Origin of the sequence: Palleronia sp. THAF1 (genome assembly GCF_009363795.1) — a bacterium.
Lineage (GTDB): Bacteria > Pseudomonadota > Alphaproteobacteria > Rhodobacterales > Rhodobacteraceae > Palleronia.
On sequence record NZ_CP045420.1, the window covers coordinates 1448258 to 1505049 of the forward strand.

The 56792-nt window shown below is 62.7% G+C and carries 54 protein-coding genes and 2 tRNA genes (1 of these 56 cut by a window edge); 19 read left to right on the plus strand and 37 right to left on the minus strand.

From position 1 onward, the window contains the following. The 3 genes from FIU81_RS07275 to FIU81_RS07285 form a co-directional block, all read left to right on the plus strand. A tRNA-Ser gene (locus FIU81_RS07275) sits at nt 1-18 on the plus strand; it begins 72 nt to the left of the window's first position. Nucleotides 19-181: 163 nt separating this feature from the next. Next, a complete protein-coding gene (locus FIU81_RS07280) occupies nt 182-451 on the plus strand; it encodes a DUF6538 domain-containing protein (RefSeq protein WP_124112897.1) in 270 nt (89 codons plus the stop codon). A gap of 27 nt (nt 452-478) precedes the next feature. Further along, nucleotides 479-961 (plus strand): hypothetical protein, encoded by a 483-nt coding sequence (locus tag FIU81_RS07285; RefSeq protein WP_124112898.1) that lies wholly within the window; start codon nt 479-481, stop codon nt 959-961. On the opposite strand, the gene FIU81_RS07290 is transcribed toward FIU81_RS07285, so the two are convergent. After that, the gene (locus FIU81_RS07290; RefSeq protein WP_124109951.1) at nt 942-1874 is read right to left on the minus strand and encodes an IS5 family transposase; all 933 of its coding nucleotides are present in this window, start codon (nt 1872-1874) and stop codon (nt 942-944) included. The genes FIU81_RS07285 and FIU81_RS07290 overlap by 20 nt on opposite strands. A 1278-nt stretch (nt 1875-3152) precedes the next feature. Then, nucleotides 3153-3910, minus strand: a protein-coding gene (locus FIU81_RS07295) for an IS5 family transposase (protein WP_152460898.1) whose coding sequence is annotated in 2 segments (ribosomal slippage) — nt 3153-3586 and nt 3586-3910 — 759 coding nt in all. Because the reading frame shifts where the segments join, the coding sequence is not laid out codon by codon here. 485 nt (nt 3911-4395) lie between these two features. Between FIU81_RS07295 and FIU81_RS07300 the strand changes: the two genes are divergently transcribed. After that, on the plus strand, nt 4396-5772 hold the full coding sequence (locus tag FIU81_RS07300; RefSeq protein WP_124112540.1) for an NAD(P)-dependent oxidoreductase: 1377 nt from the start codon (nt 4396-4398) through the stop codon (nt 5770-5772). 11 nt (nt 5773-5783) lie between these two features. Next, nucleotides 5784-7088 (plus strand): NAD-dependent dihydropyrimidine dehydrogenase subunit PreA, encoded by a 1305-nt coding sequence (preA, locus tag FIU81_RS07305; RefSeq protein ID WP_124112541.1) that lies wholly within the window; start codon nt 5784-5786, stop codon nt 7086-7088. Here the strand turns inward: preA and FIU81_RS07310 are convergent, their stop codons facing one another. Next, the gene (locus FIU81_RS07310; RefSeq protein ID WP_124112542.1) at nt 7089-7505 is read right to left on the minus strand and encodes a PaaI family thioesterase; all 417 of its coding nucleotides are present in this window, start codon (nt 7503-7505) and stop codon (nt 7089-7091) included. It abuts the gene before it with no gap. A 50-nt stretch (nt 7506-7555) separates the two neighbouring features. Here FIU81_RS07310 and FIU81_RS07315 point away from each other — a divergent pair, with 50 nt between their 5' ends. Beyond that, a complete protein-coding gene (locus tag FIU81_RS07315; RefSeq protein ID WP_254696023.1) occupies nt 7556-8338 on the plus strand; it encodes an enoyl-CoA hydratase in 783 nt (260 codons plus the stop codon). Here FIU81_RS07315 and FIU81_RS07320 read toward each other — a convergent pair. The 17 genes from FIU81_RS07320 to FIU81_RS07400 all read right to left on the minus strand — a co-directional run bounded on the left by FIU81_RS07320 (nt 8335) and on the right by FIU81_RS07400 (nt 27916). Continuing rightward, the gene (locus FIU81_RS07320) at nt 8335-8982 is read right to left on the minus strand and encodes an HAD-IA family hydrolase (protein WP_124112544.1); all 648 of its coding nucleotides are present in this window, start codon (nt 8980-8982) and stop codon (nt 8335-8337) included. The genes FIU81_RS07315 and FIU81_RS07320 overlap by 4 nt on opposite strands. Nucleotides 8983-9032: 50 nt before the next feature. Further along, entirely contained in the window at nt 9033-10019 is a 987-nt protein-coding gene (dusA, locus tag FIU81_RS07325) for a tRNA dihydrouridine(20/20a) synthase DusA (protein ID WP_124112545.1), read from the minus strand. Nucleotides 10020-10060: 41 nt separating this feature from the next. Then, nucleotides 10061-10408: a cytochrome o ubiquinol oxidase subunit IV gene (cyoD, locus tag FIU81_RS07330; RefSeq protein WP_124112546.1), complete on the minus strand. Its 348-nt coding sequence runs from the start codon at nt 10406-10408 to the stop codon at nt 10061-10063. Further along, nucleotides 10405-11025, minus strand: a complete 621-nt coding sequence (locus tag FIU81_RS07335; protein WP_124112547.1) for a cytochrome c oxidase subunit 3 — start codon at nt 11023-11025, stop codon at nt 10405-10407. The genes cyoD and FIU81_RS07335 overlap by 4 nt, the downstream gene beginning before the upstream one ends. Beyond that, nucleotides 11022-13100 carry a cbb3-type cytochrome c oxidase subunit I gene (locus FIU81_RS07340; RefSeq protein ID WP_124112548.1) on the minus strand — a complete coding sequence of 693 codons (2079 nt, stop codon included), beginning with the start codon at nt 13098-13100 and terminating at the stop codon, nt 11022-11024. The genes FIU81_RS07335 and FIU81_RS07340 overlap by 4 nt, the downstream gene beginning before the upstream one ends. Then, nucleotides 13097-14089, minus strand: coding sequence for a cytochrome ubiquinol oxidase subunit II (locus tag FIU81_RS07345; RefSeq protein WP_216644284.1), 993 nt, complete (start codon nt 14087-14089; stop codon nt 13097-13099). The genes FIU81_RS07340 and FIU81_RS07345 overlap by 4 nt, the downstream gene beginning before the upstream one ends. 211 nt (nt 14090-14300) lie before the next feature. Continuing rightward, on the minus strand, nt 14301-16565 hold the full coding sequence (locus FIU81_RS07350) for a xanthine dehydrogenase family protein molybdopterin-binding subunit (RefSeq protein WP_172971423.1): 2265 nt from the start codon (nt 16563-16565) through the stop codon (nt 14301-14303). Then, nucleotides 16565-17563, minus strand: coding sequence for an FAD binding domain-containing protein (locus tag FIU81_RS07355; RefSeq protein ID WP_124112550.1), 999 nt, complete (start codon nt 17561-17563; stop codon nt 16565-16567). Before FIU81_RS07355 ends, FIU81_RS07350 begins: the two co-directional genes overlap by 1 nt. A 5-nt stretch (nt 17564-17568) precedes the next feature. Continuing rightward, nucleotides 17569-18177, minus strand: a complete 609-nt coding sequence (locus FIU81_RS07360; protein WP_124112551.1) for a (2Fe-2S)-binding protein — start codon at nt 18175-18177, stop codon at nt 17569-17571. A 311-nt stretch (nt 18178-18488) separates the two neighbouring features. Beyond that, complete coding sequence (locus FIU81_RS07365) at nt 18489-20393, minus strand: beta-galactosidase (protein ID WP_124112552.1); 1905 nt, start codon at nt 20391-20393, stop codon at nt 18489-18491. Further along, entirely contained in the window at nt 20390-21007 is a 618-nt protein-coding gene (locus FIU81_RS07370; RefSeq protein ID WP_152460906.1) for a 2-dehydro-3-deoxy-6-phosphogalactonate aldolase, read from the minus strand. The genes FIU81_RS07365 and FIU81_RS07370 overlap by 4 nt, the downstream gene beginning before the upstream one ends. Beyond that, nucleotides 21004-21912 carry a 2-dehydro-3-deoxygalactonokinase gene (locus tag FIU81_RS07375; protein WP_152460907.1) on the minus strand — a complete coding sequence of 303 codons (909 nt, stop codon included), beginning with the start codon at nt 21910-21912 and terminating at the stop codon, nt 21004-21006. Before FIU81_RS07375 ends, FIU81_RS07370 begins: the two co-directional genes overlap by 4 nt. Before the next feature lie 4 nt (nt 21913-21916). After that, complete coding sequence (locus FIU81_RS07380) at nt 21917-22684, minus strand: SDR family NAD(P)-dependent oxidoreductase (protein ID WP_124112928.1); 768 nt, start codon at nt 22682-22684, stop codon at nt 21917-21919. Nucleotides 22685-22716: 32 nt separating this feature from the next. After that, entirely contained in the window at nt 22717-24795 is a 2079-nt protein-coding gene (locus tag FIU81_RS07385) for an alpha-galactosidase (RefSeq protein ID WP_172971424.1), read from the minus strand. Further along, nucleotides 24795-25643 carry a carbohydrate ABC transporter permease gene (locus tag FIU81_RS07390; protein ID WP_124112930.1) on the minus strand — a complete coding sequence of 283 codons (849 nt, stop codon included), beginning with the start codon at nt 25641-25643 and terminating at the stop codon, nt 24795-24797. Before FIU81_RS07390 ends, FIU81_RS07385 begins: the two co-directional genes overlap by 1 nt. A 13-nt stretch (nt 25644-25656) precedes the next feature. Then, nucleotides 25657-26601, minus strand: coding sequence for a carbohydrate ABC transporter permease (locus tag FIU81_RS07395; protein ID WP_124112931.1), 945 nt, complete (start codon nt 26599-26601; stop codon nt 25657-25659). Between the two features lie 55 nt (nt 26602-26656). Beyond that, nucleotides 26657-27916 (minus strand): ABC transporter substrate-binding protein, encoded by a 1260-nt coding sequence (locus tag FIU81_RS07400; RefSeq protein ID WP_254696024.1) that lies wholly within the window; start codon nt 27914-27916, stop codon nt 26657-26659. Nucleotides 27917-28056: 140 nt separating this feature from the next. Here FIU81_RS07400 and FIU81_RS07405 point away from each other — a divergent pair, with 140 nt between their 5' ends. Then, nucleotides 28057-28836, plus strand: coding sequence for an IclR family transcriptional regulator (locus tag FIU81_RS07405; protein WP_254696025.1), 780 nt, complete (start codon nt 28057-28059; stop codon nt 28834-28836). Nucleotides 28837-28850: 14 nt separating this feature from the next. Beyond that, nucleotides 28851-29912: an ABC transporter ATP-binding protein gene (locus FIU81_RS07410; RefSeq protein WP_124112932.1), complete on the plus strand. Its 1062-nt coding sequence runs from the start codon at nt 28851-28853 to the stop codon at nt 29910-29912. Nucleotides 29913-30656: 744 nt separating this feature from the next. Here the strand turns inward: FIU81_RS07410 and FIU81_RS07415 are convergent. After that, nucleotides 30657-30733, minus strand: a tRNA-Arg gene (locus FIU81_RS07415). 73 nt (nt 30734-30806) lie between these two features. Between FIU81_RS07415 and FIU81_RS07420 the strand changes: the two genes are divergently transcribed. Next, a complete protein-coding gene (locus FIU81_RS07420; protein ID WP_124112933.1) occupies nt 30807-31688 on the plus strand; it encodes a polysaccharide deacetylase family protein in 882 nt (293 codons plus the stop codon). A 3-nt stretch (nt 31689-31691) separates the two neighbouring features. Here FIU81_RS07420 and FIU81_RS07425 read toward each other — a convergent pair whose 3' ends face one another. From FIU81_RS07425 to FIU81_RS07475, 11 genes are read right to left on the minus strand one after another with little or no spacing between them, the layout of a single operon-like run. After that, on the minus strand, nt 31692-32912 hold the full coding sequence (locus FIU81_RS07425; protein WP_124112934.1) for a cysteine desulfurase: 1221 nt from the start codon (nt 32910-32912) through the stop codon (nt 31692-31694). A 9-nt stretch (nt 32913-32921) separates the two neighbouring features. Further along, a complete protein-coding gene (locus FIU81_RS07430; RefSeq protein ID WP_124112935.1) occupies nt 32922-33512 on the minus strand; it encodes a YIP1 family protein in 591 nt (196 codons plus the stop codon). Next, the gene (locus FIU81_RS07435; RefSeq protein WP_124112936.1) at nt 33512-33994 is read right to left on the minus strand and encodes a YIP1 family protein; all 483 of its coding nucleotides are present in this window, start codon (nt 33992-33994) and stop codon (nt 33512-33514) included. The genes FIU81_RS07430 and FIU81_RS07435 overlap by 1 nt, the downstream gene beginning before the upstream one ends. Then, nucleotides 33994-35289 (minus strand): SufB/SufD family protein, encoded by a 1296-nt coding sequence (locus FIU81_RS07440; RefSeq protein WP_124112937.1) that lies wholly within the window; start codon nt 35287-35289, stop codon nt 33994-33996. The genes FIU81_RS07435 and FIU81_RS07440 overlap by 1 nt, the downstream gene beginning before the upstream one ends. After that, entirely contained in the window at nt 35289-36044 is a 756-nt protein-coding gene (gene sufC, locus FIU81_RS07445; RefSeq protein WP_124112938.1) for a Fe-S cluster assembly ATPase SufC, read from the minus strand. Before sufC ends, FIU81_RS07440 begins: the two co-directional genes overlap by 1 nt. A gap of 12 nt (nt 36045-36056) precedes the next feature. Then, entirely contained in the window at nt 36057-36377 is a 321-nt protein-coding gene (locus tag FIU81_RS07450; protein ID WP_124113129.1) for a heavy metal-binding domain-containing protein, read from the minus strand. A 20-nt stretch (nt 36378-36397) separates the two neighbouring features. Next, nucleotides 36398-36601, minus strand: a complete 204-nt coding sequence (locus FIU81_RS07455) for a hypothetical protein (protein ID WP_124112939.1) — start codon at nt 36599-36601, stop codon at nt 36398-36400. Next, nucleotides 36594-36878: a hypothetical protein gene (locus FIU81_RS07460; protein ID WP_124112940.1), complete on the minus strand. Its 285-nt coding sequence runs from the start codon at nt 36876-36878 to the stop codon at nt 36594-36596. Before FIU81_RS07460 ends, FIU81_RS07455 begins: the two co-directional genes overlap by 8 nt. Beyond that, nucleotides 36878-38419, minus strand: a complete 1542-nt coding sequence (sufB, locus tag FIU81_RS07465) for a Fe-S cluster assembly protein SufB (protein WP_172971425.1) — start codon at nt 38417-38419, stop codon at nt 36878-36880. The genes FIU81_RS07460 and sufB overlap by 1 nt, the downstream gene beginning before the upstream one ends. A 13-nt stretch (nt 38420-38432) precedes the next feature. Then, nucleotides 38433-39482 (minus strand): cysteine desulfurase family protein, encoded by a 1050-nt coding sequence (locus FIU81_RS07470; RefSeq protein WP_124112942.1) that lies wholly within the window; start codon nt 39480-39482, stop codon nt 38433-38435. Between the two features lie 14 nt (nt 39483-39496). Next, entirely contained in the window at nt 39497-39973 is a 477-nt protein-coding gene (locus tag FIU81_RS07475) for an Rrf2 family transcriptional regulator (RefSeq protein WP_124112943.1), read from the minus strand. Nucleotides 39974-40140: 167 nt separating this feature from the next. Here FIU81_RS07475 and FIU81_RS07480 point away from each other — a divergent pair, with 167 nt between their 5' ends. Beyond that, complete coding sequence (locus tag FIU81_RS07480) at nt 40141-40794, plus strand: alpha/beta hydrolase (protein ID WP_124112944.1); 654 nt, start codon at nt 40141-40143, stop codon at nt 40792-40794. Nucleotides 40795-40883: 89 nt separating this feature from the next. On the opposite strand, the gene FIU81_RS07485 is transcribed toward FIU81_RS07480, so the two are convergent. Both FIU81_RS07485 and FIU81_RS07490 read right to left on the minus strand, forming a co-directional pair. Next, a complete protein-coding gene (locus FIU81_RS07485; protein ID WP_124112945.1) occupies nt 40884-41477 on the minus strand; it encodes an NAD(P)H-dependent oxidoreductase in 594 nt (197 codons plus the stop codon). A gap of 102 nt (nt 41478-41579) precedes the next feature. Next, nucleotides 41580-41738 (minus strand): YqaE/Pmp3 family membrane protein, encoded by a 159-nt coding sequence (locus FIU81_RS07490; protein ID WP_124112946.1) that lies wholly within the window; start codon nt 41736-41738, stop codon nt 41580-41582. 160 nt (nt 41739-41898) lie between these two features. Here FIU81_RS07490 and FIU81_RS07495 point away from each other — a divergent pair, with 160 nt between their 5' ends. Together FIU81_RS07495 and FIU81_RS07500 are read left to right on the plus strand one after the other, a co-directional pair. Beyond that, the gene (locus FIU81_RS07495) at nt 41899-44103 is read left to right on the plus strand and encodes an NADP-dependent isocitrate dehydrogenase (RefSeq protein WP_124112947.1); all 2205 of its coding nucleotides are present in this window, start codon (nt 41899-41901) and stop codon (nt 44101-44103) included. Nucleotides 44104-44163: 60 nt separating this feature from the next. Further along, nucleotides 44164-45375 (plus strand): NADP-dependent isocitrate dehydrogenase, encoded by a 1212-nt coding sequence (locus FIU81_RS07500; RefSeq protein WP_124112948.1) that lies wholly within the window; start codon nt 44164-44166, stop codon nt 45373-45375. Between the two features lie 3 nt (nt 45376-45378). Here the strand turns inward: FIU81_RS07500 and FIU81_RS07505 are convergent, their stop codons facing one another. Then, nucleotides 45379-45972 (minus strand): pentapeptide repeat-containing protein, encoded by a 594-nt coding sequence (locus FIU81_RS07505; protein ID WP_172971426.1) that lies wholly within the window; start codon nt 45970-45972, stop codon nt 45379-45381. Nucleotides 45973-46100: 128 nt separating this feature from the next. Between FIU81_RS07505 and FIU81_RS07510 the strand changes: the two genes are divergently transcribed. The 5 genes from FIU81_RS07510 (at nt 46101) to typA (ending at nt 50370) form a co-directional block, all read left to right on the plus strand. After that, a complete protein-coding gene (locus FIU81_RS07510) occupies nt 46101-46559 on the plus strand; it encodes a hypothetical protein (RefSeq protein WP_124112952.1) in 459 nt (152 codons plus the stop codon). A 37-nt stretch (nt 46560-46596) separates the two neighbouring features. Then, nucleotides 46597-47199, plus strand: coding sequence for a YitT family protein (locus tag FIU81_RS07515; RefSeq protein WP_124112954.1), 603 nt, complete (start codon nt 46597-46599; stop codon nt 47197-47199). A gap of 9 nt (nt 47200-47208) precedes the next feature. Then, complete coding sequence (locus tag FIU81_RS07520; RefSeq protein WP_124112956.1) at nt 47209-47538, plus strand: DMT family transporter; 330 nt, start codon at nt 47209-47211, stop codon at nt 47536-47538. A gap of 77 nt (nt 47539-47615) precedes the next feature. Further along, entirely contained in the window at nt 47616-48485 is an 870-nt protein-coding gene (locus FIU81_RS07525) for a mechanosensitive ion channel family protein (protein ID WP_124113131.1), read from the plus strand. Nucleotides 48486-48552: 67 nt separating this feature from the next. Further along, nucleotides 48553-50370 (plus strand): translational GTPase TypA, encoded by a 1818-nt coding sequence (gene typA / locus FIU81_RS07530; protein ID WP_124112958.1) that lies wholly within the window; start codon nt 48553-48555, stop codon nt 50368-50370. A gap of 93 nt (nt 50371-50463) precedes the next feature. Here the strand turns inward: typA and FIU81_RS07535 are convergent, their stop codons facing one another. Further along, nucleotides 50464-51336, minus strand: coding sequence for an NAD(P)-dependent oxidoreductase (locus FIU81_RS07535; protein WP_124112961.1), 873 nt, complete (start codon nt 51334-51336; stop codon nt 50464-50466). Between the two features lie 73 nt (nt 51337-51409). Between FIU81_RS07535 and FIU81_RS07540 the strand changes: the two genes are divergently transcribed. Next, complete coding sequence (locus FIU81_RS07540) at nt 51410-53881, plus strand: penicillin acylase family protein (protein WP_124112963.1); 2472 nt, start codon at nt 51410-51412, stop codon at nt 53879-53881. Between the two features lie 90 nt (nt 53882-53971). Here FIU81_RS07540 and FIU81_RS07545 read toward each other — a convergent pair whose 3' ends face one another. Further along, nucleotides 53972-55522, minus strand: coding sequence for a helicase HerA-like domain-containing protein (locus FIU81_RS07545; RefSeq protein ID WP_124112965.1), 1551 nt, complete (start codon nt 55520-55522; stop codon nt 53972-53974). Nucleotides 55523-55941: 419 nt separating this feature from the next. Between FIU81_RS07545 and FIU81_RS07550 the strand changes: the two genes are divergently transcribed. Continuing rightward, nucleotides 55942-56601: an invasion associated locus B family protein gene (locus tag FIU81_RS07550; RefSeq protein WP_124112967.1), complete on the plus strand. Its 660-nt coding sequence runs from the start codon at nt 55942-55944 to the stop codon at nt 56599-56601. Nucleotides 56602-56792: the final 191 nt, after the last annotated feature.

Sequence of the window (56792 nt, forward strand, 5' to 3'; positions counted from 1 at the left end):
ATCCCTGTCTCTCCGCCATTATCTAGATTTTCGGGCTACTCAACCCACTGAAAAGTCACGTTAACTGCCACTTTCCGGATCGGCCTGCGGTAGCGCGTATACTTTCTGGGTTACATTCCGGGTTACAAATTGGGATACTTGATCCGCCGGGAACGCTCGGCGCGTTTGGAGCTATCCCGCCATGTCCATCATCAAGCGCGGTAAGCGCCTGTCCCTCTACCGACGCGTGCCGTCGCAGTATGCTGCCGTGGACAAACGCACATTCGTGAAAATGAGCCTGGGGACTGACAGCTACGAGCTTGCGGAAGCCAAGGCTCCGGCGATCTGGCAACAGCTTGTTGAGGGATGGGAAGCCAAGCTGGCCGGTGAGGACGCTGATGCGGAGCGGGCTTTTGAGGCCGCACAGAAGCTGGCGGTAGCGCGTGGCTTTCGATACCTGCATCGTGCCTAGGTCGCCGACCTACCGATCGAAGATCTGATGGCCCGTGTGGAAGCGGTGACCACCAACCGGCCCCGTGGTGGCCCTGTTGACCGCCTTGAGACGGCAGCGGTGCTGGGAGGCGTAGACGCGCCCAAGATCAGCCTGACTAAAGCGCTGGATGCCTATTGGACGCTAACCAAGGACAAGACACTGGGCAAGAGCGAAGACCAGCTTCGACGGTGGCGCAATCCTCGGGTGAAGGCGGTAAAAAATTTGGTGGGCGTCATCGGTGATAAATCGCTTGAAGAAGTGACTGGCGACGACATGCTAGAGTTTCGCGACTGGTGGATGGAGCGGATTGAGCGCGAGGGTCTGACGCCGAACTCGGGCAACAAATATCTGATCCACATTGGCGACGTAATGAAAACAGTGAATCGGATGAAGCGGCTCGGTCTGGTCCTGCCTCGGCTTTGTTGCGCAAAGGAGGTGAGGGGCGCACTTCCCCTTTCCCCAGACGCACTTATCCCACGGGCTCGGTGACAGGTATGCCGAGCGCGGTGTAGCCGTTCAGGACGGCAGCGCGGATCTGGAGCTCGGCGACTTGGCGATCGAAGTCGCGTGCCATGAGGCTCTGCCCCAGCAGCTTCACGCAATGCATCTTCGTCTCGGCGCGGCTTCGGCGGTGATAGCCGGTCCATTTTCGCCAGATGGCGCGGCCGAGGTATCTCGAGGCGCGCAGAGCCTCGTTCCGGGCGATGGCCCCCGCGGTCGACGGCTTCCACGGCTTGGCGTTCTTGCGTGGCGGTATGACAGCATCGGCGCCGCGGTCGGCGACGGCGTCGTGGCACCTGCGCGTGTCATAGGCTCCGTCTGCCGTGACTGAGCCGATCTCCACATCAGCGGGGATCTGGTCAAGAAGCTCAGGCAGCATGGGCGCGTCCCCGATGTGGCTACCGGTGATCTCGATGGCACGGATCTCCAGCGTCTGTTCATCGACACCGATGTGGATCTTGCGCCACAGACGGCGTTTCGCGCCGCCATGCTTGCGCGCATGCCACTCGCCTTCGCCCTCGGCCTTGATGCCGGTGCTGTCGATCAACAGGTTCAGCGGTCCCTGCGAGCCGCGGTAGGGGATGGTCACGGCCAAGGTCTTCTGGCGTCGGCTCAGCGTGCTGAAATCCGGCACCGTCCAGTCGAGGCCGAGCAAGCGGAGCAGGCTCTCAACGAACCCGGTCGTCTGCCGGAGGGCCATGCCGAAGAGCACCTTCATCGTCAGGCACGTCTGGATCGCGGCATCGCTATACTGCGGCTGCCTGCCTCGCTTTCCGGTTGGCGGTGGCACCCAGACCATGCCCGGGTCGAACCAGATCGTCAGGGAGCCGCGCTGCTTCAGCGCTTCGTTGTAGGCCGGCCAGTTCTTGGTCTTGTAGGTCGGCGGGATAGGTCTGCTCATCCAGGCCAGCTACCACACTGGATTCACGAGATGAATCCCTCGCTCGACCTTTGCGCAACAAAGCCGCATTAGCCTACAAAGTGTTCATTGAACTGCCTTGCCATCCTCGCCATCACCGGCGCCTCATCGTAGACGGTGACACCGTGCGCCTTGACGGGCCTAACGTACTTCTGACGCGTAAGGGAGACGCGCCATTCGACGCTTCAGAAACACGGCGACCGCAGTGCCGGTCCGAGGCCGAGCTTGGCGCTAAGGCCATTGCCACCGCAAGGGCCATGATGCCCGGTCAACTCTGTATTATCGGGGGGCTACGGGCGAATATTGGGCGTGCTCCATGGGAACGATGGTCGCGAGGTAGGACAAGGCCTCATGGACCGTGGAATGGCCGTCGCGAGCATGAACGCCGACTGGTGCCGGTGAAAGAGCGCCGATGCCCATAGCGCGATCAGCTGGTCGAAGTGATCTGGCTCTTCGGGCCGGATCGAGACATTCGCGGGATCCACGAGCGGAAACCACTCGGACAGATAGCGGTATAGCCGCACTACCGCCTGATGGGTAGCCATGTCGGTGGGCATTGCGCACAGTAGCAGCTTCTTGACCTAGCGTAGCGAACGCTAAGCGCGTTCGCTAACCACTCGCAGTTCGTCAGCGAATACGTTCATGTAAACCGCACGCTCTGAATCTAGCGCGCGGAGCCGACCCTGACGAGCTCGCTGTATCAGCTCTGAGCTACCACAATATGAGCTGAGGGCTCCCTCGCATTGCACCCCGCCGTCCGTGTCGGAGCGGGAAAAGAACTGAACAACGTTCATAAGATCGCTCCCAACCCGAAAAAGCCTGCGCAGCCGACAACGGGGAGCCACAGTACAAGTTCAATTGTCGTTTGGCCCCATTCTGACTTCAAGAAACAACGCACACCCAAGGGTAGATCATCCATCAAATTTTTCATTTTTGCTCTCTCCTTATGCGGTATCTACCCTGACCTTTGGTACAGGCCGGGATGTTACTGTGGCGGAGCCGAGGTAAGAGTGTGTCGAACCGAGGCCATTAAGTGGCAAGTAAATGAAGTTTACGAAACAATAAGATTTGAACCAGCATTCCTGACGGCTCCGTGAGCTGCTGCCGGTTTCATGGACACGGAAATAAGATCGTGACCATGTAACTGGAGATTGGATATGACGAGACGGAAGTTCAGCCGCGAGTTCAAGATCGAGGCGATGCCGATGGTGACTGACCTCCTCCCCTGAAAAGCCCGCGATTTGGGGTTAGGCTCTGGACTCATAGCCAAAAGATGACGGCAGCGGCGAGGGCGATGGCTGAGAGGAAGACCGTGGGGCTTCTGTCGTAACGCGTGGCCACGCGTCTCCAGTCTTTCAGGCGACCGAACATGATCTCAATCCGGTTGCGCTTTCGGTAGCGGCGTTTGTCGTATTTGACCGGGGTGTCGCGTGACTTCCGGCCAGGGATGCAGGGCTTTATCTTCTTGTTGATAAGGTCTTCGCGGAACCAGTCCGCGTCGTATCCTCGGTCCCCCAAGAGCCAGTCGGCGTCCGGAAGACTGCTCAATAGAGCTCTGGCTCCAGTGTAATCGCTGGCCTGTCCCGCCGTCATGAAGAACCGGATAGGCCGCCCACACGCGTCCGTCACGGCGTGCAGCTTGGTGTTCATGCCGCCCTTCGTGCGTCCGATCAGGCGTCCACGCCCCCCTTTTTCGACCATAGACTCGAGGCCGTGCGATGCGCTTTCAGATACGTGGCGTCGATGGAGATCGTCTTGTTGTCGGGCGCCTCCGCCGCCAAGCCAGCCATGATCCGCGCGAACACGCCCATATCGCTCCACCGCTTCCAGCGGTTGTAGAGCGTCTTGTGGGGGCCATATTCACGCGGCGCATCTCGCCATCGCAAGCCATTGCGATTGATGAAGATAATGCCGCTCAGGACCCGTCGATCATCGACGCGGGGCACGCCATGGCTCTTGGGAAAGTAAGGCCGCAGCCGCTCCATCTGAGCCTCGCTCAGCCAGTATAGATCACTCATCACGCCCCCTTTGGTTCAGAGGCGATGAATCACGCGGGCCGCAGAGCCTCAAGCAGATCAATGGGTCCTGACCCTAACCTCAGCTTCGTCCGCCGAGAAGACGTTGCTCAGCCTAACGATAGAGGTCCGCTTCAAACATGGCGGTGCTCAGTTCCCTGCACGCTAGTTTTCTAAGATCTTCAGCAGGGATTTGGTGCGGTTCTCACAGAGCATCACCGAGGCATCCTAAACAACCGTTTCCGCGGATTACGCGCTCAACAGGCAACCCTCTTGCTGCTTCGATTTGGGTTACATTCTGGGTTACAATTTGGGATACGCAGAAAATTAAATTGCATATAAAACAGATACTTGAGAAGATTATTAAGGCGCTTTGTCGGACTGTCTCTCCGCCATTATTACCAATGCAGTTTTTACAGCGCTGATTATTTGGCGTTTACAAACGCGGCCCGCGTGGCAGTCTGATCCGGACCCTTGGGAACCCGATCATGGCTGACATCTACACACCCGGCATCGCAGCGCATCGCCTAAGCGCAGATCAGATCGCAGAGAACTTCTCGGACCTGCATAAGCCGCTCGACCGGCACGAGGCTGCCGTTGCCGCGGACCGCTGTTACTTCTGCTACGATGCGCCTTGCGTGACCGCTTGCCCCACTGGCATCGACATTCCGCTGTTCATCCGCCAGATCGCCGCCGATCAGCCAGAGTCTGCGGGGCGCACGATCCTTGACCAGAATATCCTGGGCGGGATGTGCGCACGCGTCTGCCCGACCGAGGATCTGTGCGAAGGTGCCTGTGTGCGTGAGTTGGCGGAGGGCGAGCCGGTACAGATCGGACGCCTGCAACGCCACGCAACGGATGCCGTCATGGCGCGCCAATCGCATCCCTACGCGCGGGCCGCGTCCACCGGGAAGCGGATTGCTGTCGTTGGTGCCGGTCCGGCGGGTCTATCCTGTGCGCACCGGCTGGCGATGCGCGGGCATGATGTTGTGCTCTACGATGCCAAGGAGAAGCCCGGCGGGCTGAACGAATTCGGGATCGCGGCGTACAAGTCCGAAGGCGACTTTGCGCAGTCCGAGGTGGCGTGGCTGATGCAGATCGGCGGGATCGACTTGCAGGGTGGCAAGGCGCTTGGGGTCGATCTATCGCTGGAGGCTCTGACATCCGAGTTCGACGCCGTGTTCCTGGGCGTCGGCCTTGCTGGCGTGAACGCGTTGCGGGCCGAGGGCGAGACGCGCGACGGCGTGCAGGACGCGGTGGGCTTCATCGCGGCGCTGCGTCAGGCCGAGGATAAGCGCACCCTGCCTGTTGGCCGCAATGTCGTGGTCATCGGTGGCGGTATGACGGCGATCGACGCTGCCGTGCAGTCCAAGCTGCTGGGGGCGGAAACCGTGACGCTTGCCTATCGCCGTGGGCAGGACCGCATGGGGGCTTCCCGCTACGAGCAGGATCTGGCGACCTCGAAAGGTGTGCGGATTATCTGCAACGCAATGCCGTTGGCCGTGCATGGCAACGGCGCCGCGCAAGAGGTCGAGCTGGAGTACACGGCAGATGACGGCACGGGGCTGAAAGGCACCGGCGAGCGCATGCGCCTGCCCGCCGATCAGGTTCTCAAGGCCATCGGGCAGACCTTCACACTGGATGCCGGACTGGCGCTGGAGAACGGCAAGATCGCGGTGAACGCCAATGGCCGCACCTCTGTCGATGGCGTTTGGGCGGGTGGCGACTGCGTTGCCACGGGCGACGACCTGACCGTCTGGGGCGTCGCGCAGGGCCGCGACGCTGCCGAAGACATCCACGCACAACTCATGGGCCAGATCCCCGCCGACACCGGCGCTGTGATCGGCGAAGCAGCCAGAGGCTGAGGAGACCACCAATGGCCGATCTGACCACCGACTTTTGCGGCATCATCAGTCCCAACCCGTTCTGGTTGGCCTCTGCCCCGCCAACCGACAAGGAATACAACGTTCGCCGCGCGTTCGAGGCCGGCTGGGGCGGCGCGGTCTGGAAGACGCTCGCGTCAGAGGGTGAAGAGGTCGTGAACGTCAACGGACCGCGATACGGGGCCGTTTACGGCGCGGACCGGAGGTTGCTGGGGCTAAATAATATCGAGTTGATCACGGACCGGCCCCTTTCCACGAATCTTGAGGAAATGGCCCGCGTCAAAGCCGACTACCCGGACCGCGCATTGATTGCGTCGATCATGGTTCCGTGCGAGGAAGCGGCGTGGAAGGCGATCCTGCCGCGCGTGGCCGAAACGGGTTGCGACGGGATCGAGCTGAACTTCGGCTGCCCGCACGGCATGTCCGAACGCGGCATGGGAAGCGCGGTCGGTCAGGTGCCCGAATACATCGAAATGGTCACCCGCTGGTGCAAGCAATACTATGACCGCCCCGTCATCGTGAAGCTGACGCCCAACATCACCGACATCCGCAAGCCTGCCTTGGCCGCGAAGAACGGTGGCGCGGATGCCGTGTCGCTGATCAACACGATCAACTCGATCACCTCGGTCGATCTGGACAACATGGCGCCCGAACCGACCATCGATGGCAAGGGCAGCCACGGTGGCTATTGCGGCCCGGCAGTGAAGCCTATCGCGCTGTCCATGGTGTCAGAGATTGCCCGCCACGAAGAGACGCGCGACCTGCCCATCAGCGGCATCGGCGGCATCACCACCTGGCGTGACGCGGCGGAGTTTTTGGCGCTTGGCGCAGGCAATGTGCAGGTCTGCACGGCGGCGATGACCTATGGCTTCCGCGTGGTTCAGGAAATGACGGCGGGGCTGTCGGCGTGGATGGATGAAAAGGGGTATATCTCCGTCGCCGAAGTGTCGGGCCGCGCGGTACCGAACGTGACGGACTGGCAATACCTGAACCTGAACTACGTGACCAAGGCGCGCATCAATCAGGACGCCTGCATCAAGTGCGGGCGCTGCTATGCGGCCTGCGAAGATACCTCTCATCAGGCGATCTCCATGTCCGCCGATCGCACGTTCGAAGTGATCGACGCCGAATGCGTGGCCTGCAACCTGTGCGTTGACGTGTGCCCCGTTCAGGACTGCATCACGATGGAGCGCCTGTCGGAAGGCACCGTCGATCCGCGCACCGGCAAGACGGTCAGCGATGACTATGCGAACTGGACGACGCACCCTCAAAATCCGGGTGCCGTCGCGGCGGAGTAGTCAGCCGTTCGGCGGGATCGAGTAGGTCAGCGACGCGCGGGCGACGGGCTTCTCGTCGCCCTCTGACCGGATCAGCACATCGCCCACCGCCAGCACGCGGCCCAGCTTCAGCAGGCGCGTGTCGGCAATCAGATCGGTCGCCGCCTTGGGCTTGCGCATGAAATCGACCGAGCAATTCGTCGTCACCGCCAGCGCCACGGGGCCAAGGCGCGACAGAATCATCAGGTAAAGCCCCACATCCGCCAGCGCGAAGATCGACGGTCCCGATACGGTGCCGCCCGGTCGCAGATGCTTGTCGGTCACCCGAAGGCGCACCCGCATGGTGTCTTGGGTCATGTCCTCTATCGCGAAATCGTCTGCCACTTGGGGAAACGCGTCCTTGAGGAAGGCGTGCAGGTCGGAGATTGTCATGCTCATACGGGATTTATGGCGGGCCGGTCCGGCCCCGTCCAGTGCAGGAGAGAATGATGCTGAAACGCGAGCGACACGGGGCGATCCTGCGGCTGGTGATGGACGCGCCAGAACGGCTGAACGCGCTGTCTGATGCCATGCTGGCAGAGCTAAGCGCAGCTTTCGCCGATCTGGAAACGGACCAAGAGACTCGCGTAGTGATCCTCTCGGGCGCTGGCCGGGCATTTTGCGCGGGGCACGACCTGAAAGAAATGCAGGCCCACCGTGCGGATGACGATGGCGGGGCCGCCGCGTGGCACGACCTGTTCACCCGCTGCGGCGCGGTCATGCAGGCGATCCCCCGCCTGCCACAGCCCGTCATCGCCGAGGTCCAAGGCGTCGCCGCGGCGGCGGGCTGCCAGCTGGTCGCGTCTTGCGACATGGCCGTCGCAGCCGAGGGCACGAAGTTCGGCGTGAACGGCGTGAACATCGGCCTGTTCTGCTCGACCCCCATGGTCGCCCTGTCCCGCGTCATGCCCCGCAAGGCAGTGTTCGAAATGCTGACCACCGGACGCCTGATAGAGGCGGAAGAAGCACAAGCCCTAGGCCTCATCAATCGGATCGCCCCTGCCGAGTCGTTGGCCAACGAGACGATGGCCCTGGCGGAAACCATCGCCAGCAAGCTGGGCAGCGCGGTGCGCGTGGGTAAGCGCGCGTTCTACGAGCAGGCCGAAATGGGGCTGGCCGACGCCTATGATCACACGGGCCGAGTCATGGTGCAGAACATGCTGGACGCCGATACGGGTGAAGGCATCGACGCCTTTCTGGGCAAGCGCGCGCCGGAGTGGTCGCAGGACTAGTCCAGCAACGCCTCGACCACCTTCACCAGATCGTCGGACTGCACCTCGACTGGCTGCATCGCGCTGCCGTAGGGCTTGCCGCGATCGACGTAGGCGGCACGGCACCCTGCGGATAGCGCGCCCTGACAGTCCCACGCGTGGCAGGCGATCAGGGCCATATCGCCAGGTGCGACCCCAGCGGTTTCGGCAGCGTAGTGGTAAACCTTCGCCTGAGGTTTCCAGACCTTCACCGCGTCGATGCTGATCGTGTGCGCCACCAGGTCGGTCAGGTCATTGCGCTGCAGCAGCGTGTCGGTGACATCGGGGTTGCCATTGGTCAGGCAGATCACGGGAATGCCCGCGTCGTTCATACGCTCAAATGCGGGGCGCACGTCGGGCAACGCATCGAGCTGCGAAAAGCCTTCGAACAGATGCGCCTGCCCGTCTTCGTCCACGCCCATCTGGCCCAGAACCGATGATGCGACCTGTTTGAACGGCGCGTAGATCCCGCAAGTGTCGAGCGCGAAAGCGTCGCGCAGAAGCGCGGCGAAGAAGGCGTCCAGATCGCCTTCCTCCAACCCAACTTGCGCCAAGCGGGTGCGCAATGGGTCCAGCGGAAACAGGGTTTCGATCACGTCGAAAGCGATGGCTTTGGGGGCGGACATGGGCGGTCTCCTTTTGTGGGTGACCTAGCCGGGCCGCGCAGTGTCTCCAGTCAGGCGGCGCGGTCGGAAACGGCGCCGAGTGCCGCGTGGATCAGCTCGGCCCCTGCCCCCGGCTTGTTCGCACCTTCGGACAGCAACCGCCGCCACTCGCGCGCGCCGGGCTGGCCGTGGAACAGGCCCAGCATGTGCCGCGTGATTTGATGCAAGCGGCCCCCGGCAGCAATGTGGGCTTCCATGTAAGGCAACATCTCCAGTACGATATCCGCGCGGCTCCGATCCGTTGGCGCATCACCGAACAGCTGCGCATCGGCGTCCATCAGGATATCGGCGGGCCGGTGATAGGCTGCGCGGCCCACCATCACGCCATCCATGACACGCAAGTGATCCGCCGCCTGATCCAGCGTCTCGACCCCGCCGTTGATCGACAGATGCAACTTTGGGAATGCGGCCTTCATGCGGTGCACCAGGTCGTAGTCTAAAGGCGGCACGTCACGGTTTTCCTTGGGCGATAAGCCCTGCAACCACGCCTTGCGCGCGTGGATCTGAACGCGGCGCACACCGGCGGCGGCGATCTTCGACAGGAAGTCGGGCAGCACGGCCTCGGGCTCTTGCTCATCCACACCGATGCGGCACTTGACCGTCACCTCGCGCGGCTGCGCGTCGATCATCGCGACGCAACACTCGGCTACCAGATCAGGGGCGCGCATCAGAACCGCGCCGAACGTGCCAGACTGCACCCGGTCAGAGGGGCAACCACAGTTCAGGTTGATCTCTGCATAACCCGCATCCGCCCCCATTCGCGCGGCCTGCGCCAGCTCCGTTGGGTCCGAGCCACCCAATTGCAAGGCAACGGGATGCTCCATGTCAGAGTGCGCCAGAAGATGCGTGGCCCCACCCCGTACAAGCGCCGGCGCGGTGACCATTTCCGTATAAAGCAACGCGCGCTGCGACAGCATCCGGTGAAACACACGGCAGTGCCGGTCGGTCCAGTCCATCATGGGTGCAACGGACAGGCGGGAGTTTGGGGTCGGGTCCATGGCGCGCCCAATAGCGTATCGGATCGCGCGCGCCAACGGGGCTACATCATTCGGTCCATCAAATCGGCGAGCACCCAAAGCGTTCCGAAACCCATGATCGACAGCAGCAGGATGGTGAACAGCAGGACTTGCAGGTCCTCTCTTTTCTGGTGGCTGAGGTCGATGTGCAGAAAGATGCGCAGGTGAACGACGATTTGCGCCAGAGCCAGCGCGACCAGCAGCCAGATCGTCGTGCCGCGCGGGAAGAGATCGGACATGACCGATCCGAACGACAGAACTGTCAGCACGACAGACAGCACCAGACCAAGGGTATAGAACCGCCGCTCTGACCGCTCTTCAGCATTCTTGGAATCGAGCAGCAGTCGCTCTTTGATGTCGCTGAACTTCATGCCACCCCCGCCAGAAAGACCATCGAGAAGATGCCGACCCACACGACATCGAGGAAATGCCAGTAAAGGCCCATCCGCGTGACCCGGCTTTTGACTTTATCGGTCAGGCCGAACCGCAGGATCTGCGCCGTGATCGTACCCATCCACAGCAAACCGGCAGTGACGTGCAACCCGTGCAGCCCCACCAACGCCCATAAAGCGCTGAGATAGCCGGACCGTTGCGGCACGGCACCGATCTCGATCCAGTGCAGGAAGTCGATGAATTCGATGACCAGGAACCCCAGCGCTGAAGTCGCCGCAATGGCCAGCCATCCCAACGTGCGCCAGCGTTCGTCGTGATACTTCATCGACAGGCTGGCCCAGCTGAACCCGAAGGACGAGCCCAGCAAAAGCGCCGTTTGCAACGCGATGCTGTGAAGGTTCGTCACCTCCTCTGGGCCCGGCCCGCCTGCGGTGGCGCCGGTCATCGTGCCGAAGACGGCGAAGACGATGCCGAATGTGACAAGGTCGCTCATCAAGAACAGCCAGAAGCCGAAGACATTCACTTCGGCGTGCTTGGTGTCCCCGGAATAGCCAAGGTTCATGCCCGGATGGACGTTCTGTTCCACTTGGCTCATGCCCCTTCCTTCAGATAGTCGGACGCGGCATAGCCACGGTTGGCGGAACTGGTTTCGTGATCGCGGTTCACGCCCTTGCCCAATTGGATCGCCTCGATCCATGCGTTGTTGACGCGCCGTACCTCGACCGCTGGGATCACCACCTCTTCATGCTCCCGGAACGAACGCATGACGAGCCAGCCGATCACCACGACGACCGACAGGATCGCCAGCCACCACATGTACCACGTCATCGCGAAGCCGAAGGCGGTGGTGGCCAGGAAGATGACCAGACCGGCGGCGGTCGGCGGCGGCAGGTGGATGTCCCGGTATTCGGGCGGCAGCACGTAGGGGCGGCCCTCTGACTTTTCCTTGGCGAAAGCGTCACGAGACACGACTTCCGGGATCACCGGGAAGTTCCACGGCGGAGGCGGAGACGGCGTAGCCCATTCCAACGTGCGACCGTCCCACGGATCGCCCAATGGCACCGCCAGACGATCCCGGTTCCGGATCGAAATGTAGAGCGTTGCGAACAGGCCTGCGAAAGCCGTCAGCAGGATGAACGCTCCGATCACGCAGACGATCATATAGGGAACAAAAGCCGGATCATCGAAGGCGGCCGACCGGCGCGGATAGCCCATCAGCCCCACGACGTAGAGCGGAAGGAACGTCAGGCAGAAGCCCACGATCCACAGCATCGCGGTGATCTTGCCCGCACGCTCATCCAATCGGAAACCGAAGGCCTTGGGGAACCAGATGTGAACCCCTGCCAGCGTGCCGAACAGCAGCCCCGGCAGCAGCACGTTGTGGAAGTGAGCCACGACGAACTGCGTATTGTGGACCTGCCAGTTGATCGACGGATTGGCGAGGATGATCCCCGAGAAGCCGCCGATGGTGAACAGGATCAGGAAGCCGGCCATGTAAACGATAGGAACGGTGAAACGGATGCGCCCGCGCCACAGGGTCGTCATCCACACGTAGACCTTCACGCCCGTGGGGATCGCGATCAGTCCCGTGGCGATGCCGAAGGCCACGTTGACCGTCGCACTGTTCCCCATGGTGAAGAAGTGGTGCAGCCAGACCATGAAGCTGAGCACGGCGATCGACATCGTCGCGATCACCAGCGAGGTGTAGCCGTAGATGCGCTTGGCCCCGAAGGTGGAGACAAGTTCCGAGAAGATGCCGTAGGCGGGCAGGATCAGAATGTAGACTTCCGGGTGGCCGAACATCCAGAACAGGTTTGCATAGTTCATCATGTTGCCGCCCAGATCATTCGTGAAGAAGTGAAAATCCAGGTAGCGATCCAGCGCCTGCATGATCGCGGCAACGGTTAGCGGCGGCAGCGCGAAGGTCATCAGGATGCCGGTGCACAGCGCTGTCCATGTGAAGACGGGCATGAACATGAACTTCATGCCGGGCGCGCGCATCTTGTAGATAGTTACAGAGTAATTGATGCCAGAGAAGGTTGAGCCGAAGCCCGAAATCGCTATGGCCCACACCCAATAATCCGGCCCCGGACCGGGGTCGAAAGCGGCGGATGTGAAGGGCGGATATGCCGTCCAGCCGCCCGTTTCGAACGCACCGACGACAAGGCTGATCATGCACAGCGCAGCGCCGGTCGCGGTCAGCGCAAGGCTGATCTGGTTCAGCATCGGGAACGCCATGTCGCGCGATCCGATCTGCAGCGGCACAAGATAATTGATGAAGCCGTTGATGAAGGGCATCGCCACGAAGAAGATCATGATCGTGCCGTGCGTGCTGAAGAGCTCGGCGTAGTGATAGGCCGACAGCACACCGCCATCCAACGCGGTCGCCTGATGGCTGCGCATGGCAACGCCTTCCGCGATGCCGCGCGCGAACATCACGAAACCCATGATCATGTACATGATGCCGATCTTCTTGTGATCGACGGTGGTCAGCCATTCGCGATACAGCCACCCCCAGCGGCCCAGATAGGTGATCCAGCCGATCAGTGCGACGAAGGCGAACACCGCGCCCCAAGCTGCTCCGGACGCGACAAGGCTGTCGATGCTGAAGTCGTGGAAGACCTCCCACAGCTTGAGGTCATCCCAGTGCAGACGTCCGAAGATGTTCATTCCATGCCCCCCATCATGCCCATAGCCAAAGGTTCGGGCAGGATCGCGGCATCGGGATCATAGACGGGGCTTCCGGGTTGTTGTTCGGGTGGAACAGGCTGGCCGTTCAGGTAGCGGGCCATGACCCGGTCGAAGAGCTGCGGTTCGGCCAGTGAAAAGACGACCGGGCCTCCGGGCGTCCGTCCGAACATGGAACGCACCTCGTCCAGATCGGTGCTTTGAGCGAGGCGCGCGTAGGTCTCGACATCCAAAGGCTCGGCTTTGGTCGCGTCATCGACCCATTGGGCAAAAGTGGTGTCTTCCACCGCCCGCACGCTTGCCCTTTGGCGGGCAAAGCCGGGGCCGTTGTATTGCGTGTTCTCGGCGACCGTGGTGCCGGGACGGTCGGCCAGAAGGCTCAGGCGCGTCCGCATCCCGGCCATCGCGTAGATCTGCCCCGCAAGACCCGGCGCCATGAAGCTTTGCATCACGGTGTCGGAGGTCAGCCGCATCTGAACCGGGCGGCCCACTGGGATGACCAAATCGCCAACACTGGCGACGCCGAGTTCAGGGTAAAGATACAGCCATTTCCAATCCAGACCGATGACATCGACCATGACCGGGGGGCCAGTCAGACCGGTGTCCAGACGCTCTGCCATCTCGTCGTCTATGGTTCGGTAGGGGTCGAGCAAGTAGACCGCCTGCGCCAGCCAGACCGACAGTGCGATGACGATCACCAAAGGCACGCCCCATTGCACCAGTTCCAGCTTGGTGTTGAACGCCCAATCGGGCGTGTAGGTCGACTTGGGATTGCTGCGCCGGTAGCGCCAGTAGACCCACGGTGTGCAGACGATCACAGGCAGCACCGCAATCGAGATGATCGCCGCAGCCCAGATAAGCTCGGACCGTTGCGCTCGCGCGATTGGACCCATGGGGTCGAGGAAATAATGCTCTGAGTCCTGCGCCAAGCTGGGCGCGGCAATCATCAGCAGACCGAAGGTGATAAGCACCGTGCGAAGCCTGATCTCAGACATACGCCGCCGACGCTGGATGCGATCCGTTCTTACGCATGGGCTGATACATGCACCCTGCTCCCTGGTTACCTGAGGCTGACGCCAAGACACGCCCTGCCCTTCCACACACATTCTAGAAGCGCAACGGACGGTTTCCACAAACACGCTGATGCGTGGCGCGGCAAACCGTCCGATGCCTTGGCGTTTGCTAGCTTGAAATCAGGTCCGACATGCGGATCGGCAGCGACGTAAGCCGCTTGCCGGTCGCGTGATAGACCGCGTTGCCGATGGCGGCGGCGGTGCCGACGATGCTCAGCTCTCCGATGCCCTTCACCCCTAGCGGGTTCACGTAGTCGTCCTGTTCTTCCAGCATTTCGACCCGAACCTCGCGGATATCGGCGTTCACCGGGATCAGGTACTCCGCGATGTTGGCGTTCAGGAATCGTGCGCGCGGGGTATCGACTTCTGTCACCTCGTGCAGCGCAGACCCGATGCCCCAGACCATGCCGCCCATAAGCTGCGAATGCGCGGTCTTGCGGTTCAGCCATGTGCCCGCAGCGAAAGCGCCATGCAGACGTGGCACGCGGATTTCGTGGGTGTACTTGTGGATATGCACCTCTGCCATTTCCGCGCCGAAGGCGAACATGGCGAATTCCGGAGTCACCGGACCGGCAGTGCCGTAGCCGCCATTGAAAGTGGCCGCGATCAACTCGTCGGTCAGCGCGGGGTGGCGGAACTCTCCGATCACCTCGATCTCGCCCTCCGGCAGCATCGACAAAGCTTCCTGCAGGCTTTGACTTTGACCATCGGGGCCGCGCAGCACGCCGTCTTCCAAGGTAACGCGCGACGCATCGACGCCCGACAGCGGACCGTCCGACATGGCAGAGACGCGCGCCGCGACCTGCTGGCCGATTTTCATGCACCCATCATGCACCGCCGAACCCGCAGAGGCTGCGGTGGTCGAGCCGCCGGAAATCGGTGCTACCGGGAAAGACGCTTCGCCCATCACCACGTCCACGGCCTCGACCGGCAAGCCAAGGCGCGCGGCGGCGACCTGCGCCATGATCGTGTAGGTGCCGGTGCCGACATCGTGCGCGGCCAACGCAACATAAGCGTTGCCCGTGGCCTGCATCCGCACCTGCGCGTTAGAAGCAAGGATGTTTGTCGGATAGGTCGCCGTGGCGCAGCCGTAGCCCACCAGCCAGTCGCCGTCGGTCATCGAGCCGATCTCTCGCCCACGATCCGCCCAGCCGAAGCTTTGGGACACCGCATCATAGCTTTCCATCAAAGAGCGCGACGAGAACGGCACGCCCGCCGTCGGGTGGGTCATCGTATCGTTGACGCGGCGCAATTCCACCGGGTCCATGTCCAGCTTCCACGCCAACTCATCCATTGCCGATTCCAGTCCCCAGAAGGTCTGGTACTCGTTCGGCGCGCGCATGAAGCCGCCGGTGTTGGTATCAGATCGCGACAGGCGCTGTTCGGTGTGGATATTCGGGCAGGCATACATGGCCCGCGCGATATGCGTGCCGGGGTTCACAACCGCATCGAATTGCGAGGTTTGCGCGATTTCGACATGCTCATAGGCCGTCAGCTTGCCATCGGCAGCGGCGGACAACCGGAACTCTTGCCGCGTCTCGGGACGGAAGGTGGCAACGGTATACATCTGCGGACGCGTCACGATCAGGCGGACCGGCGCACCGACGCCCTTTGCCGCCGCGATCGTCAGCATGGTGTAGGGCGTGATGCCAGCCTTTGAGCCGAACGCCCCGCCCACGAAGGGAGAGATCACGCGGACACTGGTTTCCGGCAAATCGTAGGCACCAGCGATGCCCGCCCGCAACGTGCGCACCGACTGCGACGGCATCCAGACGGTCAGCCGGTCGCCGCGCCATTCGGCGGTGGCCGAGAACATCTCCATCGGGTTGTGGTGCTGAAACGGCGTGGTGAAGGTCATGTCCACCGACTGCGCAGCCGCATCGTGGCCCGCCTGCAGGTCGCCCTTGGTCAGCACCATGCCGTCGCTATCTTCGCCCGCGCCCACGACGAAGTTGTCCGAGGCATCCATGTGAATGCTGGACTCGCCCTCTTCATAGGTCACCTGCACCAGATCGGCCCCGCGGCGCGCGGCGGCAGCGGTTTCGGCGACAACATAGGCGACGGGCTGACCGGCGTATTTGATCTCTGTCCCCTCCATCGGCCAGAAGCTCGCTGATCCGGGACCGCCCGAGTAGAAGCCCTTGACGGTCTTATAGTCCGGCAGGGTCTCATGCGTGTAGACCGCGACCACGCCCGGCTCGGCTTCTGCCGCGCTGGTGTCGATGGAGGTGACGGTGCCCACGGCGATGGCCGAACAGGTCAGCGCACCGTGCAACATGCCGGCTGGGATCACATCGGCGGCGTAAGTGGCCGTGCCTGTCACCTTGCGGCGGGCGTCCGTGCGGGTGACTTCGGTGTTGATCGTCTGGGCCATCATTCGCCTCCCATGCGGGATTTCACTTGGAGCAAAGCACCGGCGACGACATCCGCCCCCAATGCGATCTTGTAGGCAGAACCTTCCAGCGGCTCGGCATCCTGAAACGCGATGCGCCCCGCTTCCCGCGCCGTCTCTTCGGTCAACGGCTGGCCCTTCAGACTGTCTTCGGCAGCCGTCGCGCGCCACGGAACGGCCGCGACGCCCCCAAGACCGATGCGCACGTCACGCACCGTGTCGCCGTCCATCTCGACGCCCACAGCGGCAGAGGCAGAGGCGAAAGCGTAGCTCTCCCGCTCGCGGGCCTTGAGGTAGACGCTGTTCGCCATCGCAGGAATGACGGGCAGGCTGATCTCGGTCACGATCTCTCCTGGCTCCAGCACCGTCTCTGTCTGCGGATCGGTTCCCGGAAGAACGTGAAGCTGGTTGAAGGGAATGGTGCGGGTGCCCCCCGGCCCTTCGACCGTCACTTCGGCGTCGAACGCCACGAGCGTTTGCGCAAAGTCGCCGGGATACATTGCGACGCAGGCGTCCGAGCCACCGAAGATCGCGTGCAGGGTCGTCTCTCCGCCATCCAGGGCCGCGCAGCCCGAACCGGGGGTGCGCTTGTTGCACTGGCTATAGGCGGTGTCGCGGAAATAGGGGCACCGAGTGCGTTGCAAGATGTTGCCGCCCAGGGTGGCGACGTTGCGCAACTGCGGGCTGGCGGCCTTCCAGAGCGACTCGGACAGCGCAGGAAAGGCGTCGATCACGGCCTGGTCGTCGGCGACAGTAGACATCTTGGCGAGCGCGCCGAACCGCATCCGGTCTGGGCCAACCTCGAAGCCTTCCAGCGCGGATAAACCGCCGATGTCGACCAGCGCATCGGGGGTCTGCACGCCGATCTTCATCAGATCGACCATGGTCGTGCCACCGGCCAGGATCAGCGTGTTCTCCGCGCTGGCGGCCTCTGCGGCGTCGCCAATGCGGGTGGGGCGGGAATAGGCAAAGCTTTTCATGTGTCTTATCCCTGCTGGCTGTCGCGGACCTGCTCGATGGCGGTCACAATGTTCGGGTAGGCACCGCATCGGCACAAGTTGCCGCTCATGTATTCACGGATCTCTGCGGCGTCGTTGGCGTGGCCTTCGTCGATGCAGGCGATGGCCGACAGGATCTGGCCCGGAGTGCAGTAGCCGCACTGGAAGGCGTCGTTTTCGGCGAAAGCGGTTTGCATCGGGTGCAGGTCGCCGGTGGGATCGGCAAGACCTTCGACGGTCACGACCTCTGCCCCGTCGGCCATGACGGCCAGCTTCAGGCATGAGTTCACGCGGGCACCGTTCAGCAAAACGGTGCAGGCACCGCACTGGCCCTGATTGCAGCCGATCTTGGTGCCCGTCAGCCCCAACGTATCGCGCAGTGCTTCCACCAGTGTCGTGCGCGGCTCTACCGTGACCTGCCGAGAGGTGCCGTTCACGGTAATCGCGATGGTGCGCACCTCGGCGCTGGGCTGCTCGGCTTGGGCTTGCGCCGCGCCGACGGCCATGCCCAAGGACCCCGCAACGACCGAACTGCCTTGAAGGAAGCCGCGACGGGACACGCCGGGGCGGCGCAAATCTGGGGGTGACTTGGACATGGCAAACCTCTGACAGCTGTGATCCGTAGGTACGTGTCCCGCGAGACGATTTTGACAAGGCGTGTTTCCCAAACGGCAGGCAGCTTCATTATGTCGGTGCACGGAACAAACCTTTCAAAAACAGCGTGGTTTGACACGCCTCAACGCTGCGGATCGGGCACAATGACGCACTCTGATTAGCTCGTTGCACAGATCAGTCGGGAGATCCGTATCGCGAGTTCAGAATGATTGCTGAAAGGGGTATGCCATCGACGGGCCGTGGATTACTATAAGTCGTTGTCCAAAGCTCTGCGGTTCCGATCTTCCTACCATCATGCCTTCGCTTCTCGCCTTACTGCGCATGCCGGTAAAGAGATCTTATCAATTGTTTGTGGTCGGTCGGTGTAGTTGAACCAGAACCGTTCCGTTGCGGTATCCCGGCGGCGCACGCCTTCGGGCAAGTCTTGTGTCTCGACACTCACCTCTGCGCAAAGATCTCTCACCAGATCGCGCAAGGCCTCGTCATCCAGCCAACCGGCCACGTACAGTGAAGTGCCCGCCCGGACGACCGCTGGTTGACCATCGACAAAACTGCTGATGACGGTCTCGGTCGTGTCGACAATCTCGCGGTAGCCGTTCGCGAAACCACCTGTGTCAAGTGCAACTCCCGCCCCTTGGCGCAGAGTTTCGACATGCGACACTCGGATATCGAACGCGGGTAAGTTCGGGGGCAAGGGAACAGGAATTGCCATGTTTCTGTCGCGCGCGCCACTGCGAGGCCCCAGAACGACGATAGCTTCACTGTCGGCAAGATCTTTCTTCAGCGGTTCGCTCATATGCATCACGCCCGGCGCAAAAATGAGTCCGTAGCCCCTAAAGTCGCTTGTTCCGGGCGGCAGAATGTCGATCGACAGGCCCAAGGCGCGCAAGGCGCGGTAGGTGTCGAACACCAGCCCGAAATAGCTGAGCCCGTCGCCGTTCGGCTGGACGTTCCAAGCGGCATCGGCGTCGTAATCGAAGATCAAGGCAACAGGCGCTTGGACGGGCGCAATATCGGATGCATCCGCCAATTCCTGTGCGATCTGCGCGGCTTCATCGTATCCCGGTTCTTCCGTGCTATCGGGGCGTAGCAGCCCTGCATGCATTTGCTCCTGCGCCATGGGCGCCTGACGCCAGCGGAAATAACACACGGCCTCTGCGCCATGCGCGAAAGCCTCCCACGACCACAAACGAACCATACCGGGCAGCGGGGCCGGATTATGCGGTGCCCAGTTCACCGGGCCAGGCTGCTGTTCCATCACCCACCACCGCCCGCGCCCGACAGCACGGTAAAGATCATGGTGAAACGCCTGAAAATCTGGGTCACCCTGTCGCGCGTAGGCCAGCTTGCGCGTTTCGTCGGCCCCCACGCGATCCTCCAGAAAGCCCAACGGGTAACTGTCCCAAGTTGCAAAATCGAGATCTGCCCCAACCGCGAAATGGTCGAAATCTGTGATGCGGCCCATGTAGTTGTGAGAGATCGGTGCGTCCGAATGGGCGCGCAAAACCTCTGCCTGCTCGCGATTGAACGACACGACTTGATCCGAGCTGAAACGCCGGAAGTCCAACGCGTGAGCCGGCGCGGGTTCAGTCACGGTCAGGTTTGGCAGATCGATCTGATCGAAACTATCGTATTCCATAGACCAGAACACGGCACCCCATGCTGCATTCAGCGTTTCGATATCGCCGTAACGCGATTCCAGCCACTTACGGAACGCCCCCCGCGCAGCATCGCTGTAGGAGATGGTGGTGTCGTGGCAGCCGTATTCGTTGTCGGTCTGCCACGCGGCAACATGCGGATTGCGACCGTACCGTTCTGCCAGCCTGGTCACGATCTGCTCACATTCCGTGCGGTAGCCGACGTGGCTAAAGCAGTAATGACGCCGCGATCCGAACTTGCGGGGGCGACCTTCGACGTCGAGGGCGAGCATGTCGGGGTGTCGCTCCAGCATCCAACGCGGCGGGGTCGCCGTAGGCGTGCCGAGAACGACCTTGAGGCCCGCCGCTCCCAGCACGGCGATCGCGTCGTCCAGCCAATCGAACCGATAGTCGCCGGGTGCGGGCTCAAGGCGCTTCCAAGCGAACTCACCGATCCGCACCCATGTCAGGCCCAGATCGGCCATGCGGCGCGCGTCCTCTTCCCAGATAGCGCGTGGCCAGTGTTCGGGATAATAGCAGGTGCCAAGGGTACGTTTCATTTACCGTTCGCCTCCATCTTAGCATCATACGCTTCCACCAGCGTGCGCGCGCGGTCCGCCACCTCTGCCGCGGTCAGACCGGGTGTGTAGATGCCTGTGCCGATCCCGAAGCCGGTGGCGCCTGCTGCGATCCATTGGGCGAAGGTGTCGGGGCCGACACCGCCGACGGCATAGGTTCGCGTGCCTTCAGGCAGGACGGCACGGATCGCCGACAGGCCTTTCGGGCCGATCAGGAAGGCGGGAAAGAACTTCAGCCCATGCGCGCCGTGGCGCAGGGCGGTGAAGCACTCGCTGGGCGTGGCAACGCCCGGAAAGGACTGCATGTCATGGGCGCGCGTGGCTTCGATCACCGAAGGATTGCAGTCGGGAGACACGATCAGCCGCCCGCCCGCCGCATGAACATCGGCCACCGACTGCGCTGTCAGAACCGTGCCCGCGCCGATCAGGGCCGTATCACCGAACGCGTCGGCCAAGGCGGCAATGGAGGCCAAGGGATCGGGCGAGTTCAGCGGCACCTCGATCCGGTCGATCCCGGCGTCGATCAGCGCCTGCCCGATCGCCACGACGTCAGAGGGCTGAACGCCCCGCAGGATTGCGATGATCTCGCGGCTCATGTCGTTCCCTTCATCTGCATCCGGGCCGCCGTCAGGCCGGCGAGCGTCACCCGCGTGGCGTCCGTCACCGCAGGCAGCGCGCCGACCACCCGCAGCGCCTGCGCGTAACGGTCGGTCAGCGCACCGTCTCCGATCAGAGCCACGTTCTGCCCCAGCCAGTAGGGCCGCGTTCCGGCCAGTTCCAGACCGATCAGCCAGCCCGACAGGCGCGCGCGTGCGATCGCCGCGTCCAACCCGTGCAACAGGCCCTCGGCGCGCAATGAAAACAGGCGCGCGGTCAGTTGCGCGGGCGCGGTCATCGCGTCGTCCACCGCTTCGGCGAAGGCCGCATCGTCCCAGCCGGCACCGTCCAGCCCGTGCCGCAAAACCGATTGGCCCGACAGCAACGCGAAGAACTCCCCGGTCATCACGGTGCGGAAGCTGACGACCTCTCCGGCGCTGATCCGCGCCCATTTCGAGTGGGTGCCCGGCAGGCACAACACGCCATCGAAGTCGCCGTGGGCGGTCAGGAACCCGGCGATCTGCGTCTCTTCCCCGCGCATCACATCGGCAGGCTTGTCCTGGCGCATCCCCGGCAGGACATGCACCGCCATGCGCGGATCCCGCACCTCTGGCCGCACCGCTTGCGCGAAGACCGGAGGGGCCGCGGGGACCGCGATATAAGGTGCCTCCACCCAGCCCTGCCGCGCGCCCACCATGCCGCAGCAGATCACCGGCGTGACGCGGGCTTGGGGGAGATGCGCGTCGATCAGATCCAGCAGAGCGCCTTCGAACGCGGGGGGCGCAAGCGTCGCCATGCCGCGATCCGAACGCAGACGGTCCAGTACCGACCCGTCCGCGCCGATCACCCAGACCCGCAGCGCAGAGGTCCCCCAGTCAACCGCAATCCAGTCGGTGTCGCTCATGGTATCATCCCGTCGTCACCACACCGCCGTCCACAACCACGACCTGCCCGGTCATCATTCGGCTGGCCGAGGAGGCCATGAACAATACCGTGCCCACGATGTCGTCCTCCACCAGGTGCTCTTTCAGGCATTGCCGCTCCAGATGTGCTGTAAGTGCATCCGGCGTCGCCCACATGTCTTTCTGCTTGTCGGTCAGCACCCATCCGGGGGCCAGTGCGTTGACGCGGATGCCGCTCGGGCCGAATTCCCGCGCCAAGCTGCGCGTCAGTCCGGTGATGCCTGCGTTGGCGCTGGTGTAGGACGGGAAGCCCGCGTTGCCCATCATGTAGCTGACGGAAGTGAAATTTACGATCGCGCCGCCCCCGGCCTTCACCATGCCCGCCGTTATGGCCTGACACGCGAAGAAATAGGCCTTGAGGTTGATGGCTTGCGACCGGTCCCAGAACTCTTCCGTGACTTCTTCCGTCGTGTGGCGCTGGTCGTTCGCGGCGTTGTTGACCAGCACCGTGATTGGGCCGTGCGTCTCGGCCGCTTGGTCGAGCGCGCCCTGCAAGGCCGCCACATCGGTGATGTCGCAGGGGATGAACAGCGGGCGTCGGCCATGTTTCGCATCCATGGCATCGCAGAATGCGCCGGCGTCTGATCGCTGGACGAAGGCGACATGTGCGCCCTGGGCTAGAAAACCGTCGGTGATCGCGGCGCCGATACCGGACCCGCCGCCGGTGACGAAAACGGATGCGTCCTGTAGGTCGGGATAGGTGGCTTGGGTCATCGGTCGTACTTTTCATCAGGAGAAGGTTGCGGCTAGATGCGCTGTCCCTCGATCACCCAGATGCGGTCGGGGAAGGTCCATGGAAGGGTCACCCCGTGCTGCATCAGGTAGGTGCCACTTACCGTCAGCACACCTTCTTTCAGAGCGGGCGACCCGCGCGACAGATCGGGCGCATCGGCGCGGTTCACTAAGTCGATTTGGTAGTAGGCGTCAGGCACAAGCTCCGTAAGTCGCAGTGGCCGCGGTGCGATCTGCTCGGACGCGGCGGCCTTGCCCGCAAAGACCACAAATCGCGCCCCGTCGCGCGCCAGTTGCTGCTCGGCAATGCACGCCGGGTCCGCACTATCAAGGCGCAGGATGTCGGCCTGCATCATCCAGGCACGGTTCGTCTTCCACCACGCGGTGACGTCGCGCAAAACCGACGCTTCATGTTCGGTCAGCTCGCGTGGGTCCATCTCGAACCCCATGTGCCTTTGGGCGGCGACCCACGCGCGAAAGGTGATGTCGTGCGTGCGGCCAGAGGTATGGCAACGGCGGGGGCCAACGTGACTTCCGGTGACGCAGGCGGGCAGGAACAGCGCGGCGTTGTGCTGCATGTTCAGACGCTCGAGCGCGTCGTTGCTGTCCGACAGCCAGACGCGGTGCGTACGCTGCAGAATACCGAAGTCGATACGCCCCCCGCCAGAGGCGCAGCTTTCGATCTCGACGCCGGGATGAGCGGCCCTCAATCGGTCGAGCAGCGCGTAGGTACCGCGCGTCTGCGCTGCGTCTGGTGCGGGCAGGACACGATTGTGATCCCACTTGATGTAATCGATGGCGTAATCGCGCAAAATCGCATCGATCCGGCTGAACAGGTAATCGCGCACGTCCGGTCGCGACATGTCCAATGCAAGCTGTTGGCGTCCGGGAATCTGATCCGCCGCGCCCAGAGCCCAGTCGGGATGGGCGCGATAGACGTCGGACTCGGTGTTCACCATCTCGGGCTCGAACCACAGTCCGAAGCTCATGGCTTCCGCGTGAACGTGATCGATGAGCGGCCCCAGCCCGTCTGGATACTTCGTCTCGTCCACCACCCAATCGGCCAGCGCACGCCGGTCATCGGTCCGGCCCTTGAACCAACCGTCGTCCAGTACGAACCGCTCGGCACCCAGCGCAGCGGCACGGGTCGCGATGTCTTTCAGGGTAGGCAGGTCGTGGTCGAAATAGACGGCTTCCCAGCAGTTATAGTGAACCGGCCGGAGACGTGCCGCATCAGGGAATGAAACGGTCCGGTCTCGCAGATGGCGCTGGAACGCGGTGGCGCAACCGTTCAGGCCAGAGGCCGAGTAGGTCGCATAAAGCGTCGCCGTCTCGAATACCGTGCCCGTTGCGGCATCGGTCGTGCCCGCATGGCCGAACTGCACCTGACGGCGTCCGTCCGGCAACTCTTCTGCCACCATACGGTGTCCACCGGACCAGCCGTAGTGGAACGCAACCGCCTGTCCTTGGGTGTTCGTTGCCTCCCTGCCCGGCACGATAAGGCCGGGGAAATGCTCATGTCCCGTGCGCCCGGTCCGGTTCTCTCGAAAGCGGATTCCTGCGGACCAGGGCGTGCGATTCAATTGGAACTCTCCGCACCAGCGCCCTGCCACGTCGATCATCTCATCCGACAGGTGCGGCGCGGGAAAGACGGGGGCGGCCAGCCAGTCAAGGCGGACGGGGTCGTCGGTTTCCAGGCGGGCGCTGGACGTGATCATATGAGTGTCAGGATCGACAGCGAGGCGCGCCATGTAGCGCAGGCCCAGATCGGCATCGGCGAAGTGCAGCACCAATGCACTTCCCTCCTCCGCATCCACGAAGCGCAGGCGCGGCATCAGCACAACCCCCTGCCCATCCCGAACGACCAACCCCGGCTGACCGGGAAAGCTGTCAGAAGCCTCGGGGCAGATCGACAGCGCCGGGTTGCGGTCCAGCATCCCGCCGGTCACGTCGATGGCGTAGGCCCGCGCAACTGTTTGCAAGTCCTCACCGGCAGGAAGCGGACGACCCCAATACACCACCTCCGGCAACCGATCCCCATCACTTGTCAGAACCAAGGTCTGACGCGCGCAATCCAGTCTCCAAGTCCGCATCACTTCACCGCGCCCAAGGTCAGACCGGCAATGAAGTGACGCTGCATTGCGAAGAACATCGCCACCGGCGGCAACGCGGCGACGATACTGCCCGCGCTCATCAGGTGATACTGCGCGACGAACTGGCTGTTAAACGACGTGATGCCCGCGGTCACAGGCTGCGAGTCCGGCCCCTGTGTCAGCACGATGGCCCAGAAGTAGTCATTCCAGATGAAGGTGAAGACCAACACCGAAAGCGCCGCGATGGCGGGCTTCATCAGGGGCAAGACGATGAACCAGAAGATACGCCACTCGGCGACGCCCTCGACCCGCGCGGCCTCGATCAGCTCATAGGGCAGCGCGCGGATGAAATTGCGCATGAACAGCGTGCAGAAACCGGTCTGGAACGCGACGTGGAACAGGATCAGGCCCAGCTTGGTGTCGTAGAGGTTCAGATCGATGGTCAGGTCACGCACGGGCACCATCAGGATCTGGAACGGTACGAAGTTTCCGGCGATGAACATGAAGAATATCAAAAGGTTGCCCCGGAAGCGGTAGATGCCCAGGGCGAAGCCCGTCATACACGAAAGCGCCACCGCGCCGATCACCGTCGGCACCGTTATGAAGACCGAGTTCAGCAGGTAGCGCGGCATGTCGCTATCGAAAAAGACCCGCCCGTAGTTGGCAAAGAACTCGAAAGACGACGGCACGCCCCAGTAGTTGCCTTGCGCGAAGTCGCTGCCTGGCCGGACAGAGAACAAGGCCACCGCCAGCAGCGGCAACAGCCAGACAATCAGCGCGAAAGGCACCAGCGCCTGATAGCCGACCTGCACCGCGCGAGAGCGACGTTCGATGGGGGTGGGGAACATCAGATCTGCCCTCTCATCGGCGTGCCGCCTGCTCGTCGCGCCACATGGACCACAAGAAATAGCCGATGAAGACCAGCATGATCAGGAACAGCACCACCGCGATGGCGGACCCATACCCCATGCGAAAGCCGTATTCGCCCAGAGCGCGCTCGAACATGTAGAAAGACAGCACGCGCGTGGATCCGAACGGCCCGCCGTTCGTCATGATCGAGATCAAATCGAAAGAGCGCAGCGCGCCGATGATTGTCACAACGAAAGCAATGAAGGTCGCGGGCTTCAATTGCGGCAGTATGATGTGCCACAGCATTCGGTGGCCCTTCGCACCGTCCAGCCGCGCGGCCTCGATCTGTTCGGGGTCCACCGCGTTCAGGCCCGTCAGATACAGGATCATGCAATAGGCCGTCTGCGGCCATAGCCCGGCGGCGATGATGCCGTAGGTCGCCAGATCGGGATCGCCCAGGATGTTCACGCTGCCCATACCGAAGAAGCCCAATACGGCATTCAACGCGCCCTCGCGCGGCAGGTAGAACCACGAGAACACCAGACCCACGACGACCTGGCTGATCACGAATGGAAAAAAGAACAGCGATTTGTAAAGGCGGATGCCCCTGATCGTCTGGTTCAGGAACAGCGCGATCGCCAGACCCGCCGGGATCGCCAGCAAATACAGCACCAGCCAGCGCAGGTTGTTCCAAAGCGAGGTCTCGAACGCACGATCGCCCAGCAATTCGGTGTAGTTGCGTAGGCCGACGAATTCGCCTTGCTCGGACAGATCACCCAGGCCGGACCATTCGTAGGTCGAGATCTGGAAGGACTGGAAGATCGGGATGACCACGTAGATCCCGAAAAACAGGATGCCGGGAGCGAGGAACAGCAGCGGCGTAATGGTCATACGGTTGCGCTTGACCCAGCCCGGTCCAGCGTCGGCGTGGGTATCCGGCACAGTGGCCTGTGTCATGCCTGCTTCCTCCACAAAGGATCAGGGGCGACGCCTGCGCGTCGCCCCGATCGACCTACTCGTAGATTCGCTGACGCGCATCTTCCAAGCGCGGCAGGATGTCGGGCAGATTCTCGGGGAAGACCATGAATTCCTGCAGGCCTTCCATGCCGACAGATGCCATTTCCGCCGGGAAGTCGCGGTCGAAGAACTGCGCGATACCGCCCTGCGCGTTTTCCGATAGCATGGTGAAGCCCTGCTGCAGGAACTCGTCATCGGCAACTTCGGAGTTGGCGTTCACCGGCAACTGTCCCAATGCGTCGGGCCCGTTGATGCGGGTCTGCACATCGGCCGAGGTCACATAGGCCAGGAACGCTCGCGCGGCATCAACGTTCTGCGCACCGGCGGCGACGTGGAACGTATCCGTCGGCGCGTCCTCGCCCAGGGGCGCGTCGGTCATCGCCGGGAACTGGTAGAAGTCGATCTGCTCATCGGTCAGACCAGCCTCGCGCAGGTGCGGCACGGCGAAGTTGCCGATCAGGTAGGCGGCAGCATCGCCGTTGATCATTTCGGTCAAGGCTTCCTGCCAGCTGTAGGACTGATGGTCGTCGATGAACGCACCCATCTCGATCAGCGTCTGCCAATTCTCGAACGTCTTTGCGACGCCCTCGTCCTCGGTCCAGCTCAGCTCACCACGCGCCAGTTGCATGTGGTGCTCGAAGCCGTTGGTGCGCATGTTGAGGTAGTCGAACCAGCCGCCGGCAGTCCACAGGAACTTGGTTCCGATGGCATAGCACTTCTTGCCGGAATCCAGGATCGCCTGGCAGTTTTCAACTTCCTGCTCGAAGGTCTCCGGCTCGGACAGCCCCAGCTCGTTGTAGATGTCCTCGCGGTAGTACACGCCCCACTGGTAGTAGGTATAGGGCACGCCCCACTGTGCGTCATTGAGCGTCAGGGCGCCTTTGACGGACTCCAGCCCTTCGTAGTCGCCCGCATCCCACCAGTCGGTGATATCCATAAACAAGCCCGCATCCACGTAGGGGCCCATGCGATTGGAGGCGTACCAGTTCACCACGTCGGGCGGATTGGCGGATAGAGCATTGCGGATCTGGCTTTTCCAAGCTTCGCGATCGACGACTTCCAACTCGACGGTCAGGTCGGGATGCATCTCGTCGAATTCGGCGGCCATGCCTTCCATCACCGCGCGGGGCGCGGGGTTCGACATGTCCGAGATGATGCGCAGCGTGCCGGACAGATCAGAGTCCTGCGCCAGAGCCCCTGTCGCGAACAGCGAAAGCGCCGCGACAGAGGCGGAGAGTTTGGTGTGACGAAGCATGGTTTCCTCCCTATAGCTCCTCCCGGATCGAGTCTCATTATTTGGAACTCGTTTCCGACTATTGAAAACTAGCCGCATAGCGGGTAAGCGGTCAACAGTTTCCGTCGTTCTGCACAAGGCGACACAGGGAGGAGACGCAGATGACAAAGCCGATGGCAAGCGACGGCACCGTAGGCAAAGCCTTAGAAGTGCTCGACGCGGTCGCGGCATTCGAGCGTCCCGTGCGTTTCACTGAATTGCTGGAGGCGGTGCCTTTCCCCAAGGCGACGCTTTACCGGTTTCTGCAAACGCTCACGAACCAGAAAATGCTCTCTTACGATGCGAAAGATGGCACCTACTCCATGGGCGTCCGCCTGCTGCGGCTGGCCCATGCCTCGTGGCGGACGGCCTCGCTGGCACCGATAGCCCGCCCCTTTCTACGCCAATTATCCGACACCGTCGGCGAAGCCGTGCATCTGGCCCAGATCGACAATGGGCAGGTGATCTTCGTGGACAAGCTGATCGCGACCGACCGCTTCGACACGTTGGCGCAGATCGGTCAGGTCGCCCCCGCGTACTGCACCGGCGTGGGAAAGGCGATGTTGGCGTTCATGGCTCCGCGCCGATTGGAGCTTGCGCTCCGGCAGCAAGCTTACCTGCCCTACACACCGACCACACACCGCTCGCCGGACAGCCTTTTGCGAGAGCTGGAGACGGTTCGCCGCGATGGTCTGGCTTTTGATCGCGAGGAACACGAGCAGGGCATCGTTTCTATCGCGGCACCCGTTCTGTCGACCAACGGACGGGTCATCGGCGCGATCTCTATCGCGACGACGACCGCTCGTCACGACCTTAACGGATTGCAAGCTTTCCGGTCCGTCCTGCAGACCACCGCCGAACAAATCGGGGCCGAGGCGACGTCCTGGCAATTCCCGGCCTAGCAAGGAGCACGCACGTGTCTGGTGTCACACTTCAAAATGCAATCAAACGCTACGGCGAGCTTCAGGTCATTCACGGCATCGATCTGGAAATCGAGGACGGCGAGTTCTGCGTCTTCGTGGGTCCGTCCGGCTGTGGGAAATCCACGCTTCTGCGCATGATCGCGGGTCTGGAGGAAACGACCGAAGGTACGATCCGGATCGGCGGGCGCGATGTGACCAGATCGGACCCCGCGGATCGTGGCGTCGCGATGGTGTTCCAGACCTACGCGCTTTATCCGCATATGACAGTGGCCGAGAATATGGGATTCGGCCTGCGGATGAATCGCCACCCGAAGGCCGAGATCGAGCAAAAGGTGGCCGAGGCCGCGCGCATCCTGCAACTGGAAGCGCTGCTGGACCGCAAGCCGAAGGCCCTGTCGGGCGGCCAACGCCAGCGTGTCGCCATTGGCCGCGCCATTGTGCGCGGTCCCGAAGTCTTTCTCTTCGACGAACCTCTTTCCAATCTCGATGCCGAGCTTCGCGTGGACATGAGGGTCGAAATCGCGCGACTTCACACAGAGCTTGGCACGACAATGGTCTACGTCACTCACGATCAGGTCGAGGCGATGACATTGGCCGACAAAATCGTCGTCCTGCGCGACGGCCGCATCGAACAGGTCGGCACCCCCATGGAATTATACGAAGACCCGGTCAGCAAATTCGTCGCCGGCTTCATCGGATCGCCGTCGATGAACTTCATGCGCGGGGTGATAGAGGACGGCCAAATCCGGATACCGGCGCTGGCAGATCTTAGGATCTCGCCGGATGTAACCCTGCCCGCGAACGGCGCGGAGGTAACTGTAGGCTTGCGCCCGCAAGCGATGTCGATCCGGGCCGCCCCGTCGCCGGTGAAGGTCGAAATCTCTGAGCGTTTGGGCGGGGTCGCCTACGAATACCTGCGCACGCCAACCGGTGAGCGGATCGTTGTCGAGACGAAAGGCAACAAGGTACAGAATGAAGGCACCGAGGTCATCATCGACGCCGATGCGACGACTGCGATGGTGTTTGATTCGGAAACGGAACAACGGATTCGTTAGCACACGACTGCCCGTCAAATGTCGCGGCATCGATTGGTTTGGCCTATAACCCACCGGACGAACACCAAAAACTGGGTGCCTGCGCCGGATGCCGGCGCATACAATCAGGGTTCGATCCTGCTTCCCGGCGAACAGGACCGGCATGCGGCTCTGGTCCATCTTGACGCGGCACTCCGAAAATCTGGTGAAGGACACCAGGCAGCGACGCACGCCCCCGCCCACTCCGCCAATCGGGTGAGCGGAAAATGCGGACGATGGCGAAACCGGCACCTGTCTTGCGGTCCCTGAGCGCGAACCGCGCCAACGGCATACCCCACCGCCCCATAGCGAGTTTGCGGCCGGCCTTCTTCCGGCGCGCAATCAGGGGGGATCGTGAACTCGGACGAGACATCACCCGGATTGCCTGTCGATGCCGTGGCGATATGGCGGGTCGAGCAGACAGTTCACGCAGCAGTCGTAGGGACCAGTAGGTCTTGCGCGACGTGCACGACGGATATTGTGTGCAAGCCATTGCCGGGTGGCAAATGGCACGCCCGCCTGCCCGGGTACCGCGCAGCATCTTTCGAAGAACGGGGTGCAACAACGGGACAGCGCACTGTGGTTCTAGCTCACCAAACAGAAGCGCAGAGACGCAGGGCTACAGCCGGTCGGCGAAACTGCGGAAGATCATCACCGGAACAGAATGTTCCAACCCTGGAAAACTTCCGCCAAAAACAGCGCAAAATCAGCGGGTTTTATCTCAGGTGGCGGACCCAGTAGGATTCGAACCTACGACCTTCGCCTTCGGAGGGCGACACTCTATCCAGCTGAGCTATGGATCCGTTGCCCTTGATCTAGCCGCACTCGCGGCGCGCGACAACCGGAAACCTAAGGGGGCCGCACGGGTTGGCAGGCATGAGCGATTTGACCCACCACACCCGTTACACCTTCTCCGCTATTCCAGACCGCGCCGACCTGCGCTGGCCGGGGGGCAAGAAACTTGCCGTCTATGTCGCGGTGAATCTGGAATGGTTTTCTTTCGGCGAAGGACCGGGCGCGACGCTCGACGGCGCGAAACCCGCGCCGGACGTGCAAAATTATTCCTGGCGCGACTACGGCAACCGGGTGGGCATTTGGCGGATCATGCGCCTGCTAGACGAGTTGCGCATGCCCGCCGCGTGGCTGCCGAACGTCTGCCTCTACGACGAGGCACCTGCGATCATGGACGCCATACGGGCGCGCGGGGATGAGATAGTAGGGCACGGTGTAACGAACTCGGTCACGCCGGGCGAGCTGGACCGCGACGCAGAGCGGCAGGTGATCGAGGCCACACGCGACACTATCGCCCGGTATGAAGGCACGGCTCCGGCGGGATGGCTTGCACCTTGGATCAGCGAAAGCTTCCATACGCCCGAGTTGCTGGCGCGAGCGGGCTATCGCTACACCATGGATTGGTGCCATGACGACCAACCTGTCTGGATGCGCACCGATGAGGGGCCGATCCTGTCGGTCCCCTACCCGCAGGAATTGAACGACATTCCCCAGATCGTCGGGCGCGGGCACGAGGGTGCGCAATTCGCAGAAATGATCCTGAACGCGTTCGAGGTGCACCGCGCCGATCCGTGGGGCTGTGTCATGGGCATCGCCCTGCATCCCTACCTGATGGGACAGCCGCACCGGTTTCATCATCTGGGGCGTGCGCTGCGCGGGATCATCGAAGCGGCAGGTGACGATGTATGGATCACGACACCCGGCGCGATTGCCCGGCACTACGCCGAACAATTTCCCGCGCCGTAAAGGCTAGGCGAATAGCTCGTGGCACAACTCCAGCGCGTCCACGAGCACGTCGACCTCTGCCTTCGTGTTGTAGACGGCGAAAGAAGCACGGCAGGTCGCGGTGACGCCAAGGTGATCCATCAGAGGGCCGGCACAATGGTGCCCTGCCCGCACGGCCACGCCACGCTTGTCCAGGATGGTCGAGATATCATGGGCGTGCGCCGCGCCTTCCAGCGTGAACGAGAAGATCGCGCCTTTGTCCGGGGCTTGGCCCTGCACCGCCAGCCAGTTCAAACCGGAAAGCCGTTCATGTGCATAGTCGCGGATCGCAGCTTCATGCGCGGCGATGTTCTCCATCCCGAGGCTGTCCATATAGTCCAGCGCCGCACCAAGACCGATCTGGGCGACGATGCCCGGCGTCCCGGCTTCGAACTTCATTGGCGGGTCGTTCCAAGTGATTTCATCGCGGTGGACTTCGCGGATCATGTCGCCGCCGCCCATGAAGGGGCGCATCTCGGCCATGCGCTCGGGGCGGATGTAAATCGCGCCGGAGCCCGACGGCCCATACAGCTTATGCCCAGTGATCGCGTAGAAATCGCAGCCGATGTCAGCCACGTTCACCGGCATGTGCACCGCACCTTGGCTGCCATCGACCAGCACCGGCACGCCTTTTTCCTTCGCGCCCGCACAGATCGCCTTCACATCCACCACGGTGCCCAAGACGTTGGACATATGGGTGATCGCGATCAGCTTGGTGCGGTCGGTCACCGCCTCCAGCACCTTTTCGGCGGGCAGCGATCCGTCGGCGTCGGGCTCGACCCAGACCAATTTGACCCCTTGCCGTTCGCGCAGGAAGTGCCAGGGCACGATATTGGCGTGGTGCTCCATTACCGACAGGATGATCTCGTCGCCCGCTTCCATGTGCAGCATGGCCCAGCCGTAGGCGACCAGATTGATCCCCTCTGTCGTGCCGGTGTTCATCACGATGTGGTCTTCCGACGGCGCACCAAGGAAGGACGCGATTCGGCCGCGCACGGCCTCGTAGGCTTCGGTGGACAGCGACGACAGCGTGTGCAGGCCGCGGTGCACGTTGGAATAGTCTTCGGCGTAAGCCTGCATCATGCGGTCCAGAACGACCTGCGGCTTCTGCGCGGACGCACCGGAATCAAGGTAAACCAGCGGCTTGCCGTTCACTTCACGCGACAGAATGGGGAAGTCCTTACGGACGGATTCAACATCGAACATGGGGGCTCCTTACCGGGGCACCGTGACCCCGATCAGGGTCAGAATGAAAGAGAGGCCAAGTGCCACACCCATCAGCACGAAGAGGATCATTGCGAAGGTGCGGCCCACGGATGCAAAGCCGTGAAGTTCCGCCACGAAGGCGGCCAGCAGATAAAGAAACAGACCCAGACCGACGATCACCGCCAGTCCGGCGATGGGGGGGGCGAGGATGAACAGAACCGTCTGCACAACCTGCAGCATCACCATGATGGCCTGAAGCCAGACGATCGACAGGATTGCACCATCCAGATCGCCCGTGCCGCCCATCATCCGCCCGATCCAGTCGATCAGGAAAATGGTCACGATGAAGATGCCGAACTGCATCCCGCCCAGCACGAAGGGCGACAGAAACGACGTCGGCTGGGCGTCATCGGGCAGACCGGCCAGCAGGATCATGTTGCCAATCTCTGCCAGCAGCACCGAAAGCGCCACGACCAGCACCAGCCCCTCCCACAACGCCTGGCGCGGCAGATCGAGCGTGCGCAGCTGCGAAAACGTCAGGCGCGGCTCTCGCACGGTTTGGACGGCCAGGTTGATCAGTCCACTGAAGGTCGGGTTCATCAGGGGCGCTCCACCGCGTAAAGGCCAGCGGCCCAGATCAGAACGAAGGCCAGTAGCGCCGCAATCCCGACGATATCCAAGGCCACGCCCGGCCCCTGGAAGCCCGCGAGCAGGCCCCAGAACAGCCACAGCGGCGTGGCGGCCAGCAACGCCCAGAACAACGCCATGCGCGCTTCCACGTAGGTGCCCTGCCCGCCCAGGCGTTTCGCAACGAAGTGACTGATCCCTGCCAGCGCGTAAAGCGCCAAGGGCATGATGAAGATCCACCCCATCAATGCTCCGCCGATCATCGGTTGCACATCCTGCTCGGTCAGGAAGGCCTCGCGCGACAGGCGCGGCCATTGCGCGACGAAGATCAGGAAGCACGCCAGCATGCAGGTCACAAGCGCCCGCTCCTCGGCGCTGGACGGATCGCCCAAACGCCGCCGGATCACCGGACCGGGGCGGCGGTAGCTTGCCGCGATGTCGTTCGCCAGCGCCACTAGCCCGCGTGCCGTTCCAGCCAGTTGGACAGACGGGTGGTCAGGCTTTCGGCGATCCCCTCGGCCTCGATCTCCTGCATCGCTTCGGCAAGGAAGGCCAGAACCAGAAGGTCCATCGCGCGGGCATGCGGCACGCCACGGGCCCGCAGATAGAACAGCATATCCTCGTCGATGGAACCGGTGGTGGAGCCGTGCGAACAGGCCACGTCATCGGCGTAGATTTCAAGCTCTGGCTTGGCGAGGAACTGGCTGTCGTCGTCCAGCAGCAGCGCCTGGCTGATCTGGTAGCCGTCTGTCTTCTGCGCGTCCTTCTTCACCAGGATCTTGCCCTGAAACACGCCCACCGCACCGTTCTTCAGCACTTTCTTGAACACCTGACGGCTTTCGCAGTTCAGCGCGTCGTGGGTCACAAACACGGTATCGTCGTGGTGGAATGGGGCAACCTTGCCGTCACCGATAGCGGCACCGGCCACGTGTCCCGACGCGTCGTCACCGTTGAAGACGAAGACGTGCTCGTTGCGGGTCAGCGCGCCATTCAGCGACAGGGTGAACGACTTGAAGACCGACTCCCGACCCAAGCGCGCAAAGCTGTGCGTATTGGCGCGGCGGTCGCGATTGCGGCCCTGCGCACGCACATGGTGGAACCGCGCCTCGTCAGCGACGTCCACCTCCATCGAGGTGTTGAAGCGCGCGCCCGGCGCACCGGCCTCCAGCAGCGTCAATTCCGTACCGGCGTCCAGCTTGACGACATGGTGCAGGATGGGATCGCTCGTCTCGCCTTCGTGCACGTAGCGCAGGCAGATCGGCGTGGTGACTTTGCCGGTGACGTGCAGCAGCACGCCTTCGGTGGCGAACGCGGTGTTCAACGCGGCGAAGGGGCGCTGAACCGGGTCCTGCTCTTCGGCTTCCAGCGTGCCATACAGACCGGACGCCCAGTGGATGTCGGATGCTTGCGCCTCTGACAAACGCTCGACCGTCACGCCGTCCGGCATGTCGCTGTCGGATGCATCGGCGTCGAACACACCGTCGCGGAACACAAGGTTCACGACCGCGATGCCGTCGAAGATCGGGGCCTCATCCGACTCATCCATCGGCGCGGACGCCGGTGCATCGGCGGCGTTCAGGTCCGTTGGGCGAGTAAAGCGCCAGTATTCATCGCGGTTGCCGGGCAGGCCCATCGCGGTCAGCCGGGCTAGCGCGGCCTTGCGCGCGGCATCGGTCCAGCCACCCTGCGGCAGCGTCAGACCGGCCAGCCGCGCTTCGGTCGCGTCTTGCTTTGCTTGCGGCAATGCCATCAGGCGGTCTCCTCCAGAATGTCGGTGTAGCCGTTCTTTTCGACTTCCATCGCCAGCTCGGGGCCGCCCGTCTTGATGATGCGGCCGTCGGACATGATGTGCACGACGTCCGGCACGATGTGGTCGAGCAAACGCTGGTAGTGGGTAATCACAAGGAAGCCGCGATCGGGCGAACGCAGCGCGTTCACGCCGTCGGCCACCAGCTTCATCGCGTCCACGTCAAGGCCGGAATCGGTCTCGTCGAGGATGCAAAGCTTCGGCTCCAGCATCGCCATCTGCAGAATTTCGTTGCGCTTCTTCTCACCGCCAGAGAAGCCCACGTTCACGGGGCGCTTCAGCATGTCGGCGTCGATCTTCAGATCCTTCGCCTTCTCACGAATGACCTTCAGGAAATCGGTCGAAGACATCTCTTCCTCGCCCCGCGCCTTGCGTTGAGCGTTCACCGCCGTACGCAGGAACGTCATGTTGCCGACGCCGGGGATCTCTACGGGGTATTGGAACGCCAGAAACACACCCGCAGCGGCGCGCTCTTCGGGGTCCATGTCCAGCACGTCTTCGCCCAGCAATTCGGCAGAGCCATCCGTGACCTCATAGCCCTCGCGGCCCGCAAGGATGTAGGACAGCGTGGACTTGCCCGACCCGTTCGGACCCATGATGGCGTGCACCTTGCCGGCCTCGACCGTCAGGTCGACGCCCTTGAGGATGACCTTATCCTCTTCCTCAAGTTTGGCGTGCAGGTTCTTGATCTCAAGCATAATTCTACCTTCTCATTCCACGGTCACGGCGGTGCCGGAGGCGGATACCATCATCATGGACCCCTCCTTGCCGATGACCTCATAATCCAGATCGACGCCGACGACGGCATTCGCGCCCGCATCCCGCGCCCGATCTTCGAGTTCCTTCATCGCGGTCTCCCGCGCTTCGTTCAGCGATTTTTCATAACTGCCGGACCGACCGCCGAGCACATCGGTGATTCCGGCGAAGAAATCACGAAAGACGTTTGCGCCCAGAATGGCCTCACCCACGACGATGCCGTGGTATTGAGTGATCCGCTTGCCTTCGATCGAAGGTGTGGTTGTCAGCACCATCTCGGTCTTCATCCAAAGGCTCATCGCTTCCTCCTGAACATTACCTTGCCCGCGACCCAGCCGACGACCGACGACGCGGCAATCACGATCAGCACGCGCGGCATCGGCGCCTGTAGCCACCACGCCATGAACATGATCAGCCCCAGCACCACGAAGACGCCAACGCTTAGCGTGCGAAAGAACCGCGCCTTCTCGGGCGCGCGGATGGGGTCGAGTTCACCCATTTGAACGGTTCCTCCACGCGATAAAAACCGCAGAGCCGAACGCAAGGCCGCCCAGAAGGCCAATTGGCAAGTAGATCATGTCAGAGACGCCGAACTGTCGCAGCAACCAACCGATGAAGAGTCCGGATGGAATTGCAGCAAGAAGGATCGGGGCGGACTGCCTTAGAAAGTGCAACTGGCCCTGAGTCACAAAATCCAGCGGCACGTGGGGATCCCACGGTTTTTTACCGTCAGGCCACTTCAACTTGACCTCCTTGTTGCCGAACAGGCTCTTCATCAGCCCACGGACCCTTCCAGCGAGATCGCTACAAGCTGCTGCGCTTCCATGGCGAATTCCATCGGCAGGGCCTGCAGCACTTCCTTGCAGAAGCCGTTGACGATCAGGGCCACGGCCTCTTCCTCGTCCATGCCGCGGGACTGGCAATAGAACATCTGGTCGTCGTCCACCTTTGACGTCGTCGCCTCGTGCTCGACGCGCGAGGTGTTGTTCTTCACCTCGATATACGGAACCGTGTGGGCCCCGCAGTCGCCGCCGATCAGAAGGCTGTCGCACTGGGTGTAGTTGCGGCTGTTCTTGGCCTTCGGGTGCATGGACACGAGACCACGATAGGTGTTCTGCGCGTGGCCCGCGCTGATGCCCTTGGACACGATGCGCGAGCGCGTATTCTTGCCCAGGTGGATCATCTTGGTGCCGGTGTCGGCCTGCTGCCAGTTGTTCGTGATGGCGATGGAGTAGAACTCGCCTTGGCTGTCATCGCCCCGCAGGATGCAGGACGGGTATTTCCATGTCAGCGCAGAGCCAGTTTCCACCTGCGTCCACGACACCTTCGACCGTGCGCCACGGCAATCGGCGCGCTTGGTGACGAAGTTGTAGATGCCGCCCTTGCCGTTCTCGTCGCCCGGATACCAGTTCTGGACGGTGGAGTACTTCACCTCTGCATCGTCCAGCGCAACGATTTCCACAACTGCCGCGTGCAACTGGTTGGTGTCGCGCATCGGCGCGGTGCAGCCTTCCAGATAGCTGACGTAGCTGCCCTCGTCCGCGATGATCAGCGTGCGTTCGAACTGTCCGGTATTCTCGGCATTGATGCGGAAGTAGGTCGACAGCTCCATCGGGCAGCGGGTGCCCTTGGGAATGTAGACGAACGACCCGTCAGAGAAGACGGCGCTATTCAGCGTGGCGAAGTAGTTGTCCTGCACCGGCACGACCGATGCGAGGTACTTCCTGACCAATTCGGGATGCTCGCGGATCGCCTCCGAGATCGAACAGAAGATGACGCCCGCCTTGGCCAGTTCCTTCTTGAAGGTAGTGCCGACAGAGACGGAGTCGAACACCGCGTCCACCGCGACCTTACGACCCCCGGTGGCGTCGTCGTCGATGTCTTTGGCCTGTTCTTCGGCGTTCTCGACACCGGCGAGGATCAACTGCTCCTTCAGCGGGATGCCCAGCTTTTCGTAGGTTTCCAGCAGCTTGGGGTCCACCTCGTCGAGCGACTTGGGCTTTTCGACCATGCTGGCGGGCTTGGCGTAGTAATACTGCTCCTGGTAGTCTACCGGCGCATACTTCAGCATAGACCAATCGGGCTCTGCCATCTGCTGCCAGCGGGCGAAGGCCTCCAGCCGCCACTCCAGCATCCACTCTGGCTCTTCGTTCCGCTCCGAGATCAGGCGCACGATGTCTTCCGTGAGACCTTTCGGCGCGAAATCCATCTCGATCTCGGTGTTCCAGCCGTGCTTGTAGGTGCCCGACAGGCTTTGCACCGCATCCACGGTTTCCTGATCGACGCCTTCCTTGGCTTCCATGACCTGATCGCTCATCGTCAACTCCTTCTCAGGCGGCGCGCGCCCGGTGCTTGTTCCATTGACGCGTCCAGGCTTCAACGAACCTGTCCACGTCGTCATCCGTTACTGTCGGCCCAAGAGAGACGCGCAGGGCGCATCCCGCATCCTCGGGCGAAAATCCCATCGCGGCGAGCGTGCCCGAACCGCGGAGCTTGCCGCTGGAGCAAGCCGATCCGGCACTCACCGCGAAGCCCGCCAGATCCATCTGCATCACCTGCGTTTCGCCCTTCCAGCCCGGAGCTACAAGCAGCGAAGTGTTCGGCAGGCGCGCAGCCTGCTTCCCTACGCAGGTAAGGTCGGTGGCCTCATTTCTCAACGCGTCCTCTAACCGATCGCGCCGCTTTGCCACGGCCTGCCAGACACCTGAGTCCAGATCGGCCTGCGCCGCTTCTGCCGCAGCGCCAAAGCCCGCGATGGCAGCAACGTTCTCTGTGCCCGCGCGGCGGCCCATCTCTTGCCCGCCACCGCGGATGTGCGCGGCAAGGTCAAGGCCCCGTTTCAGGAACAACGCTCCGATGCCCTTGGGTCCACCGACTTTGTGCGCCGAAACGAACGCCATCTGCGCGCCCGACCAATCGAAGGCGAACGGCAGCTTGCCGAAGGCCTGCGTGGCATCCACGACCGCCAAGCCGTCCGGCAGGGTCTGCACCACGCCCGTTTCGGAATTCGCGGCCTGCAACGCCGTTCGGGCCGGGTCGGCGACGGTTACGGCACCCTGCGGATCCACCGGCAAGACAGCACTGCACCACGCCAGCACGGCCTCATGCTCGACCGGCGCGCAGGACAACGCGCGCCCTGCACAGGCCAGCGCCGCCGCTTCGGTCGCGCCCGAGACAAACACCACATCGGCACCCTCAGCCCCCGCCGCTACTGCGATCTGCGCCCGCGCGCGTTCGACGACTGCGCGCGCCGCACGGCCCTCGGCATGGATCGAAGACGGATTGCCCATCACATCGAACGCCGCCGCCATCGCATCCCGCGCCTGTGACCGCAGAGGAGCCGAGGCGTTCCAGTCGAGGTAGGTGCGCGTCTGCTTCATCTTGTCAAAAATACTCACTGTCGCGCCGGTTCCGGCTCATCCACCACTTCGAACAACGCAGGCACCGCCGGGCATGGGGCCAGATCGTTTCCGACGATGTCCGACAGGCGCGTCTGGTGCAGGAACACGTAGACCTGCGCCGACAGCCCTTCCCACAAGCGGTTGTTCAAAGACTGCGCGCGGGTGCCCGATCCGCCGCCCTTCGCGCCTGCCCCCACGGCCAGAGCCGATACGGTTTCATCCACCGCCTCAAGCACGTCAGAGACACGGATATCCGAAGGCGAGCGGGCCAAACGGTAGCCGCCGCCCGGACCGCGCACCGATTCCACCAGACCGGCGCGGCGCAGCTTGACGAACAGCTGCTCCAGATAGGCCAGCGACACGTTCTGACGCGCCGAAAGGTCGGACAACGACACAAGCCGACCGTCGCCTTCCAGCGCCAGGTCGGTCAGCGCGACCATCGCGTATCTGCCCTTGGTGCTTAGCTTCAAGACGGCCCCCGGCCATTGACGGCACCGCGCGTCGCGGCTACCTGCATGCGTCGATCCCGCCGGTGGCTTCCGACGGGCTGTTTAGAACGGTTCTAAGGTTTCCGACCAATGCCGTCAACAATATGCGGCCCGGTCCATCCCGGCAAACCCAGACAGGAGCTTTCCCCATGCCCGAGGTGATCTTTCCGGGACCCGAAGGTCGGCTGGAAGGCCGCTACCATCCGCAGAAGAAGGTCGACGCGCCGATCGCGATCATCCTTCATCCGCACCCGCAGTTCGGCGGCACGATGAACAACCGCGTCGTCTACAACCTGCACTACGCCTTCCACCAATTGGGCTTTACGGTTCTGCGCTTCAATTTCCGTGGCGTCGGCCGCTCGCAGGGCGAATACGATCAAGGCGTTGGAGAGTTGTCGGACGCCGCGTCCGCGCTCGACTACCTGCAGTCCATGAACGCCAACGCCAAGCATTGCTGGGTCGCGGGTTTCTCCTTCGGCGCGTGGATCGGCATGCAACTTCTGATGCGCCGCCCCGAAATCACGGGCTTCATCAGCGTGTCGCCGCCCGCGAACATGTATGACTTCTCGTTCCTTGCCCCCTGCCCCGCGTCGGGTCTGGTCGTGAACGGCACCGCCGACCGCGTTGCACCGCCGAAGGATACGCATACGCTGGTGAACAAGCTGCATGAGCAGAAGGGCATCACGATCACCCACGAAGAAATCGAGGGCGCGGGCCACTTCTTCGAAGACCCGCACATGGAAACCATGATCGGGATGACACAAGACTACGTGAAGCGCCGCCTGACAGAGACGACGCGGTAAGCCGCTCTTAAAGACCGCACTAAAAACGCCGCTGATCTCAGAAAAGAGGTCAGCGGCGTTCTCGGTTCTGCACAACGAGACCTGTCGGTTTAGCCGACCAATTTGCCCGTCATCTGGACCAGCCGCTTGGCCTGGTAGTCGATGGACTTGCCCTCAACTTCGGTGATCTCACCGGCGGTCTTCGAGAAGCCGTAAGGGTTGCCATTGTCCTCGAACTTGATCGGATCGGCGTAGCCCGGCGGGACCAGAATGCAGCCCCAGTGCATCGCGCTGGTGTAGAGCGACTGCAGCGTCATCTCTTGCCCGCCGTGCGAGGTGTTCGAGCTGGTCGTCGCGGTGAATGTCTTGTTGGCCAGCTTGCCCTCCTGCCAAAGCCCGCCTAGCGTGTCGATGAACGCGCGCATCTGGCTGGCGACGACGCCGTAGCGCGTGGGCGCGGACAGCCAGTAGCCATCGGCCCACTCCATATCGTCGGGGGTAGCCTCGGGGATGTCATCCATCGCGGCGAGTTGCTGCTTCCAAGCATCCTGCCCTTCGACAACTTCTTTCGGCGCGGTCTCTTTCACGCGGCGCAGGCGCACATCGGCACCGGCGGCCTTCATGGCCTCGGACGCGCGCAGGGCGACGGCGTGGTTCGTGCCGTAGGTGGAATAGAACAGGATGGTGATCTTGGGATCGGACATGTGGTGTCTCCTGATGAAAGTGCTGCGCTGTAAATGACATTCGGGCGCGCGGTGTCGATCCGCGCGCCCGAACAGGGTCTGTGCATTGTCGCTGAGGGGCCTTTAGCGGCGCAGGATGATCCACAGAGCGTGCACAATACCCGGAATGTAGCCCAAGATCGTGAGGATCAGGTTGATCCAGAAATGTTTGCCCAGGCCTTCTTGCAGGAACACGCCCAGCGGCGGGATGAAGATGGCGAGGATGACGCGAATGATATCCATGGTATTCTCCTTTCCCCAATGACGCGCGGAAACTGGAGCGGTTCCACTATGGGCCCAGATCCGTATTGTATACATCGGCATACCAATTCCCTCTTCCCGCACGGGAACCGATCGGCTAACAGGTGGCTGAACCTTCAGGATCACCGCGAAAGAGGCTTCCATGTCCGAATCGAACACCCCCGATATCGTCTATACCAAAGTGGACGAGGCACCCGAGCTGGCCAGCGCGTCCCTGCTGCCGATCATCGAACGGTTCGCACGTGCCGCAGGCATCACTATCCAGACCCGCGACATCAGCCTTGCGGGCCGCATCCTGTCCGCCTTCCCCGACCGCGTGAAAGACGACGCACGGGCGCGCGACGACTTGGCGTGGCTTGGCGAATGGGTGAAGACGCCGGAAGCGAACGTCATCAAGCTGCCCAACATTTCTGCCTCTCAGCCGCAGCTGGATGCCGCGATCAAGGAACTGCAGGAACAGGGCTTCGACCTGCCCGACTATCCGTACGATGCGCAATCCGACGACGAGAAAGCGATCAAGGCTGCCTACGACAAGGTGAAAGGCTCTGCCGTGAACCCCGTCCTGCGCGAAGGCAACTCGGACCGCCGCGCCGCGCCTGCCGTCAAGAAATTCGCCCAGAACAACCCGCACCGCATGGGCGACTGGTCCAAGGACAGCACCACTCGCGTCGCAACGATGGATGGCGGCGACTTCTTCTCGAACGAGACCTCGGCCACGTTGGACCGCGACGCCACCGCCAAGATCGTGCTGAAGACCGATGGCGGCGAGACGGTGCTGAAGGACGGCATCGACTATCCCGCAGGCACCGTGGTCGACGCCACCTACATGAGCGCGGACAAGCTGGACGCCTTCCTGATGCAGGAAATCGAGAGCACCAATGCCGACGGCAACCTGTTTTCGCTGCACATGAAGGCGACGATGATGAAGGTGTCTGACCCGATCATCTTCGGCCACGCGGTCCGCGCCTGGCTGAAGCCCGTCTTCGACAAGCACGGCGAAAAGCTGGACGAATTGGGCGTCGATCCCAACGCGGGCCTCGGCGCGCTGCTGAAGAAGGTCGAAGGCCACCCGGAGATCGAGGCCGACATAGAAGCGATCCGCGAGAAGCGCCCGCCCATGTACATGGTGAACTCCGACAAGGGCATCACCAACCTGCACGTGCCCTCCGACGTCATCATCGACGCTTCCATGCCCGCGCTGATCCGCGACGGTGGCAAGGGTTGGGGGCCGGACAACCAGCAGCACGACACCACCTGCGTCATCCCCGACAGCTCTTACGCGCCAGTCTACGACGAGACGATCGCGTTCTTCAAAGCCAACGGCAAGATGAACCCGGCCACCGCCGGCACCGTTCAGAACATCGGCCTGATGGCGCAGAAGGCCGAAGAATACGGCAGCCACCCCTTCACTTTCGAGATCAGCGAGCCCGGTACTGTTCAGATGATCCTGGACGACGGTACGGTGCTGCATGAGCACGCCGTTGAAAAGGGCGACATCTGGCGCGCCTGCTCCGCCAAGAAGGCCCCCATCGAAGACTGGGTGAAGCTGGCCATCGCGCGCCAGCGCGAAACCGGCTTTCGTTCGATCTTCTGGCTGGACGAGAACCGCGCCCACGACGCCGAGCTGATCGCCTACGTGAAGCCGATGCTGGAGGCCGAAGGTGTGGCCGACAAGTTCGAGATCATGGCCCCCCGCGACGCCACCCGCGCCTCGCTCGAAACGATCACGAAGGGCGAGAATACCATCGCCATCACCGGCAACGTACTGCGCGACTACCTGACCGACCTGTTCCCGATCTTGGAACTGGCGACCAGCGCCAAGATGCTGTCCATCGTCAAGCTTATGCAGGGCGGCGGCTTGTTTGAGACGGGCGCCGGTGGCTCTGCGCCAAAGCATGTGCAGCAGCTGGTCGAGGAAAACCACCTGCGCTGGGACAGCCTGGGTGAGTTCTGCGCGCTGGCCGAAAGCCTCAAATTCTTCGCCGACGCCCGCGACAACGCCAAGGCCCGCGTGCTGGGTCAGGCCGTGGAAACCGCGACCCAAGGCGTTCTGGACCACGACCGTTCGCCGTCGCGCAAGGTGGGAGAGCCCGACAACCGCGACAGCCACTACTGGTTCGCACGCTACTGGGCAGAGGCGCTGGCTTCGCAATCCGACGACAAGGAGCTGCTCGAAGAGTTCACGCCCATCGCCGAACAGCTGGCCAAGAACGAACAGAAGATCGTCGGTGAATTGGCCGAAGTACAAGGCAGCGGTGGCGAGATCGGCGGCTACTACAACCCCGACGACGCCAAGCGTGACAGCGTCATGCGCCCATCCGAAACCCTGAACCGCATCATCGGTTAAAACCCACGCACCGGGGCTTTACGTCCCGGTGCGACGCACAACTGGCAGGAGCCACTTCGCATGGCCAAGATCAAAGTCGACAACCCCATCGTCGAACTCGACGGCGACGAGATGACCCGCATCATCTGGGATTTCATCAAGCAAAAGCTGATCCTGCCGTATCTGGATATAGACCTGCTCTACTATGACTTGGGCATGGAAAGCCGTGACGCGACGGACGATCAGATTACCATCGACGCCGCCGAGAAGATCAAGGAAGTCGGCGTCGGCGTGAAATGCGCCACGATCACCCCGGACGAAGGCCGGGTGGAGGAGTTCGGCCTGAAGAAGATGTGGCGCTCTCCCAACGGGACGATCCGCAACATCCTGGGCGGCGTGGTCTTTCGCGAACCGATCATCTGCCGCAACGTGCCGCGCCTTGTGCCCGGCTGGACGCAGCCCATCATCATCGGACGCCACGCCTATGGCGACCAGTACCGCGCCACCGACATGAAGTTCCCCGGCCCCGGCACCCTGTCGATGAAATGGGTCGGAGACGATGGCGAGGTCATGGAGGAAGAAGTCTTCAAGGCGCCCTCCTCTGGCGTTTACATGGGCATGTACAATCTTGACGACAGCATCGACGATTTCGCCCGTGCGTCCTTCAACTATGGTCTTAAGCGCGGCTACCCGGTCTACCTGTCGACCAAGAACACCATCCTGAAAACCTACGACGGCCAATTCATGCAGGCCTTCCAGCGCATCTATGACGCTGAATTCAAGGACCAGTTCGAAGAAGCCGGCCTGTGGTACGAACACCGGCTGATCGACGATATGGTCGCGTCGGCGATGAAATGGTCAGGCGGCTACGTCTGGGCCACGAAGAATTACGACGGCGACGTGCAGTCTGATACCGTCGCGCAGGGCTTCGGCTCGCTTGGGTTGATGACCTCTATCCTGATGACGCCGGACGGCAAGATCGTGGAGTCCGAGGCCGCCCACGGCACGGTCACCCGCCACTACCGCCAGCACCAAGCGGGCGAGCAGACCAGCACCAACTCCATCGCGTCGATCTTCGCCTGGACAGGCGGCCTGCGCCACCGCGCGAAACTCGATGACAACGCCAAGCTGATGGAATTCGCAGAGACAATGGAGAAGGTCGTCGTGGACACTGTGGAAGCCGGTCACATGACCAAGGATCTGGCCCTGCTGGTCGGGCCGGAACAGCGCTGGCTGACGACGACCGGTTTCCTGGACAAGATCGACGATAACCTGTCGAAAGCGCTGGGCTAAGGTCTAGCAGCCGCGATCATCGCGGCTGCCGTCCGGCATTACCGTCCGACACAGAACGGCACCTGACAGACCGGCGTTGTCCAACACAGCGCCCTCCAGCGTGGTGTCGGTCAGGTCCACATTCGTCAGGACGGCCCCCGTGAGATCGACCCCGCTGAAGTCCGCGCCGGTGATCGTCGCGTCGCTTAAGTTCGCGCCCATCAGATAGGCATTGGTGAAGGTGGCCCCTGCCATCAGCGCACCGGCCAACGTCGCACCCGGCAACGCCGCCTCGACCCCCTGCGCATCGGTCAGATCAGCGTCCGTGAAGATCGACTGCCGCGCGTTCAACCTGTCCAGCACGGCGCCGGTCATATCGGCAGCGGCGAAGCGGGCGAAGGGCATGAAACCGTCGGACAGGTTGGCCCCTGACAGGGTCGCGCCGTCAAAGACCGTGTAGGTCGCGTAAACGTCGATCAGATCAGCCCCGGTCAGATCCGCACCCGACAGATCGCAATCGCGACAGGCGCGTTCCTCGATCAGACGCTGGACCGCTTCATCCTCGGCGGCATGAAGGGGCGCCGCGATCAGCAGGACGGCAATGGCGATGTGGCGCACGGCAGGTCTCCATTTGTTAAGTGCATCACGTGGACCGCAAGCGCTACCCGGCAATGGCACTTTCGCCGCATTGCGAGCGGCTCGTGTCTGCGATGGGCTGCATCGAAACCAGTTCAGCGGAGTCATCTATGCGCCTTGTCACGATTGCCCTTTTGTCCACACTGACAGCCGCCCATGCGCAGGACCAAACCCCCGGTCGGGTCGGCTCTGGCGCGCCGGAGGATCTGTTCCTAGAAGTGACCCACGGTCCGGACGGTGCGCCGATGCTCAGCGCCGAAGACTTCACGCTCGCCCAAGGCGGCTATTACCGCTTCAACTTCGTCTGCCCCGAGGAACTGACATCAGAGACCGGGTTCCACTTCGAGGCGACCGAGTTGGTGGAAGACAGCCACATCCGGGTTCTGTCGGTCGGAGAGGTGGATATCGAGTTCTACGCGCAGGGTCTAAGCTTCCGTGCAGTCGAATGCGACGATCAGGGTTCTGCTCGGTTCAGCTTTCACCCCATGCGCACGGGCGTCTACGCCATCGACGTGCGCGATCAGGGCATCCCGCCGAAGACCGCGACAGCGCGCGTGACAGTCGAGTGATCCTTGCTCCCCACCGTGGCTCATGCGAACGGGGGGCATGGAGAAAACGACACGGCACACCACGCTCGACGACGCGCAGGGCATCGCCTTCGGCACCTTCTGCTGCGCGATCGGATTGCAAATCCTGACGTTCAACGGGCTGGTCACGGGCCAGACCGCCGGGCTGGCGGTTATCGTGTCCTACCTGACGGGCTGGTCCTTCGGAGCCGTCTTCTTCGTGGTGAACCTGCCCTTCTATGTGCTGGCGTGGAAGCAGCTTGGTCCGACCTTCACGCTCAAATCGCTGATCTCCGTCACGATCCTGTCGATCCTGACCGAGCTGATCCCTAACGGGTTCTCCATCCAGACGCTGGACCCCGCGCTTGGCGCGCTGATCTTCGGCGCGCTGACCGGTGCGGGCCTGTTGGCGCTGTTTCGTCACGGCGGATCGCTGGGCGGGATCGGCGTCGCAGCACTTTATGCGCAGGACCGCTTCGGCATTCAGGCGGGCTACGTCCAGCTTGGCTTCGACGCGATGCTCTTTGCCGTCGCCTTCGCCATCTTCCCGTTCTGGATCGTCGTGTGGTCCCTGCTGGGGGCGGTGGTCGTGAACCTTGTCATCGCCATCAATCACCGCCGCGACCGCTACGTCGCAACATAAGGCCCGCCGATGCCATACCTGTATCTCGTCCTCGCCGTGGCGGCAGAGACCATCGGCACCTCGGCCCTGCAAGCAAGCCAGCAGTTCACCCGGCTCGGGCCGTCCGTGCTGGTCGTGCTGGGCTACACGGTCGCCTTCTACTTCCTGTCCCTGACCCTGCGCAGCCTGCCCGTGGGCGTGGCTTACGCCATGTGGTCTGGCCTTGGTATCCTACTGATCTCGCTGATCGGCTGGGTCGTCTTCGGCCAGCGGCTGGATATGCCCGCCATCCTTGGCATGGGGCTGATCTTGGCAGGGATCGTCGTGATCCAATTGTTTTCGAACACCGCACACCACTAGCAAGACAGGGCCTTCGCCCTAACTGGCCCGCAATGGAAGATCTTATCCTTCAATTCTGGCAGGTCCTGCCGGAACCCATGCGCAACCAAATCGTCGGATATACCAACGGCTTCTGGCGAATCCTGCCGCTGATCCTCGCTTCGCTGCTTTGGCTTGTCCTCGTCTGGCTAGCGGTAAAACTTGTCGGCTTCGCCGTGCCCCGCGCCCTGAAGCGGGCCAAGATGCGTGGCGCGCTGCGCGAAGTCATCGTGATGCTGCTGACCGTATTCATGTGGCTGTTCGGCGTGCTGATCGCTGTCACCATCGCCTTTCCGACCATCACGCCGGGCAAGGCCCTGACCGCGCTGGGTGTCGGCGGCGTGGCCATCGGTTTCGCCTTCAAGGACGTGTTCGAGAACTTCCTCGCCGGTGTCCTGCTGCTGTTCCGAGAGCCCTTTTCCAAGACCGACTTCATCGAATGCGAGGGGATCGACGGGCAGGTCGAAGACATCACCGTTCGCGACACGCTGATCCGCCAGACCGATGGCCAATTGGTTGTCGCCCCTAACGCGATGTTCTTCAAGAACCCGGTCACGATCCGCACCGCCCAAGGCCTGCGCCGCACGACCATCATCGCAGGCGTGTCCTACGATACCGATGTGGACGCCGCGCGCGATGTGATCGTCAAGGCCGTCAAGGAAGTCGACTCGGTCCGCGACGACGTGCGCGACGTGCAGATCTTCGCGCAGGAGTTCGGCGACAGCTCGATCAACTTCGAGGTTACGTGGTGGACCGGATCGCGCCCCGTCGACATCCGCGCCAGCCGCGACAAGGTGGTGGCCGCTGTCAAACGCGCGCTTGATGATGCTGGAATGGAGATTCCGTTCCCCTATCGCACGCTGACTTTCAAGGAACCGCTGCCGATGCGGATGGTGAAGGATCCCGACGGAACGTCCGACACCCCCTGACCCTTTCGCACTTCCCATTGCTGCGGTTGCACGGTAAGGCCCGCGCGACCCCCGAAAGGACGACCCCATGCAATTGCGCAACATCGCGATCATCGCTCACGTGGACCACGGCAAGACAACGCTGGTGGACGAACTGCTCAAACAGTCCGGCGCATTCCGCGAAAACCAGCAGGTCGCCGAGCGCGCGATGGATAGCAACGATCTGGAACGCGAGCGCGGCATTACCATTCTGGCGAAGAACACCTCGCTCGAATGGAAAGACTGCCGTCTGAACATCGTCGACACCCCCGGCCACGCCGATTTCGGTGGAGAGGTCGAGCGCATCCTGTCCATGGTCGACGGCGTGGTGCTGCTGGTGGACGCCGCCGAAGGCCCGATGCCGCAGACGAAGTTCGTTCTGTCGAAGGCGTTGGCGCTGGGCCTGCGCCCCATCGTGGTGCTGAACAAGGTCGACAAGCCCGACGCCGAGCCAGACCGCGCGCTGGACGAGGTGTTCGACCTCTTCGCCTCACTAGAGGCAGATGAAGATCAGCTCGACTTCCCGCATCTCTACGCCTCTGGCCGCAACGGCTGGTGCGATGCGGAACTCGACGGCCCGCGCAAGGATCTGGACGCGCTGTTCAACCTGATCGTGCGTCACGTGCCCGCGCCGAAGCAGCAGTCCCGCACGGATGAAGACTTCCGCATGCTGGCCACCACCCTGGGCGCCGACCCCTTCGTTGGTCGCCTGCTGACCGGCCGTGTCGAATCGGGCCGCCTGAAGGTGGGTGCGACGGTGCAGGCGCTGTCACGCTCGAACCAGAAGATCGAACAGTTTCGCGTCACCCGTATCCAGGCCTTCCGTGGCCTCGCCCAGCAGGATATCGACGAAGCGCTGGCGGGCGATATCGTTTCGCTCGCGGGTATGTCCAAGGCCACCGTGGCTGACACGATCTGTGCGCTGGCGGTAGACGAATCGCTTCCCGCTCAGCCCATCGATCCGCCCACCATCACCGTCACCTTCGGCATCAACGACTCGCCTCTGGCGGGCCGCGACGGCAAGAAGGTCCAGTCCCGCGTCATCCGCGAGCGGCTGATGAAAGAGGCCGAGACCAACGTCGCCATCAAGATCAGCGACACGCCGGGCGGAGAAGCCTTCGAAGTTGCCGGTCGCGGCGAATTGCAGATGGGCGTGCTGATCGAGAACATGCGCCGCGAAGGGTTCGAGCTGTCCATCAGCCGCCCCAAGGTGCTGATGCGCGAAATCGACGGCGTGATGCACGAGCCGATCGAGGAAGCCACAATCGACGTGGATGACGAGTATTCCGGTGCCGTCATCGAAAAGATCACCGGCGCCCGCAAAGGCGATCTGGTCGAGATGAAGCAGGCCGGCGCGGGCAAGACCCGCATCATCGCGCACATCCCCTCGCGCGGTCTCATCGGCTATCACGGCGAATTCCTCACCGACACGCGCGGCACCGGCGTGCTAAACCGCGTGTTCCACAGCTGGGCCCCGCACAAGGGCCCGATTCCGGGCCGCCGTCAGGGTGTTTTGATCTCGATGGAGAACGGCACCTCTGTCGCCTACGCCCTGTGGAAGCTGGAAGATCGCGGCAAGTTCTTCATCGGCGCGCAGGAAGCGGTCTATACCGGCATGATCCTGGGCGAGCACAGCCGCGACAATGACCTTGAGATCAACCCCCTGAAGGGCAAGCAGCTGACCAACGTGCGCGCCTCCGGCACCGACGAGGCCGTGAAGCTGACTACGCCTGTCACCATGACGCTGGAGCAGGCCATCGCCTACATCGACGACGACGAGTTGGTCGAGGTCACGCCCAACGCCATCCGCCTGCGCAAGCGTTATCTGGACCCGCATGAGCGCAAGCGGAACGCCAAGAAGGCCTGATCCGCCAAAAGGTGAGTATTTCTTAAAACAATAAAGGGGGCGCGGTTTTCAGCAGACCGCGCCCCTTCTTCTTTGTTTTCTTAAATACTCAGATCACGCCAGTTTCCGCAGGCGCGCGATCAGGGCAGAGGTATCCCATCGGCCACCGCCCATGTTCTGCACATCCTTGTAGAACTGATCCACCAGCGCGGTGACGGGCAGCGCGGCACCGATCTCGTTGCCGGTCTGCAGGCAAATCCCCAAGTCCTTGCGCATCCAATCCACGGCAAAGCCATGCTCGAAGTGATCGTCCAGCATCGTCTCATAGCGGTTATTCATCTGCCACGATCCTGCCGCTCCCTGGCTGATGACCTCGACCACCGCACGACCGTCGAGGCCTGACTTCTCGGCGAAGTGCAGCGCCTCTGACAGACCCTGCACCAGCCCCGCGATAGCGATCTGGTTGCACATCTTGGTGGTCTGACCCGCGCCCACGTCACCGATCAAGCGGCAGATCTTGGCGTAGGCGTCGATCACGGGTGCCGCCCGGTCGAAGTCGACTTGCGCCCCGCCGCACATCACCGACAGCGCGCCATTCTCGGCGCCCGCCTGTCCGCCAGAGATCGGCGCGTCCACGTAACCGATACCCTTCTGCGATGCCGCTTCCGCCAGTTCCCGCGTCACCGCCGCCGACACAGTGGTGTGATCCACGAACAGCGCGCCCGTGGACATGCCGGCGAAGGCACCATCGTCTCCGGTGCAGACCCCACGCAGGTCGTCATCGTTGCCCACGCAGGAAAACACGATCTCGGCATCCTTCGTGGCCTCGGCAGGCGTCTCGCCCATGGTGCCGCCGTGTTCTGCGACCCAATCCTTGGCCTTTTGCGTCGTGCGATTGTAGACGCTGACCTCATGGCCCGCCGCCTTCAGATGCCCCGCCATGGGATAGCCCATGACCCCAAGTCCCAAGAACGCGATACGTGCCATGCTTTTCCTCCCCGACGGCATTGTCTAAGCACTGGCTTAACCTGCCCCCCGCGCCGGTCAACCGGAGACCTTGATGATTACCCTCTTTCGCTGGCTTGTCCGCATCGCCTCGGCGCTCATCCTTCTGGGGGCCGTGGCACTGCTGCTCGGCTACTGGTTCCTGTCGCGTTCACTGCCGGACTTCGATGAGACCATTGCCGTCGACGGCATCACCGCCCCGGTCGAGATCGTGCGTAACACCAATTCCATCCCGCATATCTTTGGTGAAACGGACGAAGACGTCTTCTTCGGTCTGGGCCTTGCCCACGCGCAAGACCGGCTTTGGCAAATGACCCTGTTGCGCCGCACCGCGCAGGGCCGCTTGTCTGAAATCTTCGGCGCGCGCACCGCCCGCACCGACGAGCTGCTGCGTAGGCTGGATATCTACACCCTCGCCACCCGCTCCGTCGCCGCGCAAGACGATCAGGCGACCGCCGCGCTGCGCGCCTACGCCGACGGAGTCAATGCCTGGATCGAGGAAGTGAACAGCGGGGCGCGCGGACGCGGCGCGCCGGAGTTCTGGCTGTTCGAGCCGTCCATCGCCCCGTGGCAGCCCGCCGACAGCCTTGCGATCATCAAGCTGATGGGCCTGCAACTCTCGGCCCACATCACCGAGGAAGTGCTGCGCGCCCGCGTGTCCCTTGCCTTGGACGACGATACGCGCCTGTCCGACTTGATGCCCGACGTACCCGGTGATGGGATCGCCGCCCTGCCAGAGTATGCGTCATTGGTGCCGGGGTCCGAAGACATCCGCTTCGCCGAAACCACACCGCGCCCGGCGCTCAGCCCTATCGCCCCGCGTGGCCTTGGGGGGGCGTCGAACGCGTGGGCGGCGGCACCATCACGCTCAGCCAGCGGCGGCACTCTGCTGGCGAACGATCCGCACCTTGGCTTTACGGCACCGGCGATCTGGTATCTGGCCCGCTTAGAACTGGAGTCCGGCGGCGTTATCGGCGGGACGATCCCCGGCATGCCGGTGGTGCTGGTTGGCCGCTCGGACCGCATCGGCTGGGGGCTGACGTCGTCCTACGCCGACGATCAGGACGTCTATGTCGAGCGGCTGAACCCCGACAATCCGACCCAAGTGCGCACGCCCGAGGGCTGGAAGGCCATGCGGACCCGCCCCTCGATCATCCGGATCAAGGACGGCGCGGATACGACTCTGACCCTTCGCTGGACCGACAACGGCCCCGTGCTGCCGGGTGCACATTACGATCTGGGCACGATCACGCCGCCGGGCCACGTGGCCAGCGTCGCGTGGACGGCGCTGAACGATGAAGACACCTCTATCAGCGCGGCCCTCGCCCTGATGCGCGCGGGGTCCGTGGAAGAGGCCATCGACGCCGCCGAGGGCTTCGTCGGCCCGTCACAGAACCTGACGGTCGTCGACCGCGAAACCATCGCGATGAAGACCATCGGCACCCTGCCCCGCCGTCGCGAGGGCCACCAATCCAAGGGGCGTCTGCCCACCCCCGGCTGGATCGAGGCGAACCGTTGGGACGGCATACTGCCCTACGCGTCGAACCCCGAGTTTCGCGCTCCGCAGGGCGGCATTCTGGGCAACACAAACAACAAGATCATCGACCGCGAATTCCCGATGCATGTCTCCTATCTGTGGGGCGACACGCAACGCGTGCAACGCTGGCAACGGCTGATGCAGGGCCGCGAGGTGCACACCCGCGAAAGCTTCATGGAAGCGCAACTGGATACTGTTTCCTTCACCGCCCGCTCGCTGCTGCCGCTGGTGGGGGCCGAATTATGGTTCACCGGAGAAGCGGCGCCCGAAGGCACGCCAGAGCGCCTGCGCCAACGTGCGTTGGCCTTGCTGGCCAGCTGGAACGGCGAGATGAACGAACATCTGCCAGAGCCGCTGATCTACGCCGCCTGGCTGCGCGCCCTGCAAGACCGGCTGATCCGCGACGAGCTTGGGCCGCTGGCGGATGAATTCGACCACGTCGAGCCGCTGTTCATCGAACGTGTCTACCGCGACGTCGACGGCGCATCGGAATGGTGCGACGTGACCCAATCGGCAAGGATAGAGACCTGCGCGGACATGGCACGATTCGCCTTGGACGACGCGCTGGTCTGGATCGACGAGCGCTACGGCACAGCACTGGAGTCGCTTCGCTGGGGCGACGCGCATGAGGCTGCGCACGAGCATCCCGTGCTGGGCGACGCGCCGGGCCTCAGCTGGATCGTGAACATCCGGCAATCCACCAGCGGCGGCGACAACACGCTGCGCCGGGGCCGCACGTCCGGCACCGATCCGGACCCGTTCACCAACGTCCACGGCGCTGGCTACCGGGGCATCTACGACTTCGCAGACCCCGAGTCGTCGTTGTTCATCTTGTCGACCGGGCAATCGGGCCATCCGCTGTCACGCCACTACGACGATCTGGGAGAGCTGTGGCGGCGGGGCGAATATATCCCCATGACGCTGGACCCAGACCTTGCCCGCGCCGGGGCCGAGGGCATCACGCGGTTGTATCCGCGGGCGGAGGGGTAAGCCGGGTCGTGGAGTGGGTATTTGCAAAAGCAAAGAACGACGCGGACGCGCTTTTTTGCTTTTCTTGAATACCCTCCTTGGGCGGCCCGCTTACCGCCCCTTGAACAATCCGCCAAGGATGCCGCGCACGATGCGGCGGCCGGTCGTGCCCTTCAGTTCCTTCATAACGATCTGCGCCATCGCGCCGCCGAAGCTGTCATCCTTGCGCGCGGGCTTGCCGCGCGATGTGGACCGTTCCACGCCGGTGCCGGTATAGCGCCGTCCGGCGCGGTATTCGCGTTCGGCGGCCTCGGCCTCCTCTTCCTTGCGCTCGGCCTCTTCGGCCTCTTTAGCGGCCTGCTCTGCCTTGGCTTTGAGCATCTCGAACGCGCTTTCGCGGTCGACCTGCGCCTCATACTTCCCGGCGACCGGAGAGCTTGCGATAACCGCCCGGCGCTCGTCTGCGGAGATTGGCCCAAGCTGGGATGACGGCGGACGGATCAGCGTGCGTTCCACGACGCCCGGCGCGCCCTTCTTGATCAGGAAAGATGTCACCGCTTCGCCCACGCCGACCTCTCTGATCGCCGCTTCGGTGTCGAAACGCGGGTTGGTGCGGTAGGTTTCGGCGGCACGGTGCAGGGCCTTGCGGTCGCGCGCGGTGAAAGCGCGCAGAGCGTGTTGCACACGGTTGCCCAGCTGTCCCAACACGTCCTCGTCGATATCGTCGGGATTCTGGCTGACGAAGTAAACGCCCACCCCCTTCGAGCGGATCAGCCGTGCGACTTGCTCGACCTTTTGCACCAATGCCTTGGGCGCGTCCTCGAACAGCAGGTGCGCCTCGTCAAAGAAGAACACCAGCTTGGGTTTGTCCGGGTCGCCGATCTCTGGCAGCTCTTCGAACAGTTCCGACAGCAGCCACAGCAGGAACGTCGCATAGAGGCGCGGCGAGGACATCAGCTTGCCAGAGTCCAGGATGTTGATCGGCCCGCGCCCGTCCGTGTCGGTCCGCATGATATCAGCCAGTTCCAACGCCGGTTCCCCGAAGAGGTTTGCGCCGCCTTCGTTTTCGATCACCAGAAGCCGCCGTTGGATCGCACCGATGGAAGATCGAGAAATATTGCCGTAGCGCAGTTCCAGCGCGTCCGCGTTCTCGCCACACCAGACCAGCAGCGCCTGCAAGTCCTTCAGGTCCAGCAGCGGCATTCCTTGCTCGTCGGACATGCGGAAGGCGATGTTTACCACACCTTCCTGCGCCTCGGTCAGATCCAATAGACGAGACAACAGCAGCGGGCCCATTTCGGCCACTGTGGTGCGGACGGGATGGCCGGATTTGCCGAAAAGATCCCAGAACGTCACCGGGAAGGACTCGTATTTAAAGCTGTCCGCGAAATTGATCGTTTCCGCTCGGGACATGAAGGCGTCGTGCAGCTTGAAGTCGGCGCTGCCGGCGGCGGCAAGACCGGACAGGTCACCTTTCACGTCGGACAGGAAGACCGGTACGCCACGGGCCGAGAAGCTCTCTGCCAAAATCTGAAGCGTGACCGTTTTGCCGGTGCCCGTCGCACCCGCGATAAGGCCGTGACGGTTGGCGTATTTCATCAAAAGAACCTGAGGATCGCCGTAGCCTTCGCCCCCGCCGCCCACGAAGATATCGTCGTCCATGCCCGCTCCTTGGCTGTCGTTCCGCAGCGACAATACATCCTTAACCCTTGGGTGCTAGTCATGGTGACGATCCGGTTGCGCCTTGCCCATGGGTGCGGCTGGATCACTCTCCCTGATGGACTGGCCGCGCTTTCCGGGCGCGGCCATTTTTGCGCCCAAGCGCTTCACTCGGGCCCCGCCAAAAGCCTCGAAATTGGCTGTTGACGCAAGCAAGCGCCTTCACTAGCGTCCGACCCAATGAAAAAAGGCTGGCCAGTCCGCCAGGGAGAATACTGCTGAAAAAGGCCCCCTCGACGGGGCCTTTTTCGCATTTTACCCTCTTGGCGCGGTGGCCATTGTTATCGAAATCGGGACTGACAGCGCAGCGATGACATGCTAAGCGCCCCGGCAGTCCACCCGTCCTTCAAATGGGAAATACAATGTCCGATCTACTGAAATCCTTGTGCCTCGCCGGTCTGCTGGTTGGGTTCGCCCCTGCCGCCATCGCGCAGGACGCGACCGATGATACCGCGACCGAGGCTCCTGCGACCGAACCCGCTCAGGACGTGGTCACGCCGACCGACCCCAACGCGCTGAACATGGGTGAGCCTGCTGCAGAAGAGGCCGATGCCAGCGACGCCGCCGGTACCAACTACATCGCCGAGACCTTCGGCGACTGGGAGCAGCGCTGCGTGCGTCGGCCAGAGGGTGCTGACCCCTGCCAGATCTACCAGCTCCTGCGCGACGCCGACGGCAACGCCGTGGCCGAGATGAGCGTTTTCCCCCTGCCCGCCGGTCAGCCCGCCGTGGCCGGATCGACCATCATCACGCCGCTGGAGACGCTACTGACCAAGAACATCACGATCTCTGTCGATGGTAGCCAGGCGCGCCGTTATCCGTTCGAATTCTGTGCCGCGCAGGGATGCCTGTCGCGCATCGGCTTCTCACAAGGCGAGATCGACCAATTCAAGCGCGGTGCCGCCGGTCGTCTGACGATCTTCCCGGCCGCCGCGCCCGAGACGCCGATCAACCTGACGATCAGCCTGTCCGGTTTCACTGCCGCCTTCGAGTCGGTGACCGAGGCGAATACGGCGCAGTAAGTTCTGCCATCAAACGCGAAAAGGCCGGGGTCCATGCCCCGGCCTTTTTCGTTTCTGCTGTGGCGTTAATACTTATTGCCGATCGTCCGCGTCCAGCTTCTGACCTTCACGGCGCAGGAAAAACCCGACACCGACGCTGAAGACTGCGACGATTGCAATGACTGCTATTTCGCTACCCATCGGAAGGCTCC

Excerpts from the sequence above, each read along its gene's own strand:
- FIU81_RS07280 (WP_124112897.1), top strand. The coding sequence starts at position 182 with ATGTCCATCATCAAGCGCGGTAAGCGCCTGTCCCTCTACCGACGCGTG.
- FIU81_RS07285 (WP_124112898.1), top strand. The coding sequence starts at position 479 with ATGGCCCGTGTGGAAGCGGTGACCACCAACCGGCCCCGTGGTGGCCCT.
- FIU81_RS07290 (WP_124109951.1), bottom strand. The coding sequence starts at position 1,874 with ATGAGCAGACCTATCCCGCCGACCTACAAGACCAAGAACTGGCCGGCC.
- FIU81_RS07300 (WP_124112540.1), top strand. The coding sequence starts at position 4,396 with ATGGCTGACATCTACACACCCGGCATCGCAGCGCATCGCCTAAGCGCA.
- preA (WP_124112541.1), top strand. The coding sequence starts at position 5,784 with ATGGCCGATCTGACCACCGACTTTTGCGGCATCATCAGTCCCAACCCG.
- FIU81_RS07310 (WP_124112542.1), bottom strand. The coding sequence starts at position 7,505 with ATGAGCATGACAATCTCCGACCTGCACGCCTTCCTCAAGGACGCGTTT.
- FIU81_RS07315 (WP_254696023.1), top strand. The coding sequence starts at position 7,556 with ATGCTGAAACGCGAGCGACACGGGGCGATCCTGCGGCTGGTGATGGAC.
- FIU81_RS07320 (WP_124112544.1), bottom strand. The coding sequence starts at position 8,982 with ATGTCCGCCCCCAAAGCCATCGCTTTCGACGTGATCGAAACCCTGTTT.
- dusA (WP_124112545.1), bottom strand. The coding sequence starts at position 10,019 with ATGGACCCGACCCCAAACTCCCGCCTGTCCGTTGCACCCATGATGGAC.
- cyoD (WP_124112546.1), bottom strand. The coding sequence starts at position 10,408 with ATGAAGTTCAGCGACATCAAAGAGCGACTGCTGCTCGATTCCAAGAAT.
- FIU81_RS07335 (WP_124112547.1), bottom strand. The coding sequence starts at position 11,025 with ATGAGCCAAGTGGAACAGAACGTCCATCCGGGCATGAACCTTGGCTAT.
- FIU81_RS07340 (WP_124112548.1), bottom strand. The coding sequence starts at position 13,100 with ATGAACATCTTCGGACGTCTGCACTGGGATGACCTCAAGCTGTGGGAG.
- FIU81_RS07350 (WP_172971423.1), bottom strand. The coding sequence starts at position 16,565 with ATGGCCCAGACGATCAACACCGAAGTCACCCGCACGGACGCCCGCCGC.
- FIU81_RS07355 (WP_124112550.1), bottom strand. The coding sequence starts at position 17,563 with ATGAAAAGCTTTGCCTATTCCCGCCCCACCCGCATTGGCGACGCCGCA.
- FIU81_RS07360 (WP_124112551.1), bottom strand. The coding sequence starts at position 18,177 with ATGTCCAAGTCACCCCCAGATTTGCGCCGCCCCGGCGTGTCCCGTCGC.
- FIU81_RS07365 (WP_124112552.1), bottom strand. The coding sequence starts at position 20,393 with ATGAAACGTACCCTTGGCACCTGCTATTATCCCGAACACTGGCCACGC.
- FIU81_RS07370 (WP_152460906.1), bottom strand. The coding sequence starts at position 21,007 with ATGAGCCGCGAGATCATCGCAATCCTGCGGGGCGTTCAGCCCTCTGAC.
- FIU81_RS07375 (WP_152460907.1), bottom strand. The coding sequence starts at position 21,912 with ATGAGCGACACCGACTGGATTGCGGTTGACTGGGGGACCTCTGCGCTG.
- FIU81_RS07380 (WP_124112928.1), bottom strand. The coding sequence starts at position 22,684 with ATGACCCAAGCCACCTATCCCGACCTACAGGACGCATCCGTTTTCGTC.
- FIU81_RS07385 (WP_172971424.1), bottom strand. The coding sequence starts at position 24,795 with ATGCGGACTTGGAGACTGGATTGCGCGCGTCAGACCTTGGTTCTGACA.
- FIU81_RS07390 (WP_124112930.1), bottom strand. The coding sequence starts at position 25,643 with ATGTTCCCCACCCCCATCGAACGTCGCTCTCGCGCGGTGCAGGTCGGC.
- FIU81_RS07395 (WP_124112931.1), bottom strand. The coding sequence starts at position 26,601 with ATGACACAGGCCACTGTGCCGGATACCCACGCCGACGCTGGACCGGGC.
- FIU81_RS07400 (WP_254696024.1), bottom strand. The coding sequence starts at position 27,916 with ATGCTTCGTCACACCAAACTCTCCGCCTCTGTCGCGGCGCTTTCGCTG.
- FIU81_RS07405 (WP_254696025.1), top strand. The coding sequence starts at position 28,057 with ATGACAAAGCCGATGGCAAGCGACGGCACCGTAGGCAAAGCCTTAGAA.
- FIU81_RS07420 (WP_124112933.1), top strand. The coding sequence starts at position 30,807 with ATGAGCGATTTGACCCACCACACCCGTTACACCTTCTCCGCTATTCCA.
- FIU81_RS07425 (WP_124112934.1), bottom strand. The coding sequence starts at position 32,912 with ATGTTCGATGTTGAATCCGTCCGTAAGGACTTCCCCATTCTGTCGCGT.
- FIU81_RS07430 (WP_124112935.1), bottom strand. The coding sequence starts at position 33,512 with ATGAACCCGACCTTCAGTGGACTGATCAACCTGGCCGTCCAAACCGTG.
- FIU81_RS07440 (WP_124112937.1), bottom strand. The coding sequence starts at position 35,289 with ATGGCATTGCCGCAAGCAAAGCAAGACGCGACCGAAGCGCGGCTGGCC.
- sufC (WP_124112938.1), bottom strand. The coding sequence starts at position 36,044 with ATGCTTGAGATCAAGAACCTGCACGCCAAACTTGAGGAAGAGGATAAG.
- FIU81_RS07450 (WP_124113129.1), bottom strand. The coding sequence starts at position 36,377 with ATGGTGCTGACAACCACACCTTCGATCGAAGGCAAGCGGATCACTCAA.
- FIU81_RS07455 (WP_124112939.1), bottom strand. The coding sequence starts at position 36,601 with ATGGGTGAACTCGACCCCATCCGCGCGCCCGAGAAGGCGCGGTTCTTT.
- FIU81_RS07460 (WP_124112940.1), bottom strand. The coding sequence starts at position 36,878 with ATGAAGAGCCTGTTCGGCAACAAGGAGGTCAAGTTGAAGTGGCCTGAC.
- sufB (WP_172971425.1), bottom strand. The coding sequence starts at position 38,419 with ATGAGCGATCAGGTCATGGAAGCCAAGGAAGGCGTCGATCAGGAAACC.
- FIU81_RS07470 (WP_124112942.1), bottom strand. The coding sequence starts at position 39,482 with ATGAAGCAGACGCGCACCTACCTCGACTGGAACGCCTCGGCTCCTCTG.
- FIU81_RS07480 (WP_124112944.1), top strand. The coding sequence starts at position 40,141 with ATGCCCGAGGTGATCTTTCCGGGACCCGAAGGTCGGCTGGAAGGCCGC.
- FIU81_RS07485 (WP_124112945.1), bottom strand. The coding sequence starts at position 41,477 with ATGTCCGATCCCAAGATCACCATCCTGTTCTATTCCACCTACGGCACG.
- FIU81_RS07490 (WP_124112946.1), bottom strand. The coding sequence starts at position 41,738 with ATGGATATCATTCGCGTCATCCTCGCCATCTTCATCCCGCCGCTGGGC.
- FIU81_RS07495 (WP_124112947.1), top strand. The coding sequence starts at position 41,899 with ATGTCCGAATCGAACACCCCCGATATCGTCTATACCAAAGTGGACGAG.
- FIU81_RS07500 (WP_124112948.1), top strand. The coding sequence starts at position 44,164 with ATGGCCAAGATCAAAGTCGACAACCCCATCGTCGAACTCGACGGCGAC.
- FIU81_RS07510 (WP_124112952.1), top strand. The coding sequence starts at position 46,101 with ATGCGCCTTGTCACGATTGCCCTTTTGTCCACACTGACAGCCGCCCAT.
- FIU81_RS07515 (WP_124112954.1), top strand. The coding sequence starts at position 46,597 with ATGGAGAAAACGACACGGCACACCACGCTCGACGACGCGCAGGGCATC.
- FIU81_RS07520 (WP_124112956.1), top strand. The coding sequence starts at position 47,209 with ATGCCATACCTGTATCTCGTCCTCGCCGTGGCGGCAGAGACCATCGGC.
- FIU81_RS07525 (WP_124113131.1), top strand. The coding sequence starts at position 47,616 with ATGCGCAACCAAATCGTCGGATATACCAACGGCTTCTGGCGAATCCTG.
- typA (WP_124112958.1), top strand. The coding sequence starts at position 48,553 with ATGCAATTGCGCAACATCGCGATCATCGCTCACGTGGACCACGGCAAG.
- FIU81_RS07535 (WP_124112961.1), bottom strand. The coding sequence starts at position 51,336 with ATGGCACGTATCGCGTTCTTGGGACTTGGGGTCATGGGCTATCCCATG.
- FIU81_RS07540 (WP_124112963.1), top strand. The coding sequence starts at position 51,410 with ATGATTACCCTCTTTCGCTGGCTTGTCCGCATCGCCTCGGCGCTCATC.
- FIU81_RS07545 (WP_124112965.1), bottom strand. The coding sequence starts at position 55,522 with ATGGACGACGATATCTTCGTGGGCGGCGGGGGCGAAGGCTACGGCGAT.
- FIU81_RS07550 (WP_124112967.1), top strand. The coding sequence starts at position 55,942 with ATGTCCGATCTACTGAAATCCTTGTGCCTCGCCGGTCTGCTGGTTGGG.